We start from the raw sequence: 57,143 nt of genomic DNA on the forward strand, positions 1-57,143 counted from the left end.
CTAAGAGCTTTTCGTCTCAACCGAGGCGCGCATTCTACGCTTTCCTCATTGTCTGTCAAGCGTTTATTTTGAAGTTCTTTCCGAGAAACTCGTTTAGCTTCAACCGCTTAACTCGCTACGATCTCTCGTAGCGGGAGGCGAATGATACAGCGTTACAACCTGCTGTCAACCACCTTTTTTTCACCGCTGCCGATCCTGAGACCGAAACGCTTCCGGAGCTTTAGATTCGCTTAACTCGTTGAATTTCAAGGAGTTTTGCGTTCCGTTGTCGCTGGAAGTGGGGCGCATTATAAGGGGATCTGAAACCCCGTCAACCTTTAATTTCATGAAACTGAAATAAAGAGGTAACACCAAGCCCGCAACGCCCCTGCTCGCACAAGAGATAACCTTCCCTTGCACATCCCACCGCAAATTGCGCACTATATTGCTCACCCCGCCGTACAACCATGGACCCTCCCCCTACAATGAACACCCCCCAACGCAGCCTGGCCGCCACCCTGTTCCCCATCGGCCTGCTGCTGATCGCCATGGCTTCCATCCAGTCCGGCGCCTCGCTGGCCAAAAGCATGTTCCCTGTCGTAGGCGCACAAGGCACCACTACCCTGCGCCTGATCTTCGCCAGCATCATCATGCTGTTGCTGCTGCGCCCCTGGCGAGCACGATTGGACGCCAGCACTCTGCGCAGCGTGATCATCTATGGCATGGCCTTGGGCGGAATGAATTTCCTCTTCTATATGTCACTGCGCAGCGTGCCCTTGGGGATCGCCGTGGCGCTCGAATTCACCGGCCCTCTGGCCGTAGCACTATGGGCCTCGCGCCGGGCGCTGGACTTTGTCTGGATTGGCCTGGCGGTAGTTGGCCTGCTGTTGCTGATCCCCGTCGGCCAGTCCGGCGCCAGCATCGACCTGCTGGGTGCCGGCTATGCACTGGGGGCAGGCGTATGTTGGGCGCTCTACATTCTATATGGCCAGCGCGCGGGCGCCGAAAACGGCATCCAGACTGCCGCACTGGGGGTGGTGATCGCCGCGCTGTTCGTTGCCCCCATCGGCATCGTCCATGCCGGCAGCGCACTGCTCACACCGGCTCTGCTACCTGTGGCACTGGGCGTCGCGATCCTCTCGACAGCGCTCCCCTACAGCCTGGAAATGGTCGCCCTGACCCGCATGCCCGCACGCACATTCGGCACCCTGATGAGCATTGAGCCGGCATTCGGCGCCCTTTCAGGCTTGCTGTTCCTTGGCGAGAAACTCACCACCTGGCAATGGCTGGCCATCCTCGCCATCATCACCGCATCGGTCGGCGCAACACTGTCGATGAGACGCGAAACAGCACCTGCCGTGGCCGCCGACTGATTTGAGAAATATTTGCATTTAAAACATGCCTGGCCTTGTACCGCTCCCGTCTGCTGATTAAGCTGTCACAAAATCATAATCAAGACGCTATCTACTTGGCTGCAAAAGGACGCAGGGGAATCTCAGGGAAGACTCGAAGCGCTGACGACAGGCCCAGGTATGTAACCGGGCCCGCATAAGGACAGGAATGAAACGTATTTTTCTCATCCTGGCCATCTTGGCCATTGCTGGATGTGCCGCGACTGCCAAGACCGAGGTGAAGCGGGGGAAAAAGGGCATGCACATCAACTGCTCGGGGCTCTCTTCGTCGTGGGACAAGTGCTACAGCAAAGCCGCTAGCGCCTGTAGCAGCAAAGGCTACAAAGTCATCGCCCGCTCTGGCGACAGCGATGAAGAGCCCGGCGACTATATCTTCGGCATCAACCCCGCCGGCTATACCAGCCGCAGCATGATCGTGATCTGCAAGTAGATATGAAAAGGGCAGCCTCCGGGCTGCCCTTTTCGTTGCTGTCAGATCGGTGCCGTGCGCCGCTTCAGCCACTCCAGCGCATCACCCTGGAGCAGCGGCGATAGCCGCTCCCGCACGGTCTCGTGATAGCGATCGAGCCAGGCGATATCCTCGCTGCTCAGCCCTTCGCGCAACAGGCAGCGAGTATCGATCGGGCACAGGGTCAAGGTTTCGAATTCGAGGAAATCGCCGAACGCACTGCTGCCAGCCTCGCGATTGACCACCAGGTTCTCGATCCGCACCCCCCACTGCCCCGGTCGATAAGTGCCAGGCTCGATCGAGCTGATCATCCCCGGCTGCATCGCCGTCTGTGGCGTGGCCGCCGCTTGGTAGGCAATCACCTGCGGCCCTTCGTGCACATTCATGAAGTAGCCCACACCATGGCCGGTGCCATGCCCGTAATCGACCTGGTCGGCCCAGATCGGCGCCCGCGCGATGGCGTCGAGCAAAGGTGAAAGAATGCCGCGCGGGAACTTCGCCCGTGACAGCGCGATCATGCCCTTGAGCACCCGCGTGCAATCGGCCTTCTGCTCATGGTTGGGCTCACCGATGGGCACCATGCGCGTGATGTCGGTGGTACCCCCCAGGTACTGGCCACCGGAATCGATCAACAGCAGGCCATTCCCTTCAACAATCGCATGCGACTGATGAGTGGCATGGTAATGGGGCATTGCCCCATTGGCGTTATAGGCCGCAATGGTCGAGAAGCTCAAGGATACGAAGCCAGGCCGCCGGGCACGCGCCTCGCTCAGTTTCTCGTCGATGGTCAGTTCGGTAATCTGCTGCTGCCCCTGATGGGCTTCGAACCAGGCAAAGAACTCGCACAGCGCCGCGCCGTCCTGCTCCATGGCCTTGCGGATGTGAACCAGGTCGCCCTCCCCCTTGCGCGACTTGCTCAAGGTTGTGGGGTTGATGGATTCCACCAGCCTGACTTGGCTCGCAAGATGGTCAAGCAAGCCGCGAGTGACCCGCGCCGGGTCCACCATCAAGCTGCTTTCAACGGGGATTGCCGCCAGCGCACTGCCCACTTCGGTGTAATCGCGCACTTCGATTTGGTCGGCCTTCAGTACCTGGCTCAGATGGTCATCGACCTTGTCCTTGCCTACGAACAGGTAGGCTTTGTCCTGACCGATCAATGCAAATGAGACAAACACCGGGTTGTAAGAGACATCGCTGCCGCGCAGGTTGAAAAGCCAGGCAATGTCATCGAGCGTGGCAATGAAATGCCAGTCGGCGCCCTTGTCCTTCAGCGTGCTACGCAACTCGGCAAGCTTTTGCGCACGATTGACCGTGGCGTGCGGCGCCAGGTGCTGATATACCGGATTAGCCGGCAAGGGCGGCCGATCAGTCCAGACCTGCTCAAACAGGTCAAGATCGGTACGCAGGCTCACGCCGCGGGCCTGCAAGCGCTCGTTCAATTGACGCGCCGAAGCCAAAGCCATCACCGCGCCGTCCACGGCAACCGTGCCCTGAACATGCTCGCCCAACCACTCAAGCGCCCCCGGCTGCCCGGGCCGTAGCTTCATCAGTTCGATACCGCTACCCGCCAGCTCTTTATCCGCCTGCTCCCAATAGCGGCTGTCAGCCCACACCCCGGCGAAGTCCGCGGTCACCACCAGGGTGCCCACCGAACCGTGGAAGCCGGACAACCACTGCCGCCCCTGCCAATGGCCCGGCAGGTATTCGGACAAATGCGGGTCGGCGGAAGGTACCAACAGGGCATCGACCCCCTCGCGGGCCATGACCTGACGCACTCGGGCCAGACGCGCCGGTACGGTTTCCTGAAGGGGGGACTGACTGTTCATGCGCACTCCTGCGGACACATCTCGACTGATCCAGGCCGTCGATAATGGAACAGGCGGTCACTGCCCGCAATCTTCACGACCGGAACAGGGCCAGGATTGCCCCATGCGCCGTGCAAACCGCCGATCATTCCCGCTGAACTTTGCCCCCCTGAAGCCTTCACAGCCCATACATACTTCAGTGCACGCGAGGCCCCCATGCCCCATTCCCGCGAGCCGAAAACCGCTGTCGCACTGCTCGACACCCGCGAGCACACTTCCGACCACGAACACGCCGTCCAGCTCAAGCTGGCCGACTGCCTCGCACAGCTAATGAACCTGCCGCGAGCCCAACTCGGCCAGTCACCAACCGCCGATGCCCACTACTATTACCTGGCCACCGACACCCTGATCGACCCGGCACGCTACGCACCACTGGGCATCCACAGCGAACGCGACCTGTACGGCGGCTTGGTCAGCCACCCCTACATGGCCACGAAGGCCATCTCCCATCCCCTGCCCGCTGGGGCAAGCTTCCCGCCGGGCTGGACGGATGCGTTCGCCCGGGCTGCCAGTAACGCCTTGCTGCGGGGCTACACCGTGTTCAGCAAGGACGACGCGCGCCGTGCCGCCGCCCTGCTTCTTGCCGAAGGCCGAATTCGCATCAAGCCAGTGCTAGCCTGCGCCGGTCGTGGCCAGGAGGTCATCACCCGGCTCGAAGCACTGGAAACACTGCTGCAGCCGATGGACGACCAACAGCTCGCCGTATGGGGCCTGGTGCTGGAAGAAGACCTGAGCGACGTCGAAACCTTCAGCGTCGGCCAGGTTCGTGTGGCCGGGCTCACCCTGAGCTACCACGGCACCCAGCAGCTCACCCACGACCACGCCGGCACCGAGGTGTACGGCGGCTCCGACCTGCACGTAGTGCGCGGCGACTACCAACAACTGCTGCAGTTGCCGCTGGAAGATCATCTGCGCCTGGCCATCAACCAGGCCATGGCTTACGAGCAGGCTGCCGAACGCCACTTCCCTGGCTTCATCGCCTCGCGACGCAACTACGACATCGCCCGCGGCAGCGACCCGCACGGCCACCTGCGCAGCGGCGTGCTGGAGCAATCGTGGCGCCCCGGCGGGGCCAGCAGCGCCGAGATCCTCGCGTTGCTGGCCTTCGCCGACGACCCGGCCCTGCAGCAAGTGCGCGCATCGACCCACGAAGTGTTCGGCGAAGCCCAACTCCCGGCCGACGCCACCCTCTTCTATCAAGGGCATGACAGTGAACTGGGACAACTCAGCAAATATGCACGGATCCGCGACCATGACCATCGAAAGTGAAAGCATCGAGCTGGCCGTCGAAGGTGAATGCATTGCCGGCACCCTGGTCAGCCCCGGCAGCAAGATGCCGGGCATCCTCTTCGTCCACGGCTGGGGCGGCAGCCAGCAGCGCGACCTGGCGCGGGCCCGACAGATTACCGGGCTGGGTTGCGTGTGCATGACCTTCGACCTGCGCGGCCACGAGAAGACGCAAAGCCAGCGCCTGACCGTCACCCGCGAGCAGAACCTCGCCGACCTGCTGGCCGCCTACGACCGCCTCGCCAACCACCGCGCCGTCGACCCCGCGGCCATGGCCGTCATCGGCAGCAGTTATGGCGGTTACCTGGCCACCCTGCTCACCCGCCGCCGAGCGGTGAAATGGTTGGCGCTAAGGGTGCCGGCACTGTACTGGGACGATGAATGGAACAGCCCTAAGCAGGCACTCGACCGTCAACGCCTCAACGCCTATCGCCTGCGCGCTTTGAGCCCGGCCGACAACAGCGCCCTCGCCGCCTGCGCGGAATTCGCCGGCGACGTGCTGCTGGTGGAGTCCGAACAGGACGACTATGTACCGCACAGCACCCTGATGAGCTACCGCTCGGCGTTCGTCAGCGCACATTCGCTGACCCACCGCACCGTCGACGGCGCCGATCACGCGCTATCGAGCGAAGAGAGCCAGAAAGCCTACAGCGCGATGCTGAGCGCATGGGTCAGCGAGATGGTCATCGGCGCGCGCCTGGACCGCTACCCACATTACGCGCCCTGGTACGCCTGAGCCTCGCCGACCTGGCAGTGCAGGCCGCCATCCGCGCCCCGCACAAGGCTACGCAAGGCCTGGTAGGCCGCGAAGTTGACGCCGCGGGCCTGGTGCTGGCGCAACAGCTCGAGGAACGGCTCCTCGACGAAGCTGCTGGCGGCCGCCGCCCATGCAGCCCGCGACTGCCATTGCAGGTATTGGAGCACCCGACAGCCGTCATCACTGGCCTGGATGCTGACGCCCTGCAAACCTTCACAGCGCTGCGCCAATTGCTCGCTGCGCGCGACCAGGGCCTGGGCCAGCGCCTGCTGATGCCCGGGCGGGACATCGTATTCGATCATCTGGGTGAACCACAGGGAATGGGCATTTAGCACCATGGACTGTCTCCTTGCTTGGGCCACTAGCAGCCTATTGGCGCGCAGGTTAAAACCTCCAGTTAACTCAAGGTCAAGGACTTTCTCCTTGAAGGCGCCCTCCCCCCGAAACGGTGTGCCACCGCGCAATCGGCAGGATCGCGCTGCCCCTCACTCACTGCCAACCGCGAACCGCCGTCGGTAGTCACTGGGGGTCATGCCGGTGAGGCGCTGGAACACCTTGCGAAAGGCGCCGGGGTCCTGATAGCCGACGCCCCAGGCGATCTGGTCGACGCTGCGCCGGGTGAACTCCAGCAGCCGGCAGGCGCGGCCAACCCGCACTTGCTGGGCATACTCGGTGGGACGCAGACCGGTGGCGGCACGAAAGCGCCGCAGGAAAGTGCGCGGTTCAAGCCCGGCACAGCGGGCCATGTCGGCCAGGCCGGCGACGCGAGCCTGCTCACCCTGCAGCCAATGCTGCACCCGCAGCACCGCCTCGTCGCCATGTTCCAGCCGCGGGGTGAACAGCGCCCCCGGCACAGGCGCCGGTGCCGGCTCCACCGCCAGGTAGCGTGCGGTCTCACGGGCCAGGGTGTGGCCAAGGAAGCGCTCGATCAGGTGCAGCCCCAGGTCGGTCCAGGCCATCAGGCCAGCGGACGTGACGATATCGCCATCGTCCAGCAGTGGCTGGCTGGTCGCCACACGCACTTTGGGGAAGCGCTCGCTCAGGGCCTGGGCGTAGTTCCAGTGGGTGCAGGCCGAACGCCCGTCGAGCAGGCCGCTGCCCGCTATCAGGAACACCCCGATGCACACCGAAGCCAGCACAGTCCCCTGGCCATGCAAGTCGCAAAGTGCCGGGCGATGAGCGGCCAGCAGTTCGCCGGAGGGCGTGGCAGCCAGGCTGGGGGGAATCAACATCGCCCGTGGCGCATGGCCGGCCTGCGGCAGGCTGTCGTGAATGACCTGCAGTTGCCCAGCGGCATCGAGCTGCCAGTGGCTGACACGCAGCAGCGGCAACTTGTGCTCACCCAGTTCGGCCGCCACCCGGTTGGCCACCGTGAACAGGTCGGTCAAACCATGCACCGCCGCACTCTGTGCACCCGGGTACAGCAGCACGCCAATTTCCAGGCTGTCAGTTTTTGCCGTCATTGTGTCGCTCGCGCCAATCCTCGATCCGATCGTTCAAGCCTATAACTATCAGCAGTTCATCACTACTGCCGCAGGAGGCACCATGAGCAAGCAGGCACTGATCATCATCGACATCCAGAATGACTACTTCCCCGGCGGCAAATGGACCCTCGACGGCGCCGATGCTGCCGCCGACAACGCCGCCCGGCTGCTCGACGCTGCGCGTAAACGGGGCGACCTGGTGGTCCACGTGCGTCACGAGTTCGAGAGCAGCGACGCACCCTTCTTCACCCCAGGCTCGGCCGGTGCACGGATTCACCACAAGGTCGAACCTGCCAACAACGAGGCCGTGGTGCTCAAGCACAAGGTCAACAGCTTCCGCGACACCAACCTGAAGGCGCTGCTCGACCAGCACGATGTCAAGGCGCTGACCATCGTCGGCAGCATGAGCCATATGTGTGTCGATGCGGCCACCCGGGCGGCCGCAGACTACGGCTATGACGTCAGCGTGGCCCATGACGCCTGCGCCACCCTGCCACTGGCCTTCGACGGCAAACAGGTGCCAGCCGCCGAGGTGCACGCCTCGGTGATGGCCGCACTGGCCTTCGCCTACGCCAAGGTGGTCAGCACCGACGAACTGCTCAAGGGTTGACCGCTCAGATCACCACGTTGCGCACGAAGCGCACGGCCATCTGGCCATCATTGCGATAGGCATAGCGGCAATTGCTGGGGAACACATGGAACTGGCCGGTCATCAGGTGGTGCTCGACGCCTTCGATGACCAGCGTCAGTTGCCCTTCGGCGACGTAGATCTGTTCGCTCCAACCCGCCGCGTCGGCCTCGCTGGCGTAGCACTCGCCGGGCGCCAGGGTCCACTCCCACAGCTCTGCCTCGCGCCGGGCCGGGCTGCTGCCCAGTAGCACCGCCCGGCTACCGGGGTGTTCACCGGCCCAGGCAAGCTCGTCGATGCGGCTTGGGTCACGTTGGTCGGGCGCCTGGATCAGCGTGCTGAAAGCCACACCCAACGCCTCGGCAATCAGGTCGAGGGTGGTCAGGCTGACATTCTTCTCGCCCGCCTCGATGGCCACCAGCATTCGCCGGCTGACCCCGGAACGCTCGGCCAGGGCCGCCTGGCTGAGGCCGGCATCGCCACGCAGGCGGCGAACATTCTGGCTGACATGCTGCAACACCGAGGCACGGTGTTCGATTTCTTTGTGCACTATATTGCTCACTAACAGGGGTTGCGCAGTATACTGCCCACTTTGCGGCGGATTGTGCGCCGCCCCTGCCGAGCACGCAAGTCCATGAGCCAAGCCACCCACAGCAAGCCCGCCGTCACCTTCCGCCTGAGCAAGGCCGAGCTGGTGCTGGTATTCATCACCATGCTCTGGGGTGGCACCTTCCTGATCGTGCACACCGTCATGAGCGTCAGCGGGCCGATGTTCTTCGTCGGCCTGCGCTTCGCCGCCGCCGCGTTGTTCGTCGGCCTGGTGTCGGCGCGTTCGCTGCCCGGGCTGACCTTCACCGAACTCAAGGCCGGCATGCTCATCGGCGTGTCGATCATGCTCGGCTACGGCTTGCAGACCATGGGCCTGCAGACCATCAGCAGCAGCCAGTCGGCGTTCATCACTGCGCTGTACGTGCCCTTCGTGCCCCTGCTGCAATGGCTGGTACTGGGGCGCCGCCCCGGGCTGATGCCAAGCCTGGGCATCTGCCTGGCCTTCGCCGGCCTGATGCTGCTGGCCGGCCCCGAAGGCGGCAGCCTGCACTTCAGCGAAGGTGAGCTGGTGACGCTGGTCAGCGCCGTGGCGATTGCCGGCGAGATCATCCTGATCAGCCGTTATGCCGGCAAGGTCGATGTGCGCCGGGTCACCGTGGTGCAACTGGCGACTGCCTCGGCGCTGGCGTTCCTGATGATCGTGCCGACCCAGGAGCCGCTCCCCGACTTCTCCTGGTTGCTGCTGGTCAGCGCCGTAGGCCTGGGTGCCATGAGCGCGGTGATCCAGGTGGCGATGAACTGGGCGCAGCAGTCGGTTTCGCCCACCCGCGCCACCTTGATCTATGCCGGCGAGCCGGTGTGGGCCGGCGTTGTCGGGCGCATTGCCGGCGAGCGCCTGCCGGGGGTAGCCCTGATCGGCGGGCTGCTGATCGTGCTGGCGGTGGTGGTGAGCGAGCTGAAGATCCGTCGCAGCGACGAGGCCGCCGCATTGCAGGACGAAGACGAACGTCAACGTGAAGCCGGGCTGTGAGGCGGCCAACACCCGCTATGCTTTGTAAAAAACTGTTATAAAAAAACAGCTTGTCACAGCACATTTGTAGGATCCTGCAACCGCTTGCGTGTTGGTGATACACACCCCGGCACGTATGATCCTTGGCAAACTTCTCAGAACAGAACGCTATGTCATTGATTGTGCTATTGCTTCTGCCCTTCGTTGGCAGTTGCCTGGCGGCTGTCCTGCCGCACAACGCACGCAACGCAGAGTCCATTCTCGCCGGGCTCGTCGCCCTGGTCGGCACCGTCCAGGTGGCGTTGCTGTACCCCCAGATCGCCGACGGCGGCGTCATTCGCGAGGAACTGCTGTGGTTGCCCAGCCTGGGCATGAACCTGGTGCTGCGCATGGACGGCTTCGCCTGGCTGTTCAGCTTGCTGGTGCTGGGCATCGGCACCCTGGTGTCGCTCTACGCGCGCTACTACATGTCGCCCCAGGACCCGGTGCCGCGCTTCTTCGCCTTCTTCCTGGCGTTCATGGGCGCCATGCTCGGCCTGGTGATTTCCGGCAACCTGATCCAGCTGGTGTTCTTCTGGGAACTCACCAGCCTGTTCTCCTTCCTGCTGATCGGCTACTGGCACCACCGCGCCGACGCCCGCCGCGGCGCCTACATGGCGCTGATGGTCACCGGTGCCGGCGGCTTGTGCCTGCTGGTCGGGGCCCTGCTGCTCGGCCATGTGGTCGGCAGCTACGACCTGGACAAGGTCCTGGCTGCCGGCGACACCATCCGCCAGCATGCGCTGTACCCGGTGCTGCTGCCCCTGATCCTGATCGGCGCCCTGAGCAAGAGCGCGCAATTTCCCTTCCAGTTCTGGCTGCCCCACGCCATGGCGGCACCCACCCCGGTCTCGGCTTACCTGCACTCGGCGACCATGGTCAAGGCCGGGGTGTTCCTGCTGGCCCGGCTATGGCCGGTGCTGTCGGGCAGCGAGGAATGGTTCTGGATCGTCGGCGGTGCCGGCGCCGCCACCCTGTTGCTCGGCGCCTTCGCCGCGATGTTCCAGAACGACCTCAAGGGCCTGCTGGCCTACTCGACCATTAGCCACCTGGGCCTGATCACCCTGCTGCTGGGCCTGAACAGCCCACTGGCCGCCGTGGCCGCGGTGTTCCACATTCTCAACCACGCCACCTTCAAAGCCTCGCTGTTCATGGCCGCCGGGATCATCGACCACGAAAGCGGCACCCGTGACATCCGCCGCTTGAGCGGCCTGTTCCGCCTGGTGCCGTTCACCGCCACCCTGGCCATGGTCGCCAGCGCCTCGATGGCCGGCGTGCCGTTGATGAACGGCTTCCTGTCCAAGGAAATGTTCTTCGCCGAGACCGTGTTCATCAGTTCCACCGCCTGGGTCGAGGCCGCCCTGCCGGTGATCGCCACCCTGGCCGGTACCTTCAGCGTGGCCTATGCGCTGCGCTTCACCGTCGACGTGTTCTTCGGCCCTAAGGCAGAGGACTTGCCGCACACGCCCCACGAGCCACCGCGCTGGATGCGTGCACCGGTCGAGCTGCTGGTACTCACGTGCCTTGTGGTCGGCATTTTCCCGGCGCAATCGGTCGGCCCGCTGCTGGCCGCCGCCGCCCTGCCGGTGGTCGGCGGCACCCTGCCGGAATACAGCCTGGCCGTCTGGCACGGCTGGAATGCACCGCTGATGATGAGCCTGATCGCCATGTGCGGCGGCATCCTGCTTTACCTGCTGCTGCGCAAGCAGTTGCAACGCGGCCGCTTCGCCAACCCTCCGCTGATCGGGCGCGTCAACGGCAAGCGCCTGTTCGAGCAGGGCCTGGTGCACCTGATGTTGCTGGCCCGGCACATCGAGCGGTTGCTGACCACCCGCCGCCTGCAGACACAACTGTTCATGCTGGTGCTGGCGGCCTTCATCGCCGGCCTCATGCCCTTGCTGTACAACGGCCTGAGCTGGGGCGACCGGCCGAAAATCCCCGGTTCAGGGGTGTTCGTCGCGCTATGGCTGATCGCCATCGCCTGCGCCATCGGCGCCGCCTACCAAGCCAAGTACCACCGCCTCGCGGCGCTGATCATGGTCAGTGTCTGCGGCCTGATGACCTGTATCACCTTCGTCTGGTTCTCCGCCCCCGACCTTGCACTCACCCAGCTGGCGGTCGAAGTGGTGACCACCGTCCTGCTGCTGCTCGGCCTGCGCTGGCTGCCCCGGCGTATCGAAGGCGTATCGCCACTGCCTGGTAGCCAGGACCGCGCACGCTTGCGCCGCTTGCGCGACCTGGTGCTGGCGGTGCTGGTCGGTGGCGGCATGGCGCTGTTGTCGTACGCCATGCTCACCCGCCCCACGCCCAACGACATCTCCTCGTTCTACCTCAGCCGGGCCCTGCCGCAAGGCGGTGGCACCAATGTGGTCAACGTGATGCTGGTGGACTTCCGCGGCTTCGACACCCTCGGCGAGGTCACCGTGCTGGTGGCCGTGGCACTCACCGTGTTCGCCCTGCTGCGCCGCTTCCGCCCGCCCAAGGAGAGCATGCAGCTGCCTGCCCAGCAGCGCCAGCTGGCGCCGGACGTGGTCACCGACCTGGTCAACCCGCGCCACGCCACCGACACCGCGCTGGGCTTCATGATGGTGCCCGCCGCCCTGGTGCGTCTGCTGCTGCCGATCGCCCTGCTGGTGTCGATGTACCTGTTCATGCGTGGCCACAACCAGCCAGGCGGCGGTTTTGTCGCCGGCCTGGTCATGTCCGTGGCGTTCATCCTGCAGTACATGGTCGCCGGCACCCAGTGGGTCGAGGCGCAGATGAGCCTGCGTCCGCTGCGCTGGATGGGCACCGGCCTGCTGTGCGCCACCCTCACCGGGGCTGGCGCCATCGGCCTGGGCTACCCGTTCCTGACCACCCACACCGCCCACCTGCACCTGCCGCTGCTGGGTGACGTGCACGTGGCCAGCGCGTTGTTCTTCGACATCGGCGTATTCACCGTGGTGGTCGGCTCGACACTGCTCATCCTCACCGCGCTGGCGCACCAGTCGGTGCGTGCCTATCGCCCGGGCAATCCCGGCAAAACCAGCCAAGCAGGAGCCGCCTGATGGAAGAAGTCATTGCAGTCGCCATCGGCGTGCTGGCCGCCTCGGGGGTGTGGTTGATCCTGCGCCCGCGTACCTACCAGGTGATCATGGGCCTGTGCCTGCTGTCCTACGGGGTCAACCTGTTCATCTTCAGCATGGGCAGCCTGTTCATCGGCAAAGAGCCGATCATCAAGGACGGCGTCACCCAGGACCTGCTGCACTACACCGACCCACTGCCCCAGGCGCTGGTGCTCACCGCCATCGTCATCAGCTTCGCCATGACCGCACTGTTCCTCGTGGTACTGCTGGCCTCGCGTGGCCTGACCGGCACCGACCATGTGGACGGTCGGGAGCGTGACGAATGAGTGGGATGAACCAACTGATCATCGCGCCGATCCTGCTGCCGCTGGTGACCGCGGCGCTGATGCTGCTGATCGGCGAGAAACACCGCTGGCTGAAGGCGCGGCTGAACCTGCTGTCGACCTTCACTGGCCTTGCCATCGCCGTCAGCCTGCTGATGTGGGTGCGCACCCAGGGCCAGGCCGAGTCCATCGGCGTGTACCTGCCGGGCAACTGGCCGGCGCCGTTCGGCATCGCCCTGGTGGTGGACCACCTGTCGGCGCTGCTGCTGGTATTGACCGGTATCGTCGGCAGTTGCGCGCTGTTGTTCGCCCGGGCCCGCTGGGACAGCGCCGGGGCCAGCTTCCACGCCCTGTTCCAGATCCAGCTGATGGGCCTGTACGGCGCCTTCCTCACCGCCGACCTGTTCAACCTGTTCGTGTTCTTCGAGGTGCTGCTGGCGGCCTCCTACGGCCTGCTGCTGCATGGCTCGGGCCGTGCGCGGGTGCGGGCCGGGCTGCATTACATCGCCATCAACCTGTTCGCTTCGTCACTGTTCCTGGTTGGCGCCGCCATGCTTTATGGCGTCACCGGCACCCTGAACATGGCCGACCTGGCGCTGAAGGTGCCGCTGGTGCCGGAAGCTGACCGCGGCCTGCTGCATGCAGGCGCTGCAATTCTCGCCATGGCCTTCCTGGCCAAGGCCGGGATCTGGCCGTTGAACTTCTGGCTGGTACCGGCCTACTCCTCGGCCAGCGCCCCCGTGGCGGCGCTGTTCGCGATCATGACCAAGGTCGGGCTGTATGCCGTGCTGCGCCTGTGGAGCCTGCTGTTCTCCGGGCAGGCCGGCGCCTCGGCGAACTTCGGCGGCGAGTGGCTGGTGTATGGCGGCCTGGCGACGCTGGCAGTCGCCGCAGTGTCCATCCTTGCCGCCCAGCGCCTGGAGCGTCTGGCGGCGCTGAGCATCCTGGTGTCGGCCGGCACACTGATGGCCGCCATCGGCTTCGGTCAACCGGTACTGACCGGCGCCGCGCTGTTCTACCTGGTCAGCTCCACCCTGGCCCTGTGCACGCTGTTCCTGCTGGCCGAACTGGTCGAGCGTTCGCGTTCGGCCAACGAGGCGCCGCTGGACGATGAGGAAGATGCGATGCCATCGCCGCTGGAGTCGTTGCACCCACCCAAGGGCATCAACCTGGACGACGAACAGAAGGCGGTGATCGGCCAGATCATCCCCTGGACCATGGCCTTCCTCGGCCTGTGCTTCATCGCCTGCGCCCTGCTGATCATCGGCATGCCGCCGCTGTCGGGGTTCATCGGCAAACTCAACCTGATCAGCGCGCTGTTCAACCCGCAAGGGCTGGGTGTCGCACCGGGGCAGCCGTTGGGCATCGCCGGCTGGACCCTGGTCACCCTGCTGATTCTGTCCGGCATGGCTTCGCTGATCGCCTTCGGCCGGGTTGGCATCCAGCGTTTCTGGAAGCCCGAGGAGCGCCAGTCACCCTTGCTGCGCCGCTATGAATGCCTGCCCATCGTCATCCTGCTGGGCCTGAGCATTTTCCTCAGCGTCAAGGCCGAGCCGCTGCTGCGCTACACCCAAGACACCGCAGCCAGCCTGCAGGCACCCGACGCCTATATCCAGGCCGTCATGGCCACCCGGCCAGTGCCTGGCCCGACCACCCTGAATGCGCAGGTGCAGCCATGAACCGCCTGTTCCCCGCACCGCTGCTGTCGCTATCGCTGTTCGTCCTATGGCTGCTGCTGAACCTGTCGATCAGCCCGGGCAACCTGCTGCTGGCCGCCGCGCTGGGCATCCTTGCGCCGATCCTGATGGCGCCCCTGCGCCCGCAGCATGCCCACATCCGCCGGCCACTGGTGGTCGCCCGGCTGATCGGCCGGGTGGGCATCGATGTGATCGTCTCCAACCTGCTGGTAGCCCGTGGCGTGCTGCGTGCCGGCAGCACCCCACCACGCTCGGCCTTCGTCCACATCCCGCTGGCGCTGCGCGATGCCCATGGCCTGGCGGCGCTGTCGATGATCACCACCGTGGTGCCGGGCACGGTCTGGTCGGAACTGGCCCTGGACCGCAGCGTGCTGCTGCTGCACGTGTTCGACCTGGACGACGAAGCGGCGTTCATCGAGCACTTCAAGCACACCTACGAACGCCCGCTGATGGAGATTTTCGAATGAGCGGCCTGCTTGCCAACGCCGTCCTCGCTAGCCTGTTCATCTTTGCCTTGGCCATGGGCCTGGCACTGATCCGCCTGTTCCGCGGCCCTTCCGCCCAGGATCGGGTGCTGGCGCTGGACTACCTGTACATCCTGGCCATGCTGATGATGTTGGTGCTGGGCATCCGCTACGCCAGCGACACCTACTTCGAAGGCGCCCTGCTGATCGCCCTGTTCGGCTTCGTCGGCTCCTTCGCCCTGGCCAAATTCCTGCTGCGAGGCGAGGTGATCGAATGAGCGAAACCCTGGTATTGCCGTTCTGGCTGGAGCTGACGGTTTCGGCGCTGCTGCTGGTCGGCAGCCTGTTCGCCCTGATCGGCGCGATCGGCCTGGTGCGGCTGAAGGATTACTTCCAGCGCATGCACCCGCCGGCGCTGGCCTCGACCATCGGTGCCTGGTGCGTGGCGCTGGCGTCGATCCTGTACTTCTCAGAGCTCAAGCAGAGCCCGGTGCTGCATGCCTGGCTGATTCCGATCCTGCTGTCGATCACCGTGCCGGTCACCACCCTGCTGCTGGCCCGGGCGGCGCTGTTTCGCAAGCGCACCTCGGGCGAGGATGTTCCGGAAGAGGTCAGCAGCGGGCGCGACCGGGGCAACTGAAACTATCGCGGGCTCAGCCGCCCGCCAGGCGCTGCAGCTCACGCCGCACCATCGCCGCATAGGGCGGTGGGCTGAGCCGGTAGAGCTCGCCGGCCACCCAGGCCAGCCAGGCGCCCTGCAGCGCTTCACGGCGCGCCAGCAATTGCTCGGCCTGGGCAATGGCCTGGGCCTGGTGACGGCGGTGGAAGTCGGCACGCGAGCCTGGCGCCGCCAGGTCACTCATTCGCTGGCCTTGAAGGTGGTCAGCTCGCCCTTGCGCCATTTGGCGACCTTGCCGGTCACTGCCTTGAGCAGCTTGCCCAGGCCTTCCTGAACCTGTTGCTCTGCGGCGAACACCAACATCACGCCCTGCCCCTCGCGAAACACGATGCCCTCGCCCTCGGGCACACGGACAAAGGCATAGTCGCCTTGCCCGTAGACATTCAACTTGATCTCGCGAAAACGCAGTTCCAGCTTGCCGCCTTCACGGCTGGGCAGCACCGCCGCGCGGAAGTGGTCGCCCACTTTCAGCTCCAGGCGCTGTTTGTCGTCGACCACCAAGGCACCCTCGGGGTCAATCTCGGCCATGTACAGGCCTTCAGGGTTTTGCTCGGTAACGTAGATGAACCGCCCGTTGAACAACTTGACCAGCTTGGCGCGCAAATCGCCCAGGGCAAACAACGCATGGGTATCCAGAGTACTGACTGCCAATGAAGAGCTCCTCACATCAATTACTACAGGCCATCACCCAGCCGCGGTATCGCGCCAGGTGCCAGCCTTTTCAAGTCAACGTCCACAGGACTTCGCAATCACGCCACGGAGTATCCCCGCGAGACAAACCGAGCGATAACCGGGAAATGCTTCACTCAACTATCGTTCGGGCGCGCGGGGTAGGCTTCGGCGTGATTCCATAAAGGGAACCGTAATGTCCGACATCAAAACTGCCAGAAAAGATGCGACAGCCAGCAACAGGTCCCTCAAATAACAGGCCTGGCCTTCGGTCGCGCATTACAGGAGAACGAATATGCCCGAAAACACTGAAATCCGTCGAGAGGCGCAACACATTTCCTTCAAGTTCGCCCCTCCAAACCAAGCGCGCTTCATCGTCGTGCCTGCCGGAGTCGCATTCTTTCATATCACCGAAAGCACCACAGGCAGGGTCAGGGGCTTTCGCCAACGCCACCAGGACGCCTGCGAACTGGCCCGCCAGCTGGAAGGTTGACGCCCTCAGGCCACCTCGCCCCGCGCCAACTGCGCCAACCAGGCGGCCCGGCACTCCAGCGCTTCGCCGCGGCTGGCAAAGGCGGTGCCACGCCGTTCGCCGTTGACCAGCACCACCCAGCACGCCCGCTTGCCCAATGCCTGCAAAGAGGCTGGAACACCCGTGCCAATCATCACTGCCACATCGACTTGGCTATTCATCATTCCCTCCGGAATTTAATTAGCAACCTAACGATATGGCCATGATACGTGCTGCACGCTTCAGGAAAAAGCCCAGGCAGGTAGAGCTGTATTGCACCTGAGGCAACAAATCGGCTCAATCAAGCCCGGGTTCGGGGCGGTAGCCCAGGCGCAGGCCACCCCAGTGGCGCCCCTTGACGTAGATCGGCACCGACAGGTCATGCATCAGCTCACCGGTATCGCGGGTGTAGGTTTGCAGCAAGACCCGCTGCTGATGGCTGCCGCAGCGGATGCCGGTGCGGTCGTCGAAGGTACGCTTGCTGCGGTTATGCGCCGTATCCTGTACCGGGTCGCCGGTCAGTGGCCGATTGAAGGCGTTGTTGTGGGTCGGCACATAGCCCTGCTGGGTACAGGCGATGGCATAGACCAACCCCTCATGCTGCAGCAGCGGCTCCTGGATCTGCGGCAACACCGTGTCGGTGTAGTGGTCGAAGCGCGTGGTGAAACGTGGCGGCTGCATGCCGGCAATCGGCCGGTACTGGCGGTCGAACAAATCCTCCAGCGCCACCCGCCCCTGCTCGATATCGGCCTCGAAACGTTCGGCAATATGCCGTGCCCCGCCCTGCGCCAGCTCGAACACCCGTTGGTGATAGGCGTCCAGCCCGACCTCGGCCAGGCGCTCGCTGAGGTGCTCGACCTGCCCTTCCATCTGCACCGCGGCCTGGGCCAGGCGCCGTGTTTGCTGGTCGCTCACCGCCAGGTCGCTGCGCACCTGTGCCACCGCCTGGAACAGGGTGTCAAGCTGGGTGCGATTGGTCTGCGTGCCCGCGGCAATTGCGCCGACCTGCCCTTCAACGCTGGCGGCCAGGCAGGCGATCTGCGCCAGTTGCCCGCCGGTCTGCTCCACCTGCGCCACGCCACTGCCCAGGTCATCGGCCAACGCGCGGATCTGCGTGACCACCTGGGCGGTGCGTTCCTGGATATCGGCCACCATCTGCCCCACCTCCTGGGTGGCGGTGGCGGTACGCCCGGCCAGGCCGCGCACTTCATCGGCGACCACGGCGAAGCCGCGGCCATGCTCACCCGCCCGCGCCGCCTCGATGGCGGCGTTGAGCGCCAACAGGTTGGTCTGGCTGGCAATGGCCTGGATCACCAGGGTCACCCGGGCAATGTCCTCGCTGCGCAGGTGCAGCGCCTCGATCAGCTCACGGCTGGCGGTGGCGCGCTGGCTCAGGTCGTGCATGCACTGGATCGACTCGGCCAACACCGCACTGCCGGCGACACTGCTGCCATGGGCCGAGCGTGCGGCTTCCAGGGCCTGATGGCTGAGCTGGGCACTGGCCTGTTCAATGGCGATCATGATCTCGGCGCTGCCGACGATCTCCTCGGCGGCGCCCAACTGCGACTGCACCCGCGCAGCCAGCTGCTGCACCGAGTACGCCACCGCCGCGGCCGACAGCGCATTGTGGCTGGTGCCCCGGGCCAGTTGAGCAATCAGGTCATTGTCCTGCGCAGCCGCCGCCACCTGCGTCGTTACCGGTGCGCGCCGCAGATGAGGCAGCCACAGCACCAGCAGGGCCGACGGCAGGGCCAGGTACAGCGCCAGCCCGGCGTAAGCCTGGGCCGTCAGCAGCGCGCACAGCACGCCGCCCTGTAGCAAGGCGATGGCAACAGCCAGCCGAGTTCCTTCTCGCATCATCTTCGTGGTCCGTCCGCGTGTCGTTATTGTGACGCCATTAAACGCCACCATAACGCCACTATCCATAGTCCCTTGGATGTATGACGATCACGCTTGATGCAAGGCAAGAAAACACAAAGGCCCCAGGGATCGCTCCGTGGGGCCTCGCGCAGTGCGCCGAGTATCAGATCTGCCGCTGGTGGCGGTCGAGCTGCTCGTGACGCTCCTGGGCTTCGATGCAGTACTTGGTGGTCGGGCTGATCAGCAGGCGCTTGAGGCCGATTGGCTCGCCGCTGTCGTCGCACCAGCCGAAGCTGTCGTCACCGATACGGTCCAGGGCCATCTCCAGCTGCGGCAGCAGGCGCTGATCGCGGTCGATGGCGTTGACCAGCCAAGTGCGCTCTTCCTCGACCGAGGCCACGTCGGCTGGATCCGACGGGGTATCCAGGCCTTCGATGGCAGTGCGGTTGAGTTCGATGCGCTCATGCGTCTCGACTTTCATCGCTTGCAGCAGCTTGGTAAAGAACACCAGTTGGTCGGCATTCATGTAGTCATCGGCCGACATGGCCAGCAACTGTTCCTTGGTCATCGATTTCTCTATGAAAAAATGTGCATTTGGGCGATTCGAGTGCCGCCGATGATGGCCCATCGGCAGCGGAATTCTTCAAGCGCCAATCGGCACTCTTTTACAGGGGGCAGGAGTCTAAGGTGCCAAGCGGCAAGGGGCAACAGAAATGACGGCAGATTTGACCGAAATACCGAGGAATCCGCCCATTGGTGCCGCGTTAGCCGTCGCCGGCGCGCCTGCCAGGCGCCAGCGGGCAATATGCCGCAACACATCTCCCCACTGCCAGGCCCACCTGCAGGCGCAGGTGGCAGTTAGCTAACACCGACGATTGCGCGCAATCCCGTTTGATGACGCCTCTCATCAACGGAGCTTGACCATGGACCTGCATCAACGCCTCATCGCCCTCAGTAAGCTGGACTGCGCGGTCGCCCGGCGCTTCCAGGATCGTCCCGTGCTGACCGAGGTGGCGGCCCGACTGCTGGCCGAGCAGTGGCGACAACGCCGCCTTGGCGACACGCACGATCCGCAGAGCCTCTACCTGATCAGTCGCCCTCCGCGGGGTGCCCGCGCCTGGATACGCCCACTCTCGACACTGTTGATCGAGCGTTTCTGTCGCCGCGCCACCCTCAACCTCACCGAGGGCGAGGACTTCATCAGCACGCACGCCGAAGACAACCCGGACTGGGCCGTGGAGATCGACCTACATGCGGTCGAGTTGCTGATCAACGACTGCGGACCCTTCATGCTCGATCGTTATCGGGAAGAATTGCTGGCTTACTGGAGCCGATTCGACATCACCGGCCAGACTCCTTGGCAGTGGTACACCGAGTATCTTCGCCAACAGTTCATCAATGCACTGGACACAGGCACGCAGGAGAGTCGCCTGCGACCAGAGGTGATCGCCCTCGCCAACGGCCTGCTGGCGACGCCCGAAACGGCAGGTACAAACACCGCTTCGCCCTCGGTCAGCCAGCTGTCCAGCGACCTGTCGGCCAGCGGCAAGATCGACCGCGACCTGGGCAGCGCCTTGCTGATCGAACACGCCAGCGGTACTACAAGCACGCCGGTCACGCTGCTGTTCACCCTGGTCGGCAAACTGCTGGTCTTTCCATCCCGTCAGGTAATGGTCGATATCCTCGAGCGCCTGTGGCCGGTCACGCCCACCCCGGCCCGCCACGTCCTGCACATCCTGCCGCTGACCGAGGAGCCATTCGCGGCACAGGCCCTGGGCTTGCTGCGCCAGCAACTTGACGTGGGGCGGATCGTCGCGGGCAACTATCACGCCCAAGGCCTGGCGCTGGCCCTGGGCCGGGAGCTGGACGGTCTGACCTCGATGGTGGAACTGTGCAACCGCACCGAGCGCATACAGCGCCTGCGCCTGAGCGAACACCTTCCCGACTGGCTACGGCAAGCCCCCTACACCGCCCAGGCACTCTATGCCCGCAGGCTGGTGGACGTGGCACAAAGCTACGAAGATGCCGATGGCCAGTTCTGGCTCGACGGCATCCTCAGCGCAGAGGCGTTCGCCAATCAGCAACTTCGTGCCCGGCTGGCTGTCGACCATCCTGGCGAAGCCCTGGCGCCGGAAGAAGTGCTGGTTCTGAATCACCAGGTCACCACCTCCAGCGCCGCCATCGGGGACACGGCGTTCACCAGTGGCGAGATCCACACCGTGACATTCAGCCTCGCCGAGCTGGCCATCGGCAACCTGGTACTGCTCAAGCCCGGCAAGGTGGCGTTGGCCTCGTCCACTGGCCAGCCGCTGCCTGCATGGTTGAACGAAGGCTATGTGAAGACCCTGGTCAGCGAACTGGACATCGGCACTTCCTACCCACGCCTGCTACGCACAAAACTGCTCGATGACACGGAACAGCGGCACGCACGCGAACGGCTGCTTGACGCCCAACTGCGCAGCCAGCTACCCGCGCTGGCCATGGAGCTGCACCTGCGCGGCGAGGGCACCAGCGAAGCCAGCGCGCTGCGCATCGCCCAGATCTTCACCCGTACACCTGAAGATCAGACGCACTGGGTGATGCGTCCGCTGGGGCTGCTCAGGCGAGCGGATGCCGAACCCGATCATCCGCTCAACACCTGGCTGATCGAAGCGGCCAGCCCCACCAGTGGCGTCTGCCTGCTGTATCGCCCGCAGCACGAGCAGCCCTTGCTGGAGTACGACGACCGCATGGCCCTGTTGGTCGCCATCGGCACACCCGGCGCGCTGCAGGACGATCTGCTGCGGCGCCTGCCTGCGCCGGACCGCAAGGTCTACGCCCACGGCGGATTCCAGGAACCCCACCTGTTCTACCCGCTGGACGACAGCTTCGCCGTCCCCTTCGGCACACCCGCCCCGGTGACGCTCAGCACCGAGCCCGCTGTCGATGACATCGGCAAGGCCATCTACCAGGCCAGCATCGAGGAAACGATCGAGCACTTCCAGGCACACGCCGTGACCACCCACGAAGCCACCTGGAGAAGCCGGATAACGTTCGGCTGGTTGCTGTTCAACAGCGTGCTGCCGTTCGCCGGACGCCTGGTTGGCAGGCTTGCCTGGCTGGCCCAGATGGAGACCGCCCTGGCTCAGGCCATCGATACCGACGACAGCCTCTCGCCGACCGAACACCGCATCGCCTGGGTCAACTTGTTGCTCAACCTCGCCCTGTTGCTGCTGTCGGGTTCGCCAGCCCAGCTGCAACTGGAGGAGGGCGCAGAGGGCCACCTTGCGCCCCCTCCGTTGCCATCCCCGCAGGCCCCTACCCTCGCACAGGTAGAAACCACAGCCCCTGACAGCGTGCTCGACTTCAGTTGGGCGCAGCCGGCCGGCAAGCTCAGCCAGGCGCAACGTCAGGCACTCAATGCCCTGTCTTCCCGTACGCTGGGGCAAAGCCTTGGCGAGCCTATTCCCCACGGCGCCTTGGCCGGACTGCACCTGCTTGACGATCACCTTTACGTACTGCTCGAAGGCAAGGCCTATCGCGTCCTGCTGGACGAGCCCGGCAGCCAGCCCAGGATTGTCGGCGATTCGCCAGAACAGCTCCCCGGCCCCCGGCTGCGCCGCGACGAAGCTGGCCGCTGGGGCATCGACCTGCGCCTGCGCCTGCTGGGCGGCATGCCCACGACCTCACGCATTGCCCGGCTGCGCGAAGCGAACAGACAGGCATTGGTCGAACTCGACCGCACCCTTGCGCAAGATGTCGAGCAAGGGCTGGACCAGTTGCGGCGCATGCGCATCGACGCGTCGAGCTTCGCCGACGACAGGCCCGAGGCCGACCTGCGCCAGCACCTGCACACCTGCCAGGCCGCCTCGCTGCACTGGAAGGCCCATCTGGAGCGCCTCAACCAGCGCAACGCGCTGGAGGTACGCGACGGCTTCAAGCTGGAGCGTGCCAACGCACTCACCCAGCGCGCCTTCAGCGAACAGCTGATCAACGCCACACTGCATCGGTTGCATGCGCCCAAGCACGCGCAGCTCGTGCGTTTCATCAGTCAGAACGAAAGCAGCATGAGCCGTGCCGATCTGGTTATCTACAGCCGACGCCTGGCCGAAATCTCGCCCCTGCTCGACGATCTGGTGATCAACGCCGATGCAATGCACGACATTCATGCCCAGTTGAAGAAGCTGACCAACCGTGGCCAGGACAGCATCCAGACGATGTTCGACAGCCTCGAACGCGGATGGCCCAACACCGAGAACCCGATCACCTGCCGCTACATGCGCCTGGAAAACCACTTCAACCGGCTGTTCGCCCTGCACCCGCTCAGAGACAGCGAGCCCAGGAACGGCGGTTTCTGGCTCAAGCTGGCCAACGACAACATCAGCCTGGTCATTGCCCAACGGCGCCAACTGGCGGCGCTGGGCAAGCCGAGCGACGAACTGGCCACACGCCTGCTCAAAAGCGCCAAAGACTGGCTTGCCCAGGCAGACCGGCAACTGGGCAACTTCAAGACACTGTCGACGGACACAGCGTCGAAGGCATTGCTGGCCCCTCTCGAGCAAGACCTGGCGTACATCCAGGCGACGGTCAGCAGCGAACTGGCCGAGTACCCGGACTACCCACCCACCACGACACTCTCGCGCTTGCGCGAGCAGGCACCCGGGCTGATCGAAACCGAGGAACATGGGGTGCTGCTGGGCGTGCCGCGTGTGGGCGATGAGTCGACCGTCGACATCGAGGCGCCGGGGCCTGAGGGCCGCACTCGTACCTACCGGCAAGACCACGGCGACTGGGTCGAAGTCCTGCCAGCCCCCGCTGCACGACCGAAGGCCAATGACAGCCTGAATCGCCTGCTCAAGGGCAGCCAGGCACTCATGGACAACGCCCGGGCAACCCTCCATCACCTGCAGGGCAGCCCCAGCGAGCGCTACCTGCCGGTGGAAATCCACGACGAACTCATGCTGCACGGGCAACGGTTGACGGAACGTGCCGATGCCATAGAACAAAGGCTGACTGCCGACAACGCCAGTGACGAGGCCAGCGGCGGCCAGGATGCAGCGCGGGTCGGCAAAGCGCTGAGTGACCTGGTCTTGATCCTTGAGAGCCAGGCCAAGGCCTTGCGCATCCAGGCTGCCCTAAGCCAGAAGCCGCGCATGGGTGAGCTGCAGTACCTCATCGACAATCACGAAGTGACCGTGCATGCCCTGGGGGCTCGCGCGCGGTTGGCGAAGGTCAAGGGGCGGCCCGCCGACTACCTGGACGAATACGTCATTCGCCACCAGGGCCGGGACCTGTGGTACGCGCACTTCCACTACCCCGCGCAGGACACAGCCAAACCCCAGTTCCTCGCCGGCCACCTGAAGACAGCCGAGCAACGCCATCTCAAGGGCCAGACGGTCATGGACGTCGCCACGGGTCGGCCGGTCGAGGTCTACCGCTCGCCCATCACCCTGGCCGCTGCGAGCCGATTCTTCTTCAACCTCTGATGCGACGGGCGCCGGCTGCGGCGCCCGTTCCCGTCCTCAGCGATCCTTGAACTGCGCCTCGCGCTTGGCGATGAACGCCGCCATGCCTTCCTTCTGATCCTCGGTGGCGAACGCCGCATGGAACACCCGGCGCTCGAAACGCACGCCCTCGCTCAGGGTCACTTCGAAGGCGCGGTTGACGCTCTCCTTGACCATCATGCTGACCGGAATCGACTTGCTGGCAATGGTCGCGGCCACCTTCAGCGCCTCCTCCAGCAACTCGGCCTGCGGCACGATGCGCGCCACCAGGCCAGCCCGTTCGGCTTCCTCGGCCCCCATCAGGCGGCCGGTCAGGCACAGTTCCATGGCCTTGGCCTTGCCCACCGCGCGGGTCAGGCGCTGGGTGCCGCCCATGCCCGGCAGCACGCCGAGGTTGACTTCCGGCTGGCCGAACTTGGCGTTGTCGGCGGCCAGGATGAAATCGCACATCATCGCCAGCTCGCAGCCACCGCCCAGGGCGAAGCCGGACACCGCGGCGATGATTGGCTTGCGCCGGTTGGCGACGCGGTCGGCGTCGCTGAACAGGTCTTCGACGTAGATCTGCGGGTACTTCAGGTCGGCCATTTCCTTGATGTCGGCGCCAGCGGCGAAGGCCTTGGCGGAGCCTGTGAGCACCACGCAGCCGATGTTCGGGTCACGCTCGAGCTGGTCCAGGGCCTGGTTGATCTCGCCGACGATCTGCGCGTTCAGGGCGTTGAGCGCCTGCGGGCGGTTGAGGGTGATCAGGCCGACCTTGCCGTGGATGTCCAACAGGATGGTTTCGAATGCCATGCAGACTGCTCCTTCAAAGATTGCGCGCAATGACCATGCGCTGAATGTCGCTGGTGCCTTCGTAGATCTGGCAAACCCGCACATCGCGGTAGATGCGCTCCAGCGGGAAGTCGCTCAGATAGCCATAACCACCGAGCGTCTGCAAGGCATCCGAACAGACCTTTTCGGCCATTTCCGAGGCGAAAAGCTTGGCCATCGAAGCTTCCACCAGCGCCGGGCGCCCGGCATCGCGCAGGGCGGCGGCATGCAGCACCATCTGCCGGGCCACGGCAATCTTGGTGGCCATATCGGCCAGGCGGAAGGCCACCGCCTGGTGCTCGATCAGCGCCTTGCCGAAGCTCTGGCGTTCGTTGGCGTAGTCGCGGGCCACCTCGAAGGCGGCGCGGGCCATGCCCACCGCCTGCGAGGCGATGCCGATGCGCCCGCCTTCGAGGTTGGCCAGGGCGATCTTGTAGCCCTGCCCTTCTTCGCCCAGGCGGTTGGCCACCGGCACCCGCACATTGTCGAAGACGATCTGGCAGGTGTCGGAGGCGTGCTGGCCGAGTTTGTCCTCGACCCGCGCCACCTGGTAGCCGGGGGCGTCGGTGGGCACGATGAAAGCGCTGATGCCACGCTTGCCGGCGTCAGGGTCGGTGACGGCGAAGACAATCACCACCCCGGCGTTCTGCCCGGAGGTGATGAACTGCTTGCTGCCGTTGAGCACGTAGTGGTCACCGTCCAGGCGCGCGCGCGCCTTCAGGCTGCTGGCATCGGAGCCGGCCTGGGGTTCGGTCAGGGCAAACGCGCCAAGCATCGCACCCGTGGCCAGCGGCGTGAGGAACTGCTGCTTTTGCGCCTCGCTGCCGAACTTGAGGATCGGCACGCAACCCACCGAGTTGTGCACGCTCATGATGGTCGAGCAGGCACCGTCACCCGCGGCAATTTCTTCCAGAGCCATGGCGTAGGCCACGTAGCCCGTGTCGCTCCCACCGTACTCCTCTGGCACCAGCATGCCGAACAGGCCAAGTTCGGCCATTTCCTCGATGGCCTCTTTGGGGAAGCGGTGCTCCTTGTCCCATTGCTCGGCGAACGGCTTCAAGCGCTCCTGGGCAAAAGCCCGCACGGCGTCGGCGATCTGTTGTTGCTCGTCAGTTACCAACATGGCTCACCTCAGTACAGGCATTCGACGGCCATGGCCGTGGCCTCGCCACCGCCGATGCAGATGGCCGCCACGCCTCGGCGCAGGTTGTTCTGGCGCAACGCCGACAGCAGGGTCACCAGGATGCGTGCGCCCGAGGCGCCGATCGGGTGGCCCAGGGCACAGGCGCCGCCATGGATGTTGACCTTGTCGTGGGGCAGGTCGAGGTGCTTCATGGCGGCCAGGGTGACCACGGCGAAGGCCTCGTTGATCTCGAACAGGTCGACCTCTGCCAGGTCCCAGCCGGTGCGTTTCATCAGCTTGTCGATGGCGCCGATGGGGGCGGTGGGGAACAGCGCCGGGGTGTCGGCGAAAGCCGCGTGACCGTGGATCACCGCCAGCGGCTTGAGGCCGCGCTTCTCGGCCTCGGAGCGACGCATCAGCACCAGTGCCGCGGCGCCGTCGGAGATGGAGCTTGAGTTGGCCGCGGTCACCGTGCCGCCTTCGCGGAAGGCCGGCTTGAGCTGCGGGATCTTGTCCAGGCGCGCTTTCGGCGGCTGTTCGTCATCCTTGATCACGCGCTTTTCCCTGCCCTCGGTGACTTCCACCGCAACGATCTCGGCAGCGAAGCGGCCGTTCTTGATGGCGTCCTGCGCCCGGGTCAGCGAGGCGATGGCGAAGTTGTCCTGGGCTTCACGGCTGAATGCGCCGTTCTGCGCGCAGTCCTCGGCGAAGGTGCCCATCAGCCGGCCCTTGTCGTAGGCGTCTTCCAGGCCATCCATGAACATGTGGTCGATGATCTTGCCGTGGCCCATGCGGTAGCCGCCACGGGCCTTGTCCAGCAGGTAGGGCGCATTGGTCATGCTCTCCATGCCACCGGCGACGATCACCTCGGCGCTGCCGGCCAGCAGTTGGTCATGGGCCAGGATTGCCGCCTGCATGCCCGAGCCGCACATCTTGTTCAGGGTGGTGCAGGTGGTGTGCTTGTCCAGGCCGGCGCCCAGGGCGGCTTGGCGTGCCGGGGCCTGGCCCTGCCCCGCAGGCAGCACGCAGCCGAACAACACCTCCTGGACACTGGCGGCATCGATGCCGGCGCGCTCCACGGCGGCGCGGATCGCCGCGCTGCCCAGTTGCGCCGCGGTCAGGCTCTTGAGGTCGCCCTGCAGGCCACCCATGGGCGTGCGCACGGCGCTGACGATAACGATCGGATCATTGGCGAGGGTCATGTTCATTGCTCCTTATTTGGCAGCCATGCGCAGCGCGCCGTCGAGGCGGATCACCTCGCCGTTGAGCATGCTGTTCTCGATGATGTGGCGGGCGAGCGCGGCGTATTCCTGCGGACGGCCCAGGCGCGGCGGGAATGGCACCCCGGCAGCCAGGGACGCGCGCACTTCCTCGGTCATGCCGGCCATCATCGGGGTTTCGAAGATGCCCGGGGCGATGGTCATCACGCGGATGCCGAAGCGCGCCAGTTCACGGGCAGCCGGCAGGGTCAGGCTGGCGATCGCGCCTTTGGAGGCGGCATAGGCGGCCTGGCCGATCTGGCCGTCGTAGGCGGCAATGGAGGCGGTGTTGATGATCACCCCACGCTCACCGCCTTCGTCGGCCTGGCCCTCGGCCATGGCCGCAGCAACCAGGCGCAGCAGGTTGAAGCTGCCGATCAGGTTGACGTTGATGACCTTGGCGAAGCTGCCCAGGGCGTGCGGGCCGTTCTTGCCCAGCACTTTCTCGGCCCCGACGATACCCGCGCAGTTGACCAGCCCGTGCAGGCTGCCGAAGGCGCTGACGGCAGCATCGACCGCGGCCTTGGCGGCCTGCTCGTCGCTGATGTCGGCCACCGCGAAGCGGGCGTTGTCACCCAACTCGCGGGCCTTGGCCTCGACGGCGGCGGCGTTCAGGTCGACCAGCATGACCTTGGCGCCGGCTTCGATGAGCATGTGCGCGGTGGCGGCGCCCAGGCCCGAGGCCGCGCCGCTGACGATGAAGTGCTTGTTCTGGATATGCATGGCGGATTTCCTTCAGGCGCCCGCAGCGATCGGCTGCGCGGCTTGTTGTTTGGCGATTTCCTGGTTGCGCAGGATGAAGCGTTGCAGCTTGCCGCTCGGGGTCTTGGGCAGCTCGCCGACGAATTCGATTTCACGCGGGTAGGCGTGGGCGTACAGGCGCTGGCGCACGTGCTGGCGCAGGGTTTCCTCAAGCTCGGGGCTGCCCGCGTAACCCTTGGCCAGCACCACGAACGCCTTGATCAGCTCGGTGCGCTCCGGGTCGGGCTTGCCGATCACCGCTGCCTCGATCACCGCCGGGTGTTCGATCAGCGCACTCTCCACGTCGAACGGGCCGACCCGGTAGCCGGAGGTGGTAATCACATCGTCGCTACGGCCGACGAAGCTGATGCTGCCGTCCTGGTTGAGCTCGACGGTGTCGCCGGACAGGTAGTACTTGCCGACGAAAGCCTTGGTCGGCAAGCCGTGATAGCCGGCGAACCAGCACAGCGGCGACTGCTCGCGATCCACCGCAAGAATGCCCGGCTGGCCGGCGGACAGCTCAAGGCCCTGCTCGTCCACCACCACGATGCGGTGACCGGGGATGGCGAAACCGGCCGAGCCCAGGTGTACCGGATGCTCCAGCGCGTGATGGTTGCACAGCACCATGCCCAGTTCGGTCTGGCCGTAATGATCGTGAATGGTCACCCCCAGCTCGTCGGCGAACCAGCGGATCACCTCCGGATTGAGCGGCTCGCCCGCGCTGCTGACCACCCGCAGGCGGCCCTTGACCGGTGCCGAGAACTGCTCCCCGGCGGCGATCAGCAGGCGGTAGGCGGTGGGTGAACCGGCCAGGTTGGTGATGCCCAGCTTGTCGATGATCCGCGCACAGCTGTCGACACTGAACGGGCCGTCGTAGAAGGTGGTGGCATGGCCCAGGGACAACGGGCCGGTGACGGCGTAGTAGAGACCATAGGCCCAGCCCGGATCGGCCAGGTTCCAGAACCGGTCGTCCGCACGCAGGTCGATGGCATCGCGCATGTAGCCCTGGAAGGCGACGATGGCGCGCAGCGGTACTTCCAGCGGCTTGGCCGGGCCGGTGGTGCCGGAGGTGAACATCAGCAGGAAGGCATCGTCACCCGTACGCATCACTGGCTCGCAGTGGCTGTCCGCCGCGTCGAGGGCCTGGTGGAAGTCCAGCTCGCCAGCGCGCGCACCGACCGTGATGAGCACCGGGCAGTCGGCGACGTCATCGAGTTTGGCGCGATTGTTGCTGTCAGTGACCACCAGCCGGGCCTGGGACTGTTCGAGGCGGTGCTCGATGGCCTTGGGGCCGAAGGCGGTGAACAGCGGCTGATAGACCGCGCCCACTCGCCAGGTGGCGAGGATGGTCACCAGCAGTTCAGGTGTACGCGGCATCAGCCCGGCCACCCGATCACCAGCGCCGACACCTTGGGCCTTGAGCACATTGGCCAAGCGTGCCGCCAAACCCTGCAACTGCTCGAATGTGTAGCGCCCGCTGTTGCCGTCACGATCCTCCCAGATCAGGGCGGCCCGGTCGCCACCGACATGCCGGTCGCAGCACTCGACGCAGGCATTCAGAGCGTCAAGTGTGCCGTGCAGGGACGCTTGCACGGCCTGCACATGATCGAAGGAACGGGCGGCCTCGGCGTAATCGCGCATCGTCGGACTCCTGGATTGTTATTGTTGGAGTGCTTAATCGGTCCGACGATGTTCGCGCCGCTGTCAGGCGGCAGCAATGGCCAAAGGCGTCAATCTGGATGACCGGTTTGGCCGCTGCGCAAGGCTGGCGAGCCAGGGGCGAGCAAACCGTCATCTGCGCTCGCCGGGCGCCACCCTGGCCAGGGCTTCCCGGGTCAAGCGCAGGTACCAGGCCTGCTCGGCCTCCAGCAGCGCCCGACGCAAGGTGTCAGCCTGCGCAAGGTACTCACCCTCGTTGACTTCACCCGCTATCCGCCGCTCATCCAGCCGCTCCAGGTCAGCGAAGAAAGGTTCCTGGACCTCATCCAGGCTGGTCGCATGCTGCTGTTTCAGGTACGCCTGCCAGAAATCGCGCTGGCTGATGAAGCGTGCCAGTACTTCTCCATCCGACTCGGCGGCACGCACGCTGCGCTCGGCATCCGCGAGATGCTCGTCGTTGACGTGAGCCATGGCCCTGAACTGCATGGTCCTGGGTTGGCGCGGCAATGACAGGCGCTCGGCAAGACCGACCCGGTAGGCCAGGTCCACTTCGATCTCATCGACGCTTTCGTCCGGGTACTGCCTGCGCAAGGCACGCTCCACCCGTGGCAGGTCAGCACGGGCGTAAGCCTGCAGCCGTTCCAGGCGGAACAGCCGCCGCGCCATCTCCAGGCGCTTGCCCTCAGCTTGCCCTGCGTCTGCGTCACGCAGTATCTGCGCCACCTGGACACGCACCTCCAGATCGCTGAAGCAGCCGATCACACTGTCCACGCAGGTACGTCCCGAACCTGCCCAGTTGAACAGTTCCTCACGCAACGTGCTCTGCTCCGACGCGGCCTCGATCATGTCCCACAAGCGGTTGCCCAGGTCTTCACGGGCTTCACGATAGTCACTGGTGCCGGTGAGTTCGGCGAACAACTGGAACAGCGCTTCACTCTCGGGCTCGGCCGCCAGCACGTCCCATTGCTGCTGGCGGCGCTCACGCAGCGCTTCATCCTCACCGCCCACCCAGATCTGCCGGGCCTGTTCCACAGTGACCTCCTGCGTGCCGCCAGCGGCCCCCTCATCGACCGGCTCAAGCACGGCGCTGCCTCGCTGCATCAGCCGAGCATGGGTACTGACGGGCAAGGGGTTGCCGGCCAGCAGCAAAGCCCGCCGGAAGCTGTAGGGTGTCTGGAAAACGATCGGTTGCAGCATGGCGATCTGGTTGTCACGCAAATCCGCCAGCTCCAGATAACCGCTCCACAGCAAGTCGGGCGGCAGGCGCTGCAGCCGACAGTTTCGTGCATACACCTCTTGCAGGCGGTGCAGCTGGTCCAGCCGCAGGTCGACAGGCCCCAGCGGATTGTCGCTCACGTCCAGCAGCCGCAACTGCCCAAGGGGCTGTATCCCCTCCGAAGACTGCACGTCCAGACGAATACGGTTGTTGTTCAACTGAAGTTCATTCAGGCGGGTCATCAGGCCCAGTCCGCTTGGCAACCGGGTCAGGCGGTTGTTGCTCAAGTTGCACCAGCGGGTATTGGGAAAGCACTCCAAGAAGCGTGTCGGCAGTGACTGAAGCTGCAGTTGGACAAGCACCAGTTCGGTGACGTGGGGGAAGCTCACGCCCGCTGGCATGTCGGGCAAGCCATGGATGGGCTCCCCGACCAGGCTCAGGCGCATGCCGAAACCGCTGCCCTGGATGTCGACCAACCGCTCTGCGCGCATCTGCCACGCACGGCTGATCTGCTGGGCGACCCGCTGGCGCGCCGTTCGATGTTCGGCCTGTTCGCTCACCCACCCCTGCAGGCTCCCCTCCAGATCTCGATACTGCTGCTCATGGCTCAGCAGACGACTGAACGCCACCGAATGGGATTGCCGGTACTCCGCCATCCAGGCTTCCAGATCGGTCTCTTCGATGCCGGGGTACAGCGCGCGCACCCGGGCGCGGAATGTGCTTTGCATTGCCGGGGTGGAGCTACCACGCCCATTGAGCGGATAACCCACGCGCCCATCGGGCATGCGCCTGCCAGGGTTGAACCAGGGCCGACCGGGTGAAATGCCAACGGATACCGCTATGTCTCGACGCGAGGACGGCAACGACTGTTGCAGCATCTGGCGAACCTTGGCCGGGGCGTCATCCCCAGTCCAGCCCAGGCGTTGCCGCTCGCTCGGCGCCAGCACGGCCAGCAGCACCTGCTCCCAGCCCCTGGGCTCGTCTACCTCGACTTGCGAGGCGCGGCCGTCGCTGTACAACCGGTAGCGCCCCTCATTGCGCACCAGGGTGGTCAACAGCCCAGGCTGCCCTTCAGGGTAGATGAGCCCCAGGCGGCGCCCGCTGTCGCTGCCCTGGCGTATTTCCAGGTTGATGCTTTGCGGCCATGCAGCCTGGCGCGACAGCAGTGAAAGCACAAGAGCGCAGGTTTCGTCGCAGTGGCTGTCTTTGAGGTAGAACCCTTCCAGTGCGCGGGTCAGCCTCGCTTCGCCCAGCAGCTCACGGGCCTTCTCCGCCAGTGCCAGTGGCACTCGCCGCTCTTCGCTCATGCGTTGGCGCTGAGCCGTGGTGGCTTCGCGCAGCACGGCGGCGGCATAGGCGTCGGGCAAACCTGGAAAGTCACGCTGGAGCAGGCCCAGCAACGCGTCTGGAGGTACGTAGCGGACCGCAAAGTGCTCGAGCAGCCTGCCACGCAAGGCTCGGGCGTGCAGCAGTATCGCCTCACGCTGCTCGACCTCCTGCAGCCCCGCGATCTCGGGCTGGGGCAAGCACCACGCCAAGTACTCGCGGGACCCGGACGGCACCTCGCCCCTGCCCAGTGCCGTGAAAAAAGCTTCGATGGCGTCACTCACCTCGAACCGCTCAAGGGTGTCGCGCAAGGTGACGGGCAACGGACGATTTTCCACCAGCAATCCACGCAGACCGTCCTCGTCGATACCGGCGACTTTGAGGATCTGCGCGACCTGCGCTGGCGAACGGGCCTGCGCCCCTGGCCACAGCACCCCGAGCATGCGCCCGCTGCCGCTCCACGCTCGAGGCTCATCATGAGCAAGGCGCCAGGCGCGTTCGCCGTTGCCGACCAGCTCGGGGCCATAGGCAGCGACATTGCCAGGGTGTCGCAGGGACCAGCTGGCACCGGGGCGGGCCTGGTGGACCTCGTAGTAGTCATCCGCATCTCGCCACCAATGGCGCTGCCCATCGCCGTACAGGCCACGTTCGGTGAGTGCGGCGCTGCCTGGCAGGCCTGCAGTGCGATAGGGCTGCAGATCGTCCGACCACAACCGTTCCTTGCCCGGCATGACCGTGACCGGCTTCAGGCCATCGACGAAGGCGCTGCCGACGAAACGTCGCGCCGCCACCGCGCCGCCTGCCACCAGGGTGTTGCCGACCACCGTCTGCGCCACATTGAGAAGATGCTCCAAGGCTTCGTGATCACGCCCCTTGCTCCAGTCGACAACCCCTTCATATACCTGCGACAGCGTTTCCTGGAGCATCTTCGCCAGTAGCAGCTCCCCAACCCCCGGTACGAAGAATGCGGCCAGATTGAGCAGCGTCAGGCCCACCTCTTCCAGCTCTTCGCGTCGCCGCCTGAACGCCGCGGCATCGACCTGCTGAGTGGGCACCACCAGCAAGCACGCATCCTGCAGGATCCGCTCGACCTGTCTCTGGGCCAGGGCAGCGAAGACGTCGCCGCGGCTCACCTTGCCGCGGGGTTGCATGTCAGGGGTGCTGTCCTGCATCCGGGTGCGTAACGTCGTGATGAATCGCGCTCGCCGGCCAAGCGCCACACGCTGCAACAGATATTCCTGGAATGCCGGCTGCGTCGCCAGGTTGCCCAAGCCGGCGTTCATGTGCGTCCAGGAATCGTAGCGTTCCAACACAGCCTGCGGGGCGCCAGGCAGATAGCACACCAACCCCTTGATGGCGGTGCCCGCCAGGTCATCGCTGAGGACGAACAGCAACGCCCCATCGATCGGGCAATCCAGCAAATCCAGTGTCTGCACGCTGATGAACGCGCTGTCCGGATGGGTGATCAATTGCCCGTCGCAGGCCTTGAGCAACAGGCTCAATACGTCCTCGTCTATTTCCTGCTTCATCGCTGCAATCTGAGCGGCAACGCCCAGCCCCAGACGCCCGTCGTCGGCCATCTGTTGCCGTAGGTCGGCATCGAACCTGGCCTGCAGATGCTCCTGATAACGCTTGCCGACATCCAGCGAACGGCACTGCTCCACCAGTTTTTCCAGCGCCACCGGCAACGGCAGGTCCGGCCCCTGCCCCTGCAGCGCCGCCCCTTGCGCAAATCCGGAGCCTGGGAAAAACGACTGGCCTTGCTCGAAGTTCTGCAGCAATCGCTGCAACGCCGGCTCTCGCAGCGTGACCTGGGTTATCGTGCCGCCTGGCGTAGAGAGCTCGGGAAGGAACGGCGAAGTATCACGCTTGAAACTCTGAAAAACCTCCTCCCAATACAGGATCTCCAACGGCTGCGCGATACCCAGCCCGCGCGACAGCATGCGCTCGAACAGTGGCCGGGCGAAATCGGTCGGCGACTCGATCTGGCGCCAGGCCTCGGCAAGCCGATCCTGGGTCGCTCGGTGTGCCAGGAAGCGCGCCCGCAGGGCTTGCAACTGATCGACTCTGGCGGATCTGAGCCATACAGGCAGTTGTTGTGCAATGAACGTGTCTGTCGCGGAGGGGGTGGTCGTGCCGGACATGGTTGTCGCTTCCTGAGGAATGGAAGCGACAACCCTGCCCGCTGTACGTGCGGCGGATCAGCGGGAAACACACCCGGTCGAGTGTTGCACCCTAGGTGAGCGAGCCATCGGCCTCATGCTCGAGGGCCTCCTCGGTAAGCCGAAGCGCCAAGGCCTGTTCTGCCGAAGCACGCCCACTGACCAGCGCATCCCAACGTTCTCTGTACTCCTGGCTGTCCAAGGCCGAGGCTTCATCGTCAAGCTCGCTTCCATACCGCGAGAAGGTCTCTGCCAACGCCGAAAAAGCAGCGCTATGGCGCTTTTCCAGGTAGGTGCGCCAGAAATCCCGCCCACTGATGCTTTGCGCCAGCGCCGGGGACGCCTCTGCCGCCTTGACTTCAGCCAACGCCTTGGCCTTCTGCGTCGCCTCGATATGCGAAAGGCTCTCGAAGCGCAAGTTGCGCGGCTGGTTCGGCAAGTTCAACTCGCTAGCCAGCGAAGTGCGATAGCCGAGGATCACCTGCAGTGCATCGACGCCTGCCGATTGCGGATCGTCAGCGCGAAGCGCCGCATCTTGCTGACGAACGTCCTCAGCGGCGATTTCGTCCAGCTTGTCCAGCCGGAACAATTGCCTCGCCAACAACAGCAGCCCGTCACCACCTTCGCCCAGAGCACCAAGAGCGTTGGCCTTGTACACCAGCTCGTGGATCATCAAGCGGCTGAAGCGCTCCGCATGGCTGTCATGACAGCCGCGCACCTCATCGGCGTGCAAGAAGATTTGCTCACGCAGCTGCGCATCCTGATCCATGCTCTCAAGCAACGGCCAGAGTTGCTCGGACATGTAACCCGGCGCTCGCACGAAGTCCGGTGTCGACGTCAGGTTGCGCAGCAACTCGAACAGGCCAGCACTGCCTGGCAGTGCTCGCAGTCTTGTCCACAACTGCTTACGGGCCTGGTCGTTGCGCGTGCCCTTGTCCAGCGCCAGCCAGCGCTGCATGATCGCCCCCGGCTCGGGGGCCACTTCCTCACCCTCTTCCAAGCCCAGCAGAAACGCGTGCTGCGAATCGACCCGATACAGACGCTCCATCGCTTGGTGGTCCAACGGATTGCCTACCAGGTTCAGGCGCCGCCGGAACGACCATGGCTGGGCAGCCAGAGATTCCGACACACTGCTGATGCGGTTGTTGCTCAGGTCAGCTGTACGCAGGGAGGCGCAGAGCTCGATGCCGTCAGGCATATCGAGCAACCCACACCCTCTGGCCCGAAATGTCGTCAATTCAGGCAGACGGTCGAAACGCAAAGGCAACCGGCGAATCGGGTTGAGGCTCAGATCCAGGACCTGCAAGTTGCCCAGACTGGCCAGCACCTGCTGGTCACTGTCGGTCATGCGCACCTGGTTCGACAGCAGCAACAGGCTACGCAGGCCAGTGAGCCGCGCAAGCGAAGGCGGTATTGCGCCGATCCGATTACCGTTGAGGTTCAGCACACTCAGGGAGTCGAAGACATGCAGGAAGTTGCCATTCACCGACGTCAGCCCCATGCGCACCATCGTCAACTCGGTGACATGGCCAAAATCGATATCCGCTGGCAAGTCCGGCAGGCTGCCGATACGCCAGCCGCTGATGTCCAGACGCATGCCGTCAGCCCGCCTTTGCGCGCCACGCGCAACTTCCCCCTCGAAACGCCAGATGGCGCGCAAGCGATTGGCGAGCTGCAGACGGACCCGACGAACCTGCAGTTGCGTATTGGCGTGGGCCCAGTGCCGCAGTGTTTCGTCGAGGTCGGAGTAATTGCGCTCCTGCCGGGCGATCACTTCGAACGGCCGCTCATGGTCACGCTGCAATCCCTGAACATAGCCCTCCACCTCACCGGCATCGAAACTGGGGTACAGCATCCGCACTCGCTGTCGCAACCGCTCGGTGGACGGACGTGAGGAGCGCCCGCCGAGCTCGTAACCGACACGCCCATCGGCCAGGCGCCGGCCCGGGTTGAACCATGGCGTGGACACGCGCCAACCCAGGCGCGCCAGCACACTGCTGCGTGTCGCCGGCAACTGCTCGATCAGCGCATTGCGCAACTGCTCGGCAAGGTCGCTGTCGTCGAACTTCAGGGCCCGGCGGTCCGACTCTTTGAGCAAGGCCGCAAGTGCCTCGAACAGGCCGCCGGGCTCTGCCACATCCTCCTGCCGTGGGCGGCCTGCACTGTCGTAGAGCCAGAAGCGCCCGTTACGGGTGAACAGCACGAGGCGCCCGGCACTCGGCCCTTGCGGATCAAGAATCGCCAGTGTGGCGCCGTTCTCGGAACCGTCATGCAACTCCAGGTTGAGGCGTTTGGGCCAGCCGGGCAGGCGTCCGAGCAATGCGATGACCAGTTCGGCCGTCTCGCTGGAGCAAGCGCTGCGCAGGTACAGGCCCTCCACAGCGCGGTTGGCGCGCGACAGCTCGAGCAAGGCCCGGGCCCGCTTGCCCAATGCGAAGGGCAGGCGCGCTTCGGCCAGTGCCTGCTCTTCCACCTCAGGATCGACCTCACGTGCGACCTCCTCGACATACGCATGCGGCAACCCGGGGAAATCACGCCGCACAAGGGCCGCCAAGCCCTGTAGCGGCGCAGCCTGGGTGGACAGATGCTCAAGCAGTGCCCCCTGCAACTCAGCCTGCCGTCCGGCAAGGTCCTCGGCAATGGCGGCATCGTCCAGGCCTTGCATGTCGTCGCGGCTCCGGCACCACGCCAGTACCTGGTCATCTTCCAGGCTCGAATCAGGCTGGCGCAGGGCAACGAAGAGTTTCACCAGCCTGGCGTCGGCCTCGAAACGCCGAAGGGTGTCACGCAGGTTGACCGGCGTGGGACGGTTTTCCACCCACAAACCCCGCAGCTCGTCCTTGTCCATGCCCGCCGTCCGCAGGATGCGATCGGCCTGCGCGGCATCGAACGGAGGTTCATGGGGCCAGAGCCGGTTGAGCATGTCGGTGCTGTCATCCCACTCCAGCGGTCGCTCCTGGCGCAGGCGCCAGCCCCGCTCGCCATTGTGTTCCAGCGGCGGCTCGTAGGCACCCTCTGCATCGGGGTGGCGCAAGCGCCAGGCCTGGCCCGGCGCAGGCTGATGCACTTCGTAGTAGCGAGTACCGATGCGCAGCCAGCGCTGCTGCGCGTGCGCGTACAGACCATCCTGCCCAAGCGTCGCCGGGCCCGGGTCCGACTCGTAGACACTCAAGTCGTCGTTCCACAAGCGTTCGCCGCCTGCCGAGAGCGGCACCGGCTCCAGCGCGTCGACAAACGCGCTGCCCTGGAAACTGCGCGCCACTGCGCCGGCGCCGGCCACCGTCGCCGCGGTGACGAGCACGGTTTGCGCCACATGCAGCAGGTGCTCCCTGGCCTCATGCTGATGGCCTTCGGACCAGTCCTCGATACCGGTATAAACCTCACCGAGCAGATCGACGACCAGCTTGCCGAATAGCACCAGCCCGACAACCGGCACCGCCAGGCCGACCAGGCCGAGTGCCGCCCAACCGACAGACTTCCAGCGTTCCAGGCGTTGCTCGGCGGCCTTATGGTCGACTGCCTCGTTCGATACCAGCAGTACCCGCGCATCCGCCTCGAAACGCTCGACCTGGGACTGCGCCAGCGCCGCGAAGATATCGCCAACCGCCACCACCCCTTGCACCTCGAGATCAGGCACATCGTCCTGCAAGCGCATGGTGAGGGTAGTGACGAATTCCGCGCGCTGATCGAGGCCGACCAGCGGGTAGAATTGCTGGCGCGCATCGTCCCGACTCAGCTCCATGGCCAGGAATGCTTGCAGCTGCAACTGCGAATCGAACCGTCGCAGAGGGCATTGCCGGTCAGTGGGCAGGTACAGGACCACGCCACTGTCCTCTCCCTGCTCGTTGCGCAGCTGGATCTTCAGGCCGTTGGCGATCTTGCAGCCGAGCAACTGCAACTCACCGGCGTAGGCAGCCAGAGGCGCCGAGGACGCGTGCGGCGCCGATGGCAGCAGGCGGCCCAGGGCTGCGTGCTCCTCGGCACTGATCCAGCCCTGCATGAGCCCCAGCTCGCAACTCAGGGCGAAGCCCGTGCGGTGGTGCGCCGTAAGCAACGCGCGAGCTTCGCTGGTAAAGGCCTGCTGCAAAAGCTGTTGGTAGCGTTTCCCTACCTCGAGCGCCCTGACCTGCGTGACCAGCGAGTCCAGGTCCTCGAACAGCAGCGCTTCACCTGCACTGGCAGTCAGCCCGCTCCCCTTGTAGAACGACGCATCGGCGGCGAACCCCTGCATCAGCCGCAGCAAGGCCGGATAGCGCAAGTAGTGGATCTCGTCCTCAGGCAGACCGCCCCCCAAAGGCACTCGAAACCGGCGCCTTAGCTCCAGCCAGTCGAGCCTGGCGAGCGCTGGGCCTGCGGGCAGCAGTTCGCCGATCAAGGGTTCGAATGCCTGCTCGGCGAAGCGTTGCGGCGACACCAGCGACCGCTCGAGTGCCGCCAGCGCCTTGCCGCTGTCAGCGTGCGCCTTGAAGCGTGAGGACAGCGTGCGGACCTGCTCGGCCGATCCTGTGCGCAGCCAGGCCGGCAACTTCGCGGCGATGAAGCCATCGGTCAACTGTTCGGGAGTCAGGGGAGTGATGGTTGGAGTTGTAACTGCCATGGGTGGGACGACCTGCATGATTAAGGGACGTCCACCCTCTACAGCCTCAGCGCTCGATCACAGCGGGAAACGCCGTCACCTGTTCGAGCGCTACCCCTGCATGACCAGTTGCCGGTAGTGCCCTGGATTGCAGCCGAACCACTTGCGAAACGCCTTGTAGAACGAGCTGCTGTCGGCAAAGCCCAGGCGTTCGGCGATATCGCCCATGGCGGGCTCGACCTCGCCCAGCCAGGTCACGGCCAATTCACGGCGCACGCTGTCCTTCAGGCCTTGGTAGCTTTGCCCTTCGTCCGCCAGGCGACGCCTGAACGTCGACGGCGACAGGCACAAGCGCCGGGCCAGGCTTTCGGCATCGGGCCATTGTGCGGGCGCCAGTTGCAGCAAGTCGTGGCGAATGCGCCGGGCCAGGCTGGCCGGGTCGCGGTACTTGACCAGGATGTTGCCCGGCGCCTCGGCGAGGAAACGTTGCAGTTCCTCAGGCGTGCGCTTGAGCGGCAGATCGAGGCAGTCGGCGGCGATGATCATGCGCGTGCGCGGGCGCTCGAATTGCAGGTTTTCCGAGAACATCACCCGGTAATCGTCACAGAACGGCGGTTCGGCGCAGCGCAGATCGATGGCCAGGATCGGGATGCGCCGGCCCGCCAGCCAGCAGGCCACGCCGTGCACGATCATCCAGAAGGTGAAATAGGTGAAGGCCCGGCGCGGCTCATCGCGCGGTTCGTTGATGACGATCTCGGCCAGGCTTTGCTGGCGCACCAGGCCCGGCTGCAGGTCTTCGAGCATCAGCCCGAGGAAGTCCAGGGCTGTGCGCAGGCCGTCGGCCAGGGTCGGTTGCATCATCGCCGCGCGGCACAGGAACGCCAGGCTGCCGCTGCGCAGGCCGCGCGGGTCCATGGCGAAAAATTCGTCGTTGCAGCGCCGCGCCAGCAGCCGCCAGAGCCGGGCATAGGCGTCGGCGCTCACCCGCGCCTGGGGCAGGTCGAGGTGCTGCGCGTCGATCCCGGCGCCGGCCAGCAACGCCGCGTCCGGCTCGCCGGCCGGGCAGGTCTGCAACAGCGCTTCGCGCACCAATTGCATGGAGATGGTGTCTTTCTCGCTCATCGACGATCCATTGTGCTCTGTGGCCGCCATCTTAAGGCTTGTCAGACGCTCGCAGCCAGACCAAGGAACGCCTGGATCAGGCGCAGTTCGCGGCGTCGCTCCAGGCAGCCGATCATGTGTTGGTTGACCAGCCCCGCGCCGCTCAAGGGGCGCGCCACCACCCTTGGGTCATGGGCAACCTCGGTGGACGACACCACGCCGATGCCCAACTCGGCCGCCACTGCCTCGGTGACCGCCTCACGGCTGTCCAGCTCCAGCAGCACCCGTGGCTGCACACGGCCCTCGGCACAGGCCTTGTCGAACGTGCGCCGAGTCGTTGAGCTTGGCTCGCGCAATACCATGATCTGCTTGTCCAGCTCGGACAGCGGCAGGTCGCCGTCAGCCTTGGCCCAGGCATGCCCCGCCGGCAACAGCGCGCACAGGCGCGATTCGCACAGGCTCTGCAGGTGCAGGCCCTTGCGCGGTTCGATCTCGGTCAGCACCGCGACATCGGCATGTTCGGACAGCAACGCGGCCAGCGTCTCCTGGGCGTTGCCCAGGCGCAGATTGACGGTGATGCCGGGGTAGCGCTCGCGCAGAAGCGCCAGCATCGGCATCACCCGGTGCGGCCCGTCGGCGGCCACCTCCAGGCGCCCGGTCAGCAACTGGCGGTTGGCCTCGAGCATCGCCTGGGCTTCCTCGGCAAGGCCGAACATGGCCCGGGTGATGGCCGCCAGCCGAGTGCCCTCCTCGGTCAGCTCGACCCGCCGCGCGGTGCGCCGCAGCAAGGTGATCTGGTAGTGCTCCTCCAGCGCCTTGACGTGCCCGGTGACCGCCGGCTGGCTGATGAACAGGCGCTCGGCGGCGCGGGTAAAGCTGCCCTCACGGGCCACGGCATCGAAGGCGCGGAGCTGGAACAGGTTCATATCTATCGGCCTGACTTATGGCTGGCATAACAACAAACAATTTGAATGATGGGCCGGCGAATTGCAACCTAGCCCCCATAAGTTTCCAGCCCACCGCATGTGAGGAACCACGGAATGAGCAACGCCCCGATCCTGCTGACCCCCGGCCCCCTGACCACCTCGATCCGCACCCGCCAAGCCATGCTGGTGGACTGGGGCTCCTGGGACCGCGACTTCAACCAGCTGACCGCCAGCGTGTGCGAGCAGCTGCTGGCAATCATCGACGGTGCCGCCAGCCACCACTGCGTGCCTCTGCAAGGCAGCGGCACCTTCGCCGTGGAAGCGGCCATCGGCACCCTGGTGCCGCGTGACGGCAAGGTGCTGGTGCTGATCAACGGCGCTTATGGCCAGCGCCTGGCGAAGATCTGCAAGGTACTGGGCCGCCAGTACAGCACCTTCGAAACCGCCGAAGACCAGCCGACCACCGCCGCAGACGTCGAACGTCTGCTCGCCGCCGACCCAAGCGTTACCCACGTGGCCCTGATCCACTGCGAGACCAGCACCGGCATCCTCAACCCGCTGGCCGAGATCGCCCAGGTGATCAAGCGCCACGGCAAACGCCTGATCATCGACGCCATGAGCTCGTTCGGCGCGCTGCCCATCGATGCCCGCGAAATCCCCTTCGAGGCGCTGATCGCAGCGTCCGGCAAATGCCTCGAGGGCGTACCGGGGATGGGCTTCGTCTTCGCCGAGAAAACCGCCCTGGCCGCCGCCGAAGGCAATGCCCACTCGCTGGCCATGGACCTGCACGACCAGCACGCCTACATGGCCAAGACCGGCCAGTGGCGCTTCACCCCGCCGACCCACGTGGTCGCCGCGCTGCACGAAGCGCTGCAGCAGTACGCCGAGGAAGGCGGCCTGCCGGCACGGCACCAGCGCTATGCCGACAACTGCAAGACCCTGCTCGACGGCATGGCGAAGATCGGCTTGCAGAGCTTCCTCCCCGCCGAGATCCAGGCACCGATCATCGTCACTTTCCACGCCCCCAGCGATGCTCGATACCAGTTCAAGGACTTCTACGAGCGGGTCAAGGCCAAGGGTTTCATCCTCTACCCGGGCAAGCTGACCCAGGTTGAAACCTTCCGCGTCGGCTGCATCGGCGTGGTCGGCCCGGACGGCATGCAGGCCGCCGTCAACGCCGTGGCCGAGGTGCTGCGGGAAATGGAAGTGCTGGACATCTGACCCTCTGCCTACCCAATTTCAGGAAACCGCGCACATGAACTACAGCAACCCTACCCAGCTGCAAGCCGCCATCCTCGACTGGGCCGGCACCGTGGTCGACTTCGGCTCCTTCGCCCCCACCCAGATCTTCGTCGAGGCCTTCGCCGAGTTCGACGTGCAAGTGTCCATCGAAGAGGCTCGCGGCCCGATGGGCATGGGCAAGTGGGACCATATCCGCACCCTGTGCGACGTGCCGGAAATCGCCGAGCGCTACCGCAAGGTGTTTGGTCGCACGCCCACAGACGATGACGTCACCGCCATCTATGAACGCTTCATGCCTCTGCAGATCGAGAAGATCGCCGTGCACTCGGCGCTGATCCCCGGTGCGCTAGACACCTTGACCGGCCTGCGCAAGGACGGGCTGAAGATCGGTTCGTGCTCGGGCTACCCGAAGGTGGTGATGGACAAGGTGGTCGAGCTGGCCGCGCAGAACGGCTATGTCGCCGACCATGTGGTGGCCACCGACGAAACCCCGAACGGTCGCCCATGGCCGGCCCAGGCCCTGGCCAACGTGATTGCCTTGGGCATCGACGATGTGGCGGCGTGCGTGAAGGTGGACGACACCGTGCCGGGCATCCTCGAAGGCCGCCGCGCCGGGATGTGGACCGTGGCGCTGGTGTGCTCCGGCAATGCCCTGGGCTTGACCTGGGAAGGCTACCAGGCGCTGAGCGCGGATAAGCTGGAGAGCGAGCGCAAGCGGATCCACCAGCTGTTCGCCAGCTCGCGCCCGCACTACCTGATCGACACCATCAATGAGTTGCCAGAGGTGATTGCCGATATCAACCGCCGGCTGGCCAAGGGCGAGATGCCGCAGGCGTTCTGACAGATCGGTGTCGCATTCTTCGCGGGTGAACCCGCTCCCACAGGAACATCACAGACTTCAAAGGCAGTGATATCTCTGTGGGAGCGGGTTCACCCGCGAAGGCGTCAGCGCAGGCAACCAAAAACCATCAAACTGCCCGGTTCAGCTTCACCCACGAGGCGAACTTGTCGATGAAACCCTGCAGGAACGGCCGGGTCTTGTCGCTCAATTTGCCGCTGTCCTCGAACAGCGTCGCCGCCCCGCCGATGTATGCCTCGGGCATCTGCATGCAGGGCATGTCGAGAAACACCAGCGACTGGCGCACAGCGTGGTTGGCACCAAAGCCACCGATGGCCCCTGGCGACACACTGACCACCGCCGCCGGCTTGCCGCTCCAAGCGCTCTGCCCATAGGGGCGCGAGCCCACGTCGATGGCGTTCTTCAAGCCTCCGGGCACGGAACGGTTGTACTCGGGGGTAACGAACAGCACCGCGTCGCTACGCCGGATCTCGTCACGAAAACGCTTCCACGCCTCAGGCGGCGCTTCGGCCTCGACATCCTCGTTGTACAACGGCAAATCGCCGATCTCGACGATCCTCAGGGCAAGGCTGGACGGCGCCAGCTCAGACAGCGCGCGGGCGACCTTGCGGTTGTAGGAGTCCTTGCGCAAGCTGCCGACAACGACCGCTACCGAATAGACCTGGCTCATGGCGTTTGCATCCTCTGCGTGGGAAATGGGACGTACTAGTTATAGATGACCGTTCCTCGGGCCCTGGATTTTTTTCCGCCCGGGCAAAAACTCCCAGGCGTTTCGCTGGTCTATGGCTGCAGACATTTCCCCAACGTTTCAGAGGGTTTCACCCAAAATGGCAGCAGTAATGGTCGGCCAGGTCCACGCCCGCGACGCCGAAGGCCGTATCTATCCCGTGCACGAGTTCCAGGAGTCGACGCTCCAGGCCGACGGCAGCACCCTCGGTGCACCGATCACCACCTACCGCCTGGCCATTGGCGACCGGGTCAACTACCTGGGCGAGGACCGTTTCGAACTGGCCCAGACCGGCGTCGAGATCATTCGCATTCCTTGATGCAGTCGACCGTGTACGCGCCGTGCTCGTGCTGCAGGCCATGCACATCGGCGACGAAGCCCGGGAAGCCCTGGTCGAAGGCCCGGGCGAATGCCAGGTAATCGATGATCGAGCGGGTCGCCTCGGTGAACCGCTCGCCCGGCATGATCAACGGGATACCCGGCGGATACGGCACCAGCATCACCGCCGCAACCCGCCCCATCATCTGTTCGATCGGCACCGCTTCTACCTCTCCCTTCACCATCCGGTCATACGCCTGGGCCGGGCTCATGGCCACCTCCGGCAGTTTGGTGAACAGCCGCTTCAACTGCTTGGCGGTGGCATTGGCGCGGTAGCAGTCGTGCAACTGCTGGCACAACTCACGCAGGCCCAGGCCCTGGTAGCGCGCAGGCTGTTCGCCAACCACACTGGGCAGGCATTGCAGCAGCGGCGTATTGCCATCGTAATGGCGCTTGAACTCCAGCAGCTCGGTGAGCAGGGTGCTCCACTTGCCCTTGGTGATCCCCATCGAGAACAGCACCAGGAAGCTGTACAACCCGGTCTTCTCCACCACCAGCCCGCGCTCCCAGAGAAACTTGCTGACCACAGCCGCCGGTATGCCGTGCTCAGCCAGCACACCACCGGCATTGAGCCCGGGCATGACCAGGGTGACCTTGAGCGGGTCGAGCAGCACGTAGTCGTGGGCCACCTCGCCGAAGCCATGCCACTCGGCCCCCGGCTGCAACAGCCAGTCCGCTGCCGCCAGGCACTGAATGCCCTCGGTCGCCGGTGGCTGCCAGATGCCGAACCACCAGTCGTCGGCGGCGATGTGCTCGCGCAGGTTGGCCAGGGCCCGGCGAAAGCTCAGCGCCTCGTCGAACATCTCCTGCAGCAGCGAACGCCCGGCCGGGCCTTCCATCATCGCCGAGGCCACGTCCAGCGAGGCCAGGATGCTGTACTGCGGTGAAGTGGAGATATGCATCATGAACGCTTCGTTGAAGCGGTCACGGTCAAGCGCACGGGTGGCGCCATCCTGCACATGGATCATCGACGCCTGGCTGAAGGCGGCCAGCAGCTTGTGGGTGGAGTGGGTACTGAACAGCAGCGGGCCATCGTCGGCCTTGGGCGTGCCCATGGCATAGCGGCCGGTGAAGAAATCGTGGAAGGCGGCGTAGGCGAACCAGGCCTCGTCGAAATGCAGCACCTCGACACTGGCGCCAAGGGCCTGCTTGATCAAGCCCGCGTGGTAGCACAGCCCGTCGTAGGTAGAGTTGGTCACCACCGCCAGCCTGATCTTCGCGGCCCGGCCCTGGGCCAGCGGATGGGCCTGGATCTTCGCCTGGATCGATTCGGCGCTGAACTCGCTGAGCGGGATCGGCCCGATGATGCCCTGTTCGTTGCGCTCCGGGCACAGGTAGATGGGGATGGCGCCGGTCATGATGATCGCGTGCACCACCGACTTGTGGCAGTTGCGGTCCACCAGCACCAGGTCATCGCGCCCGACCATGGCGTGCCAGACGATCTTGTTGGCGGTGGAGGTGCCGTTGATCACGAAAAAAGTGTGGTCGGCGCCGAAGTTGCGCGCCGCACGGGCCTCGGCTTCGGCCAGGGGGCCGGTGTGGTCGAGCAGCGAGCCGAGTTCGGGCACCGAGACCGACAGGTCCGAACGCAGGGTGTTCTCGCCGAAGAACTGGTGGAATGCCTGCCCCACCGGGCTCTTGCGGTACGCCACGCCACCGCCGTGGCCCGGTGTATGCCAGGAATAGTTCGATTGCGCGGTGTGCTGCACCAGCGCCTTGAAGAACGGCGGCAGCAGGCCATCGAGGTAGTTGTGCGCAGCCCGGGCCACCTGGCGAGCGAGAAAGGGCACGGTGTCTTCGAACAGGTAGAGGATGCCGCGCAGCTGGTTGAGCTCGCTCATGGCCTCGGCGGGGGCGTTTTCCAGGGTGACCTGCTCACCCAGGGCGAAGATCGGCAGGTGCGGCGCACGCAGGCGGGCCAGGCGGATCAGCTCGGCCATGTGCTGCAGCAGGTGGTTGTTGTCACCGGCCCCTTCGGCGCCGATCAGCATGCAGGCCAGCCCGTGGTGGGTGGCGGCGACCAGACGCGCTTCGGTGTAGTCGGCGGCGGCGAGTATGCTGAAACCGTCCTGGGCCAGCTCGGCCGCGATGCCACGCACCCGTTCGCCGGCAACGCTGTCGGCCTTGATCGCCCGGTGGACGATGAGGATGGGGAACTTGAGGTCCTTGTACATCAGGCGGCTACCTCTGCGGGGGCTTTTTTCCCTCAGGGTAGTCGAGTGTAGTGTTATCAGTACCGGCCTGATCGCCGGCAAGCCGGCTCCCACAGGGTGCGGCGCAGCATGCGGTCTATGTGGGAGCTGGCTTGCCAGCGATGGGGGCCAGCCGGCCTTCGAATCAGTTGGCGGCTGGCTCGGTCAACGCCTGCCACATGGCCGGCCCACCCGCCGACTTGGCGACCGCCGCCAGGCGCTCGGCATGGGCTTGCAACTCTTCCTCGCTGGCCATGATCACTCGCCCCGGCGCACGGCCGGCGATCCGACGGATCTCACTGCCGGTACTGCCTTGGCCGTCTTCATCGCCCGCAGCGTCACCGGCCAGCGACAGGCTGGTCTGCCCACCGGTCATGGCCAGATAGACGTCGGCCAGCAGTTCCGAGTCGAGCAGTGCGCCGTGCAGATCACGGCCGGAGTTGTCGATGCCGTAGCGTTTGCACAGGGCATCGAGGCTGTTGCGCTGCCCCGGGTGGCGCGAACGCGCCATCATCAGGGTGTCGAGGATCGGGCAGTGCTGGGAGATATCGGCGCGGTCGTGCTGGCCCAGCAGGGCGAATTCGTTGTTGATGAAGCCAACGTCGAACGCCGCGTTGTGGATGACCAGGGTGGCGCCCTGGATGAATTCGAAGAACTCCTCGGCCACATCGGCGAAACGCGGCTTGCCGACCAGGAAGGCATCGGTGATGCCGTGGACGTTGATGGCGCCCTCGTCACTCTCGCGGTCGGGTTGCAGGTAGACGTGGAAGTGCCGCCCGGTCAGGCGTCGGCCCACAACCTCGACACAACCGATCTCGATGATGCGGTGGCCGTCGGCCACTGGCATACCCGTGGTTTCGGTGTCGAGGATGATGAACCGTTTGTCTTGCTGCTGCTCCACGCGGGGACTCCAACATGCGGTGCTTGAATTCAGGGCGCGAGTATACCGGACTCGGGCCCGCTTTGCGGCCCTTCGCGGCTAAAGCCGCTCCCACACTGGAGCGCATAGAACCTGTGGGAGCAGCTTTAGCCGCGAAGGGCTGCGCAGCAGCCCCATATGGATATCAACGCTTGGCGCGAAGCTCTTCGACACCGCGGTTGGCCAACTGGTCAGCCCGTTCGTTGCCGGGGTGGCCGATGTGCCCGCGCACCCACTTCCAGGTCACCTTGTGGCGGTTGACCTGCTCATCGAGGGCCACCCAAAGGTCGGCGTTCTTCACTGGCTCCTTCGCGGCAGTCTTCCAGCCACGCTTCTTCCAGTTGACCATCCACTCGTTGATGCCCTTCATCACGTACTGCGAGTCGGTGGTCAGCACCACTTCGCATTCACGCTTGAGCGCCTTCAAGCCTTCGATCGCGGCCATCAGCTCCATGCGGTTGTTGGTGGTTTCGCGCTCGCCGCCCCACAACTCCTTCTCGGCGCCCTTGAACACCATCAGCACGCCCCAGCCGCCCGGGCCAGGGTTGCCTTTGCAGGCACCATCGGTGTAGATCTCGACGATTTCGCTTTCGCTCATGTACCACTCATCTTCAATGCTTTTCGATATCGGGGTTGCTGGCGTTGCGGTTGACCTTGGCCAGCGGCAGCGGCAAAAGCTTGCCCATGGGCTCGCGGCGCTCCTGACGAAGTGGCCGCAGGCCGACCATGATCTTGCGTGCCACCAGCAGGTAGACACCGCCACCGGCCGTCTGCCAGCCACCGGCAATGCGCTCCCAGCCGGCCAGGCGTTGCTGCCAGGCCGCCGAGGCAAGCGGCGGACGATAGCACCCGAAACGGCGTTTCTCCAGCGCGAAGCCCAGCAGGTTGAGCCAGTCGCCAACCCGCGACGGCGGGATGCAGCGCGCCTTGCGCAAGGCACCGTGGCTGAAGAAATGGCGCATGCCCCAGCTGCTCCAGGGGTTGATACCGACGATCAGCAGATGGCCACCCGGGCGCACCGCGCTGGCCGCTTCGCGCAGCAGGCCATGGGGTGACAGGCTGAAGTCCAGGCCATGCTGCAGCACCACCACGTCGGCGGCGTGCTCCGACAGCGGCCAGGCCTGCTCCTCGCAGACGATCTCGACCCCCGGCAGCGGCGCGCCCAGGCGCACGTTGCGTTGCACCTGCGGGGCACTGGGCGGGGCGTCGGCACCGGGGCCGTAATGCACCAGATAGCCGCCGAAGAAGCGGCCGAGCTCTTGTTCGAGCAGTTTCTGTTCTTCCTCGAGCATCAATTGCCCGAGCGGCCCGTTGAACCACTCGCGGGCCAGGCTGATCAGTTCAACCCACTCGGGGTCGGCCTGGGCGAAGGCTTGGTCGGTCATTGCGTTCTCCCTCGAAGGTTCTCCGGCCACGCCATCGCGGCTAAGATGCCTTCAATGTCCCGGCTTGGCGATACGGATCCGCACCATGATACAGATCGATGCCCTACCCGCTTTCTCCGACAACTACATCTGGTTGTTACAGGATACTGCCAATCGCCGCTGCGCGGTGGTCGACCCCGGTGATGCCGGGCCGGTGCAGGCCTGGCTCGACGCCCACCCAGGCTGGGTACTGACGGATCTCCTCGTCACCCACCACCATCACGACCATGTCGGCGGCGTCGAAACGCTGAAGAAGGCTACCGGCGCCCGCGTCTGCGGCCCTGCCCACGAACGCATCCCGGCCCGCGACCTGGCCCTGGAAGACAACGCCCGCGTGCAGGTGCTGGGGCTCGACTTCGAGGTGCTGGCCATGCCCGGCCACACCCTTGGGCACATCGCCTATTACACTGCGCAACCGGCCACGCCGCTACTGTTCTGTGGCGACACCCTGTTCGCCGCCGGTTGTGGCCGCCTGTTCGAAGGTACACCCGAGCAGATGCACCATTCATTGCAGCGCCTGGCCGCCCTGCCCGCTGCTACCCAGGTGTACTGCACCCACGAATACACCCTGAGCAACCTGCGCTTCGCCCGCGCCGTAGAGCCGCACAACGCGCAAGTTCTGCAGCGGTTCGAAGACGTTACCCGGCTGCGCGCCGAAAATCGCATCAGCTTGCCCTCGACCATTGGCCTGGAGCGCCTGACCAACCCTTTTTTGCGCACTGCTGAAACATCCGTTAAAGAAAAAGCAGACGAATGGAAGGGTCTTTCAAACCCCACCCAAGCCACTGTTTTTGCTGCCTTGAGGTCTTGGAAGGACGTGTTCTGATAACCCTAAGATATATCGCGACACAGGTACAAAGGTTGACCCGGCCGGGACCGGTTTCTAGAATCGCCGAAATTTTTTGCCCGGATAACTGTCCCAGCCGATGCCTTCCACTAGCCGCAGAACCTCTCATTCGGTCGCCTTGACGCGACTGGCCCAGATCAGTGCACTGGCGCTGGCCGCCACCCTGGTCGGCTGCCAGAGCACCCGTCAGCTCGACGAATCCGACAGCGTTCGCGCGCACAATTACCAGGCGCGGATCAAGCACAAGCCCGCCCCGCTGCTGGTAAAACCGAAGGAGCAGGCCCCGCAGGACGTATGGGAGCGCATGCGCCAGGGCTTCGCCCTGCAGGACAACGTCGACGTCAACCCACGCATCGAGCAGCAGCGTCTGTGGTTCGCCAGCAACCCGTCGTTCCTCGAGAACGCCGGCGAGCGTGGCAGCCTCTACCTGCACTACATCGTCGAGCGCCTGGAAGAGCGTGACATGCCGCTGGAGCTGGCCCTGCTGCCGGCCATCGAGAGCGCCTACAACCCGATGGCCTACTCCCGCGCGCACGCCGCCGGCATGTGGCAGTTCATCCCGTCCACCGGGCGCCACTTCAACCTGCGCCAGACCAACTTCTACGATGGCCGCCGCGACATCACCGCATCGACCAACGCCGCGCTGGATTACCTGAACCGCCTGCACGACATGTTCAACGGCGACTGGCTGCTGGCCCTGGCTGCCTACAACGCCGGCGAAGGCACCGTCAGCCGCGCCATCGAGCGCAACGAACGCCTTGGCCTGCCCACCGACTACTGGAACCTGCCGCTGCCGCAGGAAACCCGCGACTACGTGCCCAAGCTGCTGGCCCTGTCGCAGGTGGTCAACACCCCGCAAGCCTATGGCGTCAACCTCAACCCGATCGCCAACGAGCCCTACTTCGAAGCCGTCGCCATCAGCGAACGCCTCGACCTGTCGCGGGTCGCCGCCTTCGCCGACATCGACGAGGACGAGCTGATCCAGCTCAACCCGGCGTTCAAGAAACGCATGACCGTGGACGGCCCCAAGCAACTGCTGGTGCCTACCGCCAAAGCGCAGTTGCTGACCGACCGCATGTCCAACCTCAAGCCCGAGGAACTGGTCAGCCTGCAGCCGAACAAGGCCGTGTTCAATGCGGCCCTGGCCGAGGCCAAGGCGCCGGCGGCGCGCAGCTACCGGGTCAAGCGTGGCGATAACCTGGCCAGCATCGCCAAGGCCAACCGGGTGTCGGTCAAGCAGCTGCAGGGCTGGAACAAGATTCGCGGCAACAGCCTCAAGGTCGGCCAGGTACTGGCCCTGCGTGGTGGCAGCGCACCGAGCGCCGCCGCCAACCGGGTAGCCGACTCGAAGCAGCGCTCCACCCAGTACAAGGTGCGCAAGGGCGACTCGTACTACCTGGTGGCCAAGCGCTTCAATGTCGAGATGCAGCACCTCAAGCGCTGGAACCCGCGCAGCGGCCATGCGCTCAAGCCAGGGCAAACGCTGACCGTTTACCTGGCGCGCTGAACCACAACGTCGAAGCCAACGCCCCACCCTGTGGGAGCGGGTTTACCCGCGAAGAAGGCTTTGCGGTGCGTGGCACCGGCTTGGCCGGTGTTCGCGGGTAAACCCGCTCCCACAGGGGACTTCATTTGCTCCAAGGGCGCCCTTTTTCCTGCCAAGACAAGCTGTTACTGTACCCCGACCAAAGCCCAACGCCTTCTGGATCGGATGCCGACTTGATACGTCCCCTCCTGCTGTCCCTCAGCCTGGCCTTGAGCTTCCCCGCCGTCGCGATGGTGAGCGAAAGCCACGGATACGCGCAGTTCGGCACGCTCAAGTACCCGGCCACCTTCACCCACTTCGACTGGGTCAACCCGCGAGCCCCTAAAGGCGGCACCTTGCGGGCCATGGCGTTCGGCACCTTCGACACGCTCAACCCCTATACCTTCAAGGGCTCGAGCCCGGTCACCACGCCCAACTTCCTGCAATACGGCATCAGCGAGCTCAACGAGCCACTGATGGTCGGCACCGGCATGTACGACCCCTCCGGCGACGAGCCCACTTCAAGCTATGGCCTGATTGCCCGCAGCGTCGAGTACAGCGAGGACCGCAGCTGGGTGGTGTTCAACCTGCGCCCCGAGGCCCATTTCCACGACGGCACGCCGATCACCTCGGCCGACGTCGCCTTCAGCTACCGCACCCTGCTCAAGGATGGCCACCCGATCTATCGCACCAACCTGCAGGAAGTGCAGCGCGTCGACATCCTCGGCCCCCTGCGCATTCGCTTCGTCTTCAAGCGCGCCGGCAATCCGTTGCTGATCCTGCGCCTGGGCGAGATGCCGGTGCTGCCCAAGCATTACTGGCAAAAGCGTGATTTCAAGGCCACCACCTTCGAGCCACCGCTGGGCAGCGGCCCGTACCGCATTACCGAAGTGCAGCCTGGCCGGCGCCTGGTGTTCGAGCGGGTGAAGGACTACTGGGGCAAGGACCTGGCGGTCAACCGCGGCAAGTACAACTTCAAGCGCGTCGAATACGAGTTCTACCGCGACGCCACCGTGGCCTTCGAAGCGTTCAAGGCCGGCGAGTTCGACATCTATATCGAGCACCAGGCCAAGAACTGGGCCAACGGCTACAACTTCCCCGCCGTGCGCCGGGGCCAGGTGATCAAGGCGCAGATCCCGCACCAGATCCCCACGCAAACCCAGGGCCTGTTCATGAACAGCCGCCGCGCCACCTTCGGCGACCCTCGGGTACGCCAGGCGCTGGGCCTGATGCTGGACTTCGAGTGGACCAATCGCGCGCTGTTCAGCAGCGCCTACCGCCGCGCCACCAGCTACTACCCCAACAGCGAGTTCGCCGCCAGCGGCCTGCCCACCGGCAAGGAGTGGCTGCTGCTCAAGCCGTTCCGCGACCAACTGCCGGAAAAGCTGTTCACCGAGCCCTACCAGGTCAGCCACACCGATGGCCGTGGCATCAGCCGCCAGACCCTGCGCCAGGCCCTCGATTTGTTCGCCCAGGCCGGCTGGAAGCTCAACGGCCAGCGCCTGGTGGACAGCAAGGGCCAGCAGTTGCGCATGGAACTGCTGCTGGTGAACCCGAACCTCGAACGTATCCTGCAACCTTATGTCGAAAATCTGGCCAGCATCGGCATCGATGCTCGCTTGCGCACCGTCGACCGCGCCCAGTACAAACAACGGCTCGACCAGTTCGATTTCGACATGATCCTGATGACCCTGAACCAGACCCTGAGCCCCGGCCTCGAACAGTGGCTGTACTTCCATTCAAGCCAGGCCGCGACCAAGGGCAGCAAGAACTATGCTGGCGTGAAGGACCCGGTGGTCGACCACCTGCTCGACACCCTGCTCGCCGCCCGCACCCGCGATGACCAGATCGCCGCCGCCCGGGCCCTGGACCGCGTGCTCTCATGGCAGTACTACATGATCCCCAACTGGTACCTGGACAACCATCGCCTGGCCTACCGCAACCGGCTGGCCTTCGTCACCACGCCGCCCTATACCCTCGGGCTGAACAGCTGGTGGATCAAGAAGACTTCGGAGAAAGCCAAATGACCCCGACCCTGCGCCTGGCCTGCAGCCTGCTGCTGGCCTGCCTCACGCTCCCGGCCATGGCCGCCCCGCAACATGCCCTGACCCTGTATGACGAAGCGCCGAAATACCCGGCCAACTTCAAGCACTTCGACTTCGTCAACCCGAATGCGCCCAAGGGCGGCACGTTCCGCCAGTCCAGCTTCGGCGGCTTCGACAGCCTCAACCCGTTCATCAACAAGGGCGTGCCCGCCGACAACGTCGGCAGCATCTACGACACCCTGATGCGCCAGAGCCTGGACGAACCCTTCACCGAGTACGGCCTGGTGGCCGGCAAGATCGAAAAAGCCCCCGACAACAGCTGGGTGCGCTTCTACCTGCGCCCCGAAGCACGCTTCCACGACGGCCACCCAATGCGCGCCGAGGACGTGGTGTTCACCTTCAACGCCCTGATCAAGGACGGCGCGCCGCTGTACCGCCAGTACTACGGCGACGTCGCCGAGGTGGTTGCCGAAGACCCGCTCAAGGTGCTGTTCAAGTTCAAGCACACCAACAACCGCGAGCTGCCGCTGATCCTCGGCCAACTGCCGGTGCTGCCCAAGCACTGGTACGAAAACCGCGACTTCAACCGCGGCAACCTGGAAATCCCCCTGGGCAGCGGCCCCTACAAGGTCGCCGACGTGAAGGCCGGCCGCTCGATCCGCTACGAGCGGGTCCAGGACTACTGGGCCAAGGACCTGCCGATCAACCGCGGCTTCTACAACTTCGACGTGATGACCTTCGACTCTTACCGCGACAACACCGTCGCCCTCGAAGCGCTCAAGGCCGGCCAGTTCGACTACGGCCTGGAAGTCAGCGCGAAGAACTGGGCCACCGCCTACGACGTGCCCGCCGTGCGTGATGGCCGGTTGATCAAGGAAGAGCTGCCCAACGGCACCCCGGTCGGCATGCAAGGCTTTATCTTCAACCTGCGCAAGCCGGTGTTCCAGGATGTGCGGGTGCGCCAGGCGCTGAGCCTGCTGCTGGACTTCGAGTGGACCAACAAGCAGCTGTTCAACGGCGCCTACCTGCGCACCGGCAGCTACTTCGAGAACTCGGACATGGCCGCCCAGGGGCTGCCCTCCCCGGCCGAACTGAAAATCCTCGAGCCGCTGCGCGGCAAAGTCCCCGAACAAGTGTTCAGCGAGGCCTTCCACAACCCCGTCACCGACGGCAGCGGCATGATCCGCGAGCAGCAGCGCCAGGCCTACAAGCTGCTGCAGGAGGCCGGCTGGAAGATCGTCGACGACAAGATGGTCGACAAGGACGGCAAGCCGCTGGTCATCGAGTTCCTGCTGGCCCAGACCCAGTTCGAGCGCGTCCTGCTGCCGTTCAAGCGCAACCTCGCCGACCTCGGCATCGAGCTGAACATCCGCCGCGTCGACGTTTCGCAGTACATCAACCGCCTGCGCTCGCGCGACTACGACATGATCGTCGGCGGCTTCTCGCAATCCAATTCGCCCGGCAACGAGCAGCGCGAGTACTGGTCCAGCGCCGCCGCCGACAACCCCGGCAGCCGCAACTTCATCGGCCTGCGCGACCCGGCCATCGACCAGCTGGTGGAGCAGTTGATCAACGCCGATTCGCGCCAGAGCCTGATCGACCACACCCGCGCCCTCGACCGCGTGTTGCTGTGGGGCTACTACGTGATCCCCAACTGGCACATCAAGACCTGGCGCGTGGCCTACTGGAACCACATCGGCCACCCGCAGGTGCCGCCCAAGTACGACATCGGCATCGACACCTGGTGGATCAAGCCAGGCGTCACCCCCGCCGTGACCGACGCCCCTGCGGATGAGGCCAACTGACATGCTGGCCTATATCCTGCGCCGCCTGCTGCTGATCATCCCCACCCTGTTCGGCATCCTGATCATCAACTTCATCATCGTCCAGGCCGCCCCCGGCGGCCCGGTCGAGCAGATGATCGCCAAGCTCGAAGGCTTCGAAGGCGCCACCAGCCGTATCGCCGGCGGCGGCGCCGAAGTGTCGGTGGCCGGCTCCAACTACCGCGGCGCGCAAGGCCTGGACCCGGCCCTGATCGCCGAGATCGAACGCATGTACGGCTTCGACAAGTCCGCCCCCGAACGGCTGTGGATCATGGTCAAGAACTACGCCCAGCTCGACTTCGGCAACAGTTTCTTCCGCGACGCCAAGGTCATCGACCTGATCATCGAGAAGATGCCCGTATCGATCTCCCTGGGCCTGTGGAGCACGCTGATCATGTACCTGGTGTCGATCCCGCTGGGGATCGCCAAGGCGGTGCGCCACGGCAGCCATTTCGACGTATGGACCAGCTCGGCCATCGTCGTCGGCTACGCCATCCCCGCGTTCCTGTTCGCCATCCTGCTGATCGTGCTGTTCGCCGGCGGCAGCTACTTCGACTGGTTCCCGCTGCGCGGCCTTACCTCCAACAACTTCGACGAGCTGTCCACCACCGGCAAGGTCCTGGACTACTTCTGGCACCTGGTGCTGCCCATCACCGCGCTGGTGATCGGCAACTTCGCCACCATGACCCTGCTGACCAAGAACAGCTTCCTCGACGAGATCAACAAGCAGTACGTGGTCACCGCCAAGGCCAAGGGCCTGAGCCGCACCCGCGTGCTGTACGGCCACGTGTTCCGCAACGCCATGCTGCTGGTGATCGCCGGTTTCCCCTCGGCGTTCATCGGCATCTTCTTCACCGGCTCCCTGTTGATCGAGGTGATCTTCAGCCTCGACGGCCTGGGCCTGATGAGCTTCGAAGCGGCAATCAACCGCGACTACCCGGTGGTGTTCGGCACCCTGTTCATCTTCACCCTGCTGGGGCTGTTGGTGAAGCTGATCGGCGACCTCACCTACACCCTGGTCGATCCGCGTATCGACTTCGCCAGCCGGGAGCACTGACATGGCCCTCTCCCCCCTCAACCGTCGGCGCTTCGAGCGCTTCAAGGCCAACCGCCGCGGCTGGTGGTCGCTGTGGATCTTCCTGGTGCTGTTCGGCCTGAGCCTGGGTGCCGAGCTGATCGCCAACGACAAACCAGTGGCGGTGCGCTACGACGGGCAGTGGTACTTCCCGGCCTTCAAGCGCTACCCCGAGACCACCTTCGGCGGCGAGTTCCCGTTGGAGGCCAACTACAAGAGCCCATACATCCGCGAGCTGCTGGCCAAGAAAGACGCCTTCGTGCTGTGGGCGCCGATCCCGTTCAGCTACCAGAGCATCAACTACGACCTCAAGGTCCCCGCCCCCGCGCCGCCCTCGGCCGACAACCTGCTGGGCACCGACGACCAGGGCCGCGACGTGCTCGCCCGGGTGATCTACGGCTTTCGCATCTCGGTGCTGTTCGCCCTGACCCTGACCCTGGCCAGCTCCGTCGTCGGCGTCATCGCCGGCGCCCTGCAGGGCTTCTACGGCGGCTGGGTCGACCTGGCCGGCCAGCGCTTCCTGGAGATCTGGTCCGGCCTGCCGGTGCTGTACCTGCTGATCATTCTCGCCAGCTTCGTGCAGCCCAACTTCTGGTGGCTGCTGGGCATCATGCTGCTGTTCTCGTGGATGAGCCTGGTGGACGTGGTACGCGCCGAGTTCCTGCGCGGCCGCAACCTCGAGTACGTGCGCGCCGCCCGCGCCCTGGGGATGCGCAACGGCCCGATCATGTACCGGCACATCCTGCCCAACGCCATGATCTCGACCATGACCTTCATGCCGTTCATCCTCACCGGCGCCATCGGCACCCTCACCGCCCTGGACTTCCTCGGCTTCGGCCTGCCCGCCGGCTCCCCGTCGCTGGGCGAACTGGTGGCCCAGGGCAAGTCCAACCTGCAAGCGCCGTGGCTGGGCATCAGCGCCTTCGCCGTGCTGGCGGTGATGCTGAGCCTGCTGGTGTTCATCGGCGAGTCCGCCCGCG

General features: G+C 65.0%; 46 protein-coding genes (1 of these 46 running past the window's edge). 23 read left to right on the top strand and 23 right to left on the bottom strand.

The window, feature by feature from the left end; genetic code table 11:
- Nucleotides 1-464: 464 nt before the first annotated feature.
- Both rhtA and ACQ4N9_RS14125 read left to right on the top strand, forming a co-directional pair.
- Nucleotides 465-1,352, top strand: coding sequence for a threonine/homoserine exporter RhtA (rhtA, locus tag ACQ4N9_RS14120; protein WP_125464810.1), 888 nt, complete (start codon nucleotides 465-467; stop codon nucleotides 1,350-1,352).
- Between the two features lie 187 nt (nucleotides 1,353-1,539).
- On the top strand, nucleotides 1,540-1,821 hold the full coding sequence (locus ACQ4N9_RS14125; RefSeq protein WP_125464811.1) for a hypothetical protein: 282 nt from the start codon (nucleotides 1,540-1,542) through the stop codon (nucleotides 1,819-1,821).
- Between the two features lie 41 nt (nucleotides 1,822-1,862).
- Here ACQ4N9_RS14125 and ACQ4N9_RS14130 read toward each other — a convergent pair whose 3' ends face one another.
- Entirely contained in the window at nucleotides 1,863-3,665 is a 1,803-nt protein-coding gene (locus tag ACQ4N9_RS14130) for an aminopeptidase P family protein (protein ID WP_390969808.1), read from the bottom strand.
- Between the two features lie 195 nt (nucleotides 3,666-3,860).
- Here ACQ4N9_RS14130 and ACQ4N9_RS14135 point away from each other — a divergent pair, with 195 nt between their 5' ends.
- On the top strand, nucleotides 3,861-4,973 hold the full coding sequence (locus ACQ4N9_RS14135) for a DUF3182 family protein (RefSeq protein ID WP_390969806.1): 1,113 nt from the start codon (nucleotides 3,861-3,863) through the stop codon (nucleotides 4,971-4,973).
- Nucleotides 4,957-5,727 (top strand): alpha/beta hydrolase family protein, encoded by a 771-nt coding sequence (locus ACQ4N9_RS14140; RefSeq protein WP_390969804.1) that lies wholly within the window; start codon nucleotides 4,957-4,959, stop codon nucleotides 5,725-5,727. The genes ACQ4N9_RS14135 and ACQ4N9_RS14140 overlap by 17 nt, the downstream gene beginning before the upstream one ends.
- Here ACQ4N9_RS14140 and ACQ4N9_RS14145 read toward each other — a convergent pair.
- Complete coding sequence (locus tag ACQ4N9_RS14145) at nucleotides 5,706-6,086, bottom strand: antibiotic biosynthesis monooxygenase (RefSeq protein ID WP_390969802.1); 381 nt, start codon at nucleotides 6,084-6,086, stop codon at nucleotides 5,706-5,708. The two genes, ACQ4N9_RS14140 and ACQ4N9_RS14145, sit on opposite strands and share 22 nt — an antisense overlap.
- Before the next feature lie 147 nt (nucleotides 6,087-6,233).
- Nucleotides 6,234-7,211 (bottom strand): GlxA family transcriptional regulator, encoded by a 978-nt coding sequence (locus tag ACQ4N9_RS14150; RefSeq protein WP_390969800.1) that lies wholly within the window; start codon nucleotides 7,209-7,211, stop codon nucleotides 6,234-6,236.
- An 82-nt stretch (nucleotides 7,212-7,293) separates the two neighbouring features.
- Here ACQ4N9_RS14150 and ACQ4N9_RS14155 point away from each other — a divergent pair, with 82 nt between their 5' ends.
- The gene (locus ACQ4N9_RS14155; protein ID WP_390969798.1) at nucleotides 7,294-7,842 is read left to right on the top strand and encodes a cysteine hydrolase family protein; all 549 of its coding nucleotides are present in this window, start codon (nucleotides 7,294-7,296) and stop codon (nucleotides 7,840-7,842) included.
- Between the two features lie 4 nt (nucleotides 7,843-7,846).
- Here the strand turns inward: ACQ4N9_RS14155 and ACQ4N9_RS14160 are convergent, their stop codons facing one another.
- Nucleotides 7,847-8,410 carry a helix-turn-helix domain-containing protein gene (locus ACQ4N9_RS14160; protein ID WP_390969796.1) on the bottom strand — a complete coding sequence of 188 codons (564 nt, stop codon included), beginning with the start codon at nucleotides 8,408-8,410 and terminating at the stop codon, nucleotides 7,847-7,849.
- Nucleotides 8,411-8,494: 84 nt separating this feature from the next.
- On the opposite strand from ACQ4N9_RS14160, the gene ACQ4N9_RS14165 reads away from it, so the two are divergent.
- The 7 genes from ACQ4N9_RS14165 (at nucleotide 8,495) to ACQ4N9_RS14195 (ending at nucleotide 15,646) form a co-directional block, all read left to right on the top strand.
- Nucleotides 8,495-9,439, top strand: a complete 945-nt coding sequence (locus ACQ4N9_RS14165) for a DMT family transporter (RefSeq protein WP_390969794.1) — start codon at nucleotides 8,495-8,497, stop codon at nucleotides 9,437-9,439.
- Nucleotides 9,440-9,588: 149 nt separating this feature from the next.
- Nucleotides 9,589-12,504: a monovalent cation/H+ antiporter subunit A gene (locus tag ACQ4N9_RS14170; protein ID WP_390969792.1), complete on the top strand. Its 2,916-nt coding sequence runs from the start codon at nucleotides 9,589-9,591 to the stop codon at nucleotides 12,502-12,504.
- On the top strand, nucleotides 12,504-12,848 hold the full coding sequence (locus ACQ4N9_RS14175; protein WP_003250128.1) for a Na+/H+ antiporter subunit C: 345 nt from the start codon (nucleotides 12,504-12,506) through the stop codon (nucleotides 12,846-12,848). Before ACQ4N9_RS14170 ends, ACQ4N9_RS14175 begins: the two co-directional genes overlap by 1 nt.
- On the top strand, nucleotides 12,845-14,524 hold the full coding sequence (locus ACQ4N9_RS14180; RefSeq protein ID WP_390969790.1) for a monovalent cation/H+ antiporter subunit D: 1,680 nt from the start codon (nucleotides 12,845-12,847) through the stop codon (nucleotides 14,522-14,524). The genes ACQ4N9_RS14175 and ACQ4N9_RS14180 overlap by 4 nt, the downstream gene beginning before the upstream one ends.
- The gene (locus ACQ4N9_RS14185; RefSeq protein WP_347148498.1) at nucleotides 14,521-15,009 is read left to right on the top strand and encodes a Na+/H+ antiporter subunit E; all 489 of its coding nucleotides are present in this window, start codon (nucleotides 14,521-14,523) and stop codon (nucleotides 15,007-15,009) included. Before ACQ4N9_RS14180 ends, ACQ4N9_RS14185 begins: the two co-directional genes overlap by 4 nt.
- Nucleotides 15,006-15,284: a K+/H+ antiporter subunit F gene (locus ACQ4N9_RS14190; RefSeq protein ID WP_110994579.1), complete on the top strand. Its 279-nt coding sequence runs from the start codon at nucleotides 15,006-15,008 to the stop codon at nucleotides 15,282-15,284. The genes ACQ4N9_RS14185 and ACQ4N9_RS14190 overlap by 4 nt, the downstream gene beginning before the upstream one ends.
- Nucleotides 15,281-15,646: a Na+/H+ antiporter subunit G gene (locus tag ACQ4N9_RS14195; protein ID WP_125464823.1), complete on the top strand. Its 366-nt coding sequence runs from the start codon at nucleotides 15,281-15,283 to the stop codon at nucleotides 15,644-15,646. Before ACQ4N9_RS14190 ends, ACQ4N9_RS14195 begins: the two co-directional genes overlap by 4 nt.
- Before the next feature lie 13 nt (nucleotides 15,647-15,659).
- Here ACQ4N9_RS14195 and ACQ4N9_RS14200 read toward each other — a convergent pair whose 3' ends face one another.
- Both ACQ4N9_RS14200 and ACQ4N9_RS14205 read right to left on the bottom strand, forming a co-directional pair.
- The gene (locus ACQ4N9_RS14200; protein WP_390969787.1) at nucleotides 15,660-15,869 is read right to left on the bottom strand and encodes a hypothetical protein; all 210 of its coding nucleotides are present in this window, start codon (nucleotides 15,867-15,869) and stop codon (nucleotides 15,660-15,662) included.
- Nucleotides 15,866-16,336: a hypothetical protein gene (locus tag ACQ4N9_RS14205; RefSeq protein ID WP_347148494.1), complete on the bottom strand. Its 471-nt coding sequence runs from the start codon at nucleotides 16,334-16,336 to the stop codon at nucleotides 15,866-15,868. Before ACQ4N9_RS14205 ends, ACQ4N9_RS14200 begins: the two co-directional genes overlap by 4 nt.
- 313 nt (nucleotides 16,337-16,649) lie before the next feature.
- Here ACQ4N9_RS14205 and ACQ4N9_RS14210 point away from each other — a divergent pair, with 313 nt between their 5' ends.
- Nucleotides 16,650-16,847: a hypothetical protein gene (locus tag ACQ4N9_RS14210; protein ID WP_390969785.1), complete on the top strand. Its 198-nt coding sequence runs from the start codon at nucleotides 16,650-16,652 to the stop codon at nucleotides 16,845-16,847.
- Between the two features lie 5 nt (nucleotides 16,848-16,852).
- Here the strand turns inward: ACQ4N9_RS14210 and ACQ4N9_RS14215 are convergent, their stop codons facing one another.
- From ACQ4N9_RS14215 to ACQ4N9_RS14225, 3 genes are all read right to left on the bottom strand, one after another.
- A complete protein-coding gene (locus ACQ4N9_RS14215) occupies nucleotides 16,853-17,047 on the bottom strand; it encodes a hypothetical protein (protein WP_390969783.1) in 195 nt (64 codons plus the stop codon).
- Nucleotides 17,048-17,162: 115 nt separating this feature from the next.
- Nucleotides 17,163-18,791 (bottom strand): methyl-accepting chemotaxis protein, encoded by a 1,629-nt coding sequence (locus ACQ4N9_RS14220; protein ID WP_430933096.1) that lies wholly within the window; start codon nucleotides 18,789-18,791, stop codon nucleotides 17,163-17,165.
- A 97-nt stretch (nucleotides 18,792-18,888) separates the two neighbouring features.
- On the bottom strand, nucleotides 18,889-19,293 hold the full coding sequence (locus ACQ4N9_RS14225) for a TraR/DksA family transcriptional regulator (protein ID WP_110994572.1): 405 nt from the start codon (nucleotides 19,291-19,293) through the stop codon (nucleotides 18,889-18,891).
- Between the two features lie 355 nt (nucleotides 19,294-19,648).
- On the opposite strand from ACQ4N9_RS14225, the gene ACQ4N9_RS14230 reads away from it, so the two are divergent.
- Nucleotides 19,649-24,190, top strand: coding sequence for a hypothetical protein (locus ACQ4N9_RS14230; protein ID WP_390969781.1), 4,542 nt, complete (start codon nucleotides 19,649-19,651; stop codon nucleotides 24,188-24,190).
- A 36-nt stretch (nucleotides 24,191-24,226) separates the two neighbouring features.
- Here the strand turns inward: ACQ4N9_RS14230 and ACQ4N9_RS14235 are convergent, their stop codons facing one another.
- The 9 genes from ACQ4N9_RS14235 to ACQ4N9_RS14275 form a co-directional block, all read right to left on the bottom strand.
- Nucleotides 24,227-25,000, bottom strand: a complete 774-nt coding sequence (locus ACQ4N9_RS14235; protein ID WP_110994569.1) for an enoyl-CoA hydratase — start codon at nucleotides 24,998-25,000, stop codon at nucleotides 24,227-24,229.
- 13 nt (nucleotides 25,001-25,013) lie between these two features.
- Nucleotides 25,014-26,141 (bottom strand): acyl-CoA dehydrogenase, encoded by a 1,128-nt coding sequence (locus tag ACQ4N9_RS14240; RefSeq protein ID WP_390969779.1) that lies wholly within the window; start codon nucleotides 26,139-26,141, stop codon nucleotides 25,014-25,016.
- Between the two features lie 8 nt (nucleotides 26,142-26,149).
- On the bottom strand, nucleotides 26,150-27,343 hold the full coding sequence (locus ACQ4N9_RS14245) for an acetyl-CoA C-acyltransferase (protein ID WP_390969777.1): 1,194 nt from the start codon (nucleotides 27,341-27,343) through the stop codon (nucleotides 26,150-26,152).
- A 12-nt stretch (nucleotides 27,344-27,355) separates the two neighbouring features.
- The gene (locus ACQ4N9_RS14250; protein ID WP_390969775.1) at nucleotides 27,356-28,123 is read right to left on the bottom strand and encodes an SDR family NAD(P)-dependent oxidoreductase; all 768 of its coding nucleotides are present in this window, start codon (nucleotides 28,121-28,123) and stop codon (nucleotides 27,356-27,358) included.
- A gap of 12 nt (nucleotides 28,124-28,135) precedes the next feature.
- Nucleotides 28,136-29,782 carry an AMP-binding protein gene (locus tag ACQ4N9_RS14255; RefSeq protein WP_390969773.1) on the bottom strand — a complete coding sequence of 549 codons (1,647 nt, stop codon included), beginning with the start codon at nucleotides 29,780-29,782 and terminating at the stop codon, nucleotides 28,136-28,138.
- 150 nt (nucleotides 29,783-29,932) lie between these two features.
- Complete coding sequence (locus ACQ4N9_RS14260) at nucleotides 29,933-34,399, bottom strand: NEL-type E3 ubiquitin ligase domain-containing protein (protein ID WP_390969772.1); 4,467 nt, start codon at nucleotides 34,397-34,399, stop codon at nucleotides 29,933-29,935.
- 178 nt (nucleotides 34,400-34,577) lie between these two features.
- Nucleotides 34,578-39,101 carry an NEL-type E3 ubiquitin ligase domain-containing protein gene (locus tag ACQ4N9_RS14265; protein WP_390969770.1) on the bottom strand — a complete coding sequence of 1,508 codons (4,524 nt, stop codon included), beginning with the start codon at nucleotides 39,099-39,101 and terminating at the stop codon, nucleotides 34,578-34,580.
- 90 nt (nucleotides 39,102-39,191) lie between these two features.
- The gene (locus ACQ4N9_RS14270) at nucleotides 39,192-40,202 is read right to left on the bottom strand and encodes an AraC family transcriptional regulator (protein ID WP_125859428.1); all 1,011 of its coding nucleotides are present in this window, start codon (nucleotides 40,200-40,202) and stop codon (nucleotides 39,192-39,194) included.
- Nucleotides 40,203-40,243: 41 nt separating this feature from the next.
- Entirely contained in the window at nucleotides 40,244-41,107 is an 864-nt protein-coding gene (locus ACQ4N9_RS14275; protein WP_347148479.1) for a LysR substrate-binding domain-containing protein, read from the bottom strand.
- 114 nt (nucleotides 41,108-41,221) lie between these two features.
- Here ACQ4N9_RS14275 and ACQ4N9_RS14280 point away from each other — a divergent pair, with 114 nt between their 5' ends.
- Nucleotides 41,222-42,328 (top strand): 2-aminoethylphosphonate--pyruvate transaminase, encoded by a 1,107-nt coding sequence (locus tag ACQ4N9_RS14280; RefSeq protein ID WP_390969768.1) that lies wholly within the window; start codon nucleotides 41,222-41,224, stop codon nucleotides 42,326-42,328.
- A 34-nt stretch (nucleotides 42,329-42,362) separates the two neighbouring features.
- Complete coding sequence (gene phnX, locus ACQ4N9_RS14285; protein WP_390969766.1) at nucleotides 42,363-43,190, top strand: phosphonoacetaldehyde hydrolase; 828 nt, start codon at nucleotides 42,363-42,365, stop codon at nucleotides 43,188-43,190.
- A gap of 127 nt (nucleotides 43,191-43,317) precedes the next feature.
- Here phnX and ACQ4N9_RS14290 read toward each other — a convergent pair whose 3' ends face one another.
- Nucleotides 43,318-43,878, bottom strand: a complete 561-nt coding sequence (locus ACQ4N9_RS14290; RefSeq protein WP_390969764.1) for an NADPH-dependent FMN reductase — start codon at nucleotides 43,876-43,878, stop codon at nucleotides 43,318-43,320.
- Between the two features lie 157 nt (nucleotides 43,879-44,035).
- Here ACQ4N9_RS14290 and ACQ4N9_RS14295 point away from each other — a divergent pair, with 157 nt between their 5' ends.
- A complete protein-coding gene (locus tag ACQ4N9_RS14295; protein WP_430933104.1) occupies nucleotides 44,036-44,254 on the top strand; it encodes a hypothetical protein in 219 nt (72 codons plus the stop codon).
- Here ACQ4N9_RS14295 and ACQ4N9_RS14300 read toward each other — a convergent pair.
- From ACQ4N9_RS14300 to ACQ4N9_RS14315, 4 genes are all read right to left on the bottom strand, one after another.
- A complete protein-coding gene (locus ACQ4N9_RS14300; protein ID WP_390969762.1) occupies nucleotides 44,238-46,487 on the bottom strand; it encodes an Orn/Lys/Arg decarboxylase N-terminal domain-containing protein in 2,250 nt (749 codons plus the stop codon). The genes ACQ4N9_RS14295 and ACQ4N9_RS14300 overlap by 17 nt on opposite strands.
- Nucleotides 46,488-46,650: 163 nt before the next feature.
- A complete protein-coding gene (gene dnaQ, locus ACQ4N9_RS14305; protein WP_390969760.1) occupies nucleotides 46,651-47,406 on the bottom strand; it encodes a DNA polymerase III subunit epsilon in 756 nt (251 codons plus the stop codon).
- Nucleotides 47,407-47,569: 163 nt separating this feature from the next.
- Nucleotides 47,570-48,022: a ribonuclease HI gene (gene rnhA / locus ACQ4N9_RS14310; protein WP_390969758.1), complete on the bottom strand. Its 453-nt coding sequence runs from the start codon at nucleotides 48,020-48,022 to the stop codon at nucleotides 47,570-47,572.
- Between the two features lie 13 nt (nucleotides 48,023-48,035).
- The gene (locus ACQ4N9_RS14315) at nucleotides 48,036-48,809 is read right to left on the bottom strand and encodes a class I SAM-dependent methyltransferase (protein ID WP_390969756.1); all 774 of its coding nucleotides are present in this window, start codon (nucleotides 48,807-48,809) and stop codon (nucleotides 48,036-48,038) included.
- Nucleotides 48,810-48,894: 85 nt separating this feature from the next.
- Here ACQ4N9_RS14315 and gloB point away from each other — a divergent pair, with 85 nt between their 5' ends.
- The 6 genes from gloB to ACQ4N9_RS14345 all read left to right on the top strand — a co-directional run.
- Nucleotides 48,895-49,674: a hydroxyacylglutathione hydrolase gene (gloB, locus tag ACQ4N9_RS14320; RefSeq protein ID WP_390969754.1), complete on the top strand. Its 780-nt coding sequence runs from the start codon at nucleotides 48,895-48,897 to the stop codon at nucleotides 49,672-49,674.
- Nucleotides 49,675-49,774: 100 nt separating this feature from the next.
- On the top strand, nucleotides 49,775-51,202 hold the full coding sequence (locus ACQ4N9_RS14325) for a lytic transglycosylase domain-containing protein (RefSeq protein WP_390969752.1): 1,428 nt from the start codon (nucleotides 49,775-49,777) through the stop codon (nucleotides 51,200-51,202).
- Nucleotides 51,203-51,414: 212 nt separating this feature from the next.
- Nucleotides 51,415-53,247, top strand: a complete 1,833-nt coding sequence (locus ACQ4N9_RS14330) for an extracellular solute-binding protein (protein WP_390969750.1) — start codon at nucleotides 51,415-51,417, stop codon at nucleotides 53,245-53,247.
- Nucleotides 53,244-55,070, top strand: a complete 1,827-nt coding sequence (locus ACQ4N9_RS14335) for an extracellular solute-binding protein (RefSeq protein ID WP_390969748.1) — start codon at nucleotides 53,244-53,246, stop codon at nucleotides 55,068-55,070. The genes ACQ4N9_RS14330 and ACQ4N9_RS14335 overlap by 4 nt, the downstream gene beginning before the upstream one ends.
- Nucleotide 55,071: 1 nt before the next feature.
- Entirely contained in the window at nucleotides 55,072-56,145 is a 1,074-nt protein-coding gene (locus ACQ4N9_RS14340) for a microcin C ABC transporter permease YejB (RefSeq protein WP_125464850.1), read from the top strand.
- A 1-nt stretch (nucleotide 56,146) separates the two neighbouring features.
- Nucleotides 56,147-57,143, top strand: partial view of an ABC transporter permease gene (locus ACQ4N9_RS14345; protein WP_125464851.1) — the 5' portion only. 23 nt of this gene lie beyond the right edge of the window; only the first 997 of its 1,020 coding nucleotides appear in the window; the start codon lies at nucleotides 56,147-56,149; its stop codon lies off the right edge, out of view.

It is taken from the genome of Pseudomonas sp. ES1, assembly GCF_050586605.1.
Classification (GTDB): domain Bacteria; phylum Pseudomonadota; class Gammaproteobacteria; order Pseudomonadales; family Pseudomonadaceae; genus Aquipseudomonas; species Aquipseudomonas sichuanensis.

What these genes read in the sequence shown, in the direction of transcription:
- rhtA (WP_125464810.1), top strand. Translation starts at nt 465, where the DNA reads ATGAACACCCCCCAACGCAGCCTGGCCGCCACCCTGTTCCCCATCGGC.
- ACQ4N9_RS14125 (WP_125464811.1), top strand. Translation starts at nt 1,540, where the DNA reads ATGAAACGTATTTTTCTCATCCTGGCCATCTTGGCCATTGCTGGATGT.
- ACQ4N9_RS14130 (WP_390969808.1), bottom strand. Translation starts at nt 3,665, where the DNA reads ATGAACAGTCAGTCCCCCCTTCAGGAAACCGTACCGGCGCGTCTGGCC.
- ACQ4N9_RS14135 (WP_390969806.1), top strand. Translation starts at nt 3,861, where the DNA reads ATGCCCCATTCCCGCGAGCCGAAAACCGCTGTCGCACTGCTCGACACC.
- ACQ4N9_RS14140 (WP_390969804.1), top strand. Translation starts at nt 4,957, where the DNA reads ATGACCATCGAAAGTGAAAGCATCGAGCTGGCCGTCGAAGGTGAATGC.
- ACQ4N9_RS14145 (WP_390969802.1), bottom strand. Translation starts at nt 6,086, where the DNA reads ATGGTGCTAAATGCCCATTCCCTGTGGTTCACCCAGATGATCGAATAC.
- ACQ4N9_RS14150 (WP_390969800.1), bottom strand. Translation starts at nt 7,211, where the DNA reads ATGACGGCAAAAACTGACAGCCTGGAAATTGGCGTGCTGCTGTACCCG.
- ACQ4N9_RS14155 (WP_390969798.1), top strand. Translation starts at nt 7,294, where the DNA reads ATGAGCAAGCAGGCACTGATCATCATCGACATCCAGAATGACTACTTC.
- ACQ4N9_RS14165 (WP_390969794.1), top strand. Translation starts at nt 8,495, where the DNA reads ATGAGCCAAGCCACCCACAGCAAGCCCGCCGTCACCTTCCGCCTGAGC.
- ACQ4N9_RS14170 (WP_390969792.1), top strand. Translation starts at nt 9,589, where the DNA reads ATGTCATTGATTGTGCTATTGCTTCTGCCCTTCGTTGGCAGTTGCCTG.
- ACQ4N9_RS14175 (WP_003250128.1), top strand. Translation starts at nt 12,504, where the DNA reads ATGGAAGAAGTCATTGCAGTCGCCATCGGCGTGCTGGCCGCCTCGGGG.
- ACQ4N9_RS14180 (WP_390969790.1), top strand. Translation starts at nt 12,845, where the DNA reads ATGAGTGGGATGAACCAACTGATCATCGCGCCGATCCTGCTGCCGCTG.
- ACQ4N9_RS14185 (WP_347148498.1), top strand. Translation starts at nt 14,521, where the DNA reads ATGAACCGCCTGTTCCCCGCACCGCTGCTGTCGCTATCGCTGTTCGTC.
- ACQ4N9_RS14190 (WP_110994579.1), top strand. Translation starts at nt 15,006, where the DNA reads ATGAGCGGCCTGCTTGCCAACGCCGTCCTCGCTAGCCTGTTCATCTTT.
- ACQ4N9_RS14195 (WP_125464823.1), top strand. Translation starts at nt 15,281, where the DNA reads ATGAGCGAAACCCTGGTATTGCCGTTCTGGCTGGAGCTGACGGTTTCG.
- ACQ4N9_RS14200 (WP_390969787.1), bottom strand. Translation starts at nt 15,869, where the DNA reads ATGAGTGACCTGGCGGCGCCAGGCTCGCGTGCCGACTTCCACCGCCGT.
- ACQ4N9_RS14210 (WP_390969785.1), top strand. Translation starts at nt 16,650, where the DNA reads ATGCCCGAAAACACTGAAATCCGTCGAGAGGCGCAACACATTTCCTTC.
- ACQ4N9_RS14215 (WP_390969783.1), bottom strand. Translation starts at nt 17,047, where the DNA reads ATGAATAGCCAAGTCGATGTGGCAGTGATGATTGGCACGGGTGTTCCA.
- ACQ4N9_RS14220 (WP_430933096.1), bottom strand. Translation starts at nt 18,791, where the DNA reads ATGGATAGTGGCGTTATGGTGGCGTTTAATGGCGTCACAATAACGACA.
- ACQ4N9_RS14225 (WP_110994572.1), bottom strand. Translation starts at nt 19,293, where the DNA reads ATGACCAAGGAACAGTTGCTGGCCATGTCGGCCGATGACTACATGAAT.
- ACQ4N9_RS14230 (WP_390969781.1), top strand. Translation starts at nt 19,649, where the DNA reads ATGGACCTGCATCAACGCCTCATCGCCCTCAGTAAGCTGGACTGCGCG.
- ACQ4N9_RS14235 (WP_110994569.1), bottom strand. Translation starts at nt 25,000, where the DNA reads ATGGCATTCGAAACCATCCTGTTGGACATCCACGGCAAGGTCGGCCTG.
- ACQ4N9_RS14240 (WP_390969779.1), bottom strand. Translation starts at nt 26,141, where the DNA reads ATGTTGGTAACTGACGAGCAACAACAGATCGCCGACGCCGTGCGGGCT.
- ACQ4N9_RS14245 (WP_390969777.1), bottom strand. Translation starts at nt 27,343, where the DNA reads ATGACCCTCGCCAATGATCCGATCGTTATCGTCAGCGCCGTGCGCACG.
- ACQ4N9_RS14250 (WP_390969775.1), bottom strand. Translation starts at nt 28,123, where the DNA reads ATGCATATCCAGAACAAGCACTTCATCGTCAGCGGCGCGGCCTCGGGC.
- ACQ4N9_RS14255 (WP_390969773.1), bottom strand. Translation starts at nt 29,782, where the DNA reads ATGCGCGATTACGCCGAGGCCGCCCGTTCCTTCGATCATGTGCAGGCC.
- ACQ4N9_RS14265 (WP_390969770.1), bottom strand. Translation starts at nt 39,101, where the DNA reads ATGGCAGTTACAACTCCAACCATCACTCCCCTGACTCCCGAACAGTTG.
- ACQ4N9_RS14270 (WP_125859428.1), bottom strand. Translation starts at nt 40,202, where the DNA reads ATGAGCGAGAAAGACACCATCTCCATGCAATTGGTGCGCGAAGCGCTG.
- ACQ4N9_RS14275 (WP_347148479.1), bottom strand. Translation starts at nt 41,107, where the DNA reads ATGAACCTGTTCCAGCTCCGCGCCTTCGATGCCGTGGCCCGTGAGGGC.
- ACQ4N9_RS14280 (WP_390969768.1), top strand. Translation starts at nt 41,222, where the DNA reads ATGAGCAACGCCCCGATCCTGCTGACCCCCGGCCCCCTGACCACCTCG.
- phnX (WP_390969766.1), top strand. Translation starts at nt 42,363, where the DNA reads ATGAACTACAGCAACCCTACCCAGCTGCAAGCCGCCATCCTCGACTGG.
- ACQ4N9_RS14290 (WP_390969764.1), bottom strand. Translation starts at nt 43,878, where the DNA reads ATGAGCCAGGTCTATTCGGTAGCGGTCGTTGTCGGCAGCTTGCGCAAG.
- ACQ4N9_RS14295 (WP_430933104.1), top strand. Translation starts at nt 44,036, where the DNA reads ATGGCAGCAGTAATGGTCGGCCAGGTCCACGCCCGCGACGCCGAAGGC.
- ACQ4N9_RS14300 (WP_390969762.1), bottom strand. Translation starts at nt 46,487, where the DNA reads ATGTACAAGGACCTCAAGTTCCCCATCCTCATCGTCCACCGGGCGATC.
- rnhA (WP_390969758.1), bottom strand. Translation starts at nt 48,022, where the DNA reads ATGAGCGAAAGCGAAATCGTCGAGATCTACACCGATGGTGCCTGCAAA.
- ACQ4N9_RS14315 (WP_390969756.1), bottom strand. Translation starts at nt 48,809, where the DNA reads ATGACCGACCAAGCCTTCGCCCAGGCCGACCCCGAGTGGGTTGAACTG.
- gloB (WP_390969754.1), top strand. Translation starts at nt 48,895, where the DNA reads ATGATACAGATCGATGCCCTACCCGCTTTCTCCGACAACTACATCTGG.
- ACQ4N9_RS14325 (WP_390969752.1), top strand. Translation starts at nt 49,775, where the DNA reads ATGCCTTCCACTAGCCGCAGAACCTCTCATTCGGTCGCCTTGACGCGA.
- ACQ4N9_RS14335 (WP_390969748.1), top strand. Translation starts at nt 53,244, where the DNA reads ATGACCCCGACCCTGCGCCTGGCCTGCAGCCTGCTGCTGGCCTGCCTC.
- ACQ4N9_RS14340 (WP_125464850.1), top strand. Translation starts at nt 55,072, where the DNA reads ATGCTGGCCTATATCCTGCGCCGCCTGCTGCTGATCATCCCCACCCTG.